This is a genomic window from Glutamicibacter sp. NPDC127525 (genome assembly GCF_042672105.1).
In the GTDB taxonomy this organism is placed as follows: Bacteria; Actinomycetota; Actinomycetes; order Actinomycetales; family Micrococcaceae; genus Glutamicibacter.
This window is the reverse complement of record NZ_JBHXVN010000003.1, coordinates 372,268-429,768: the sequence shown is the minus strand read 5'-3', so window position 1 is coordinate 429,768 and position 57,501 is coordinate 372,268. Positions and strand designations below refer to the sequence as shown.

The window sequence follows — 57,501 nt, the reverse complement described above, 5'->3', positions numbered from 1 at the left end:
TCCGAAGGGGAGATAGCCCAGCGCGCGCAGAATCTCGCCTGGCTCGCCCAGCGCAGCGCCCAAGGCATTATCGACTTCCTCAACGAGGAACTGCTCACCGCATCTTCGGCCGCTCCAGCTTTCGCGGCTTCCCTGGATGCCGATTCATCCCGTGATGGCCGCCAGATCGAGGGCGCGTACTACACCTTCAGCCGCGAGGAAATCGCACTGGTCACCGACCCTTTGATTCAGCGGCTGCCCAAGGGGTTGTTGCGTTTCGCGCCGGTGGCCGAGGACCCGCAGAACTTCTGCTTCTCGCTGTTGAGGGTTCCTGAAACGAACGAAATCGGTGTTCTCCATGAACTGCGGGATGCAATGCGCACGCTGCGCCGCTCGCGAATTATGCCGGTCCGCGATGAGAAGGTGATCGCCGGTTGGAACGGGCTGGCCATCGAAGCCTTGTCTGAAGCCGCGCTGCTCCTGGACCAGCCAGAAGCCTTGGCGCTCGCCGAGAAGGCAGCAACCTCGGTGTGGACTATGCAGTGGGATGAGAATGCCGGACGGCTGGCTCGCGTGAGCTTCGCCAATCGTGCTGAGCACGGCAATGAAGGCACCTTGCAGGACTATGCCGCCCTGGCCCTGGGATTCTTGGCGTTGGGCCAAGCCAGCGGGCACAAGCAGTGGGCTGAGCGTGCCAGTCGCTTACTGGGACGCGCTGCCGACTTCGTAGACCCGGAAACCGGGGTGCCGCGTGACGCGGTCCAAGCCGATGCGCGCATCGCAGCCCAGCGCAGCAACATTGCTGCCGTCACGGTGCTTGATGATGCGCTGCCGGCCTCGGGTGCGCTCTACGCCAAGGCGCTGGCGATGCATGCCCTGCAGTCCATGGCGGCGGGAGACTACACCGAGGCAGATGCGGCGGACTTGGAAAGCGCCCGCGTATTTTCTGCCCACGCCCTGGCTTTGGCCAGCGACGCGCCAACACAGGTAGCGACCGCCTTGGAAGTGCAGTGCATAGTTTCCAGCCCGGTCCAGTATCTTGCGCTGTCGCAGTGGGATTCGGCAGAAGCCAAGCGCGTGCGTTCGGTGGCGTTGAGCCTCGGATTGAATGTGCGCCACGATCCGTCGCTACCTGGTGCGGCCCAGACCGTCCAGATCCAGCCTTGCCGCGAAGAGCTTTGCCAGATGCCTGTAGCCGGGATGGACGGATTGTTCTCGCTGTTCGCTTCCGGAAAGGGTGCCTGAGCCCGGCAGAATGTGTCCATCGTGGACGCGGTGAAGCGGGCAGATACCCATGCTGGGCGATAAATAGCGGTAGATTTAGAACCTAGAGTTTTTGGAATCTATCGAAAGGCAGGGACAAGGTGCAGCTTCCGAACCTTGCGTACCGTTACTACGAACGGCGCTTGGCGAAGTCCCTCCCTGCCGACAAGCTTCCGCACCATATTGGCGTGATGGTCGATGGCAACCGCCGGTGGGCCAAGCTGGCCGGCACCCCGACCATGGCAGGCCACCAGGCCGGTGCGGACAAGATCCTGGAGTTCCTCGATTGGTGCGAGGACCTGAACATCCAGATGGTTACCTTGTACATGCTCTCCACCGACAACCTCAATCGAGAAGCCAGCGAGTTGCGCGACCTCTTGGAAGTTATCGGCACGACCCTGGACCGTCTGGGAGAGACCAACCGGGTCAAGGTCCAGCAGGTGGGAGCCAAGGACCTGCTGCCTGAAGACCTGGCGCAGAAGCTTGCCGCGCTGGAAACCGTTACCGCCAACCGCACCGGCGTTCATGTGAATGTGGCCATCGGCTACGGCGGACGCCGTGAAATCCTTGATGCTTTCAAGTCACTGCTTTGCAAGGCCGCCGAGGATGGACGCACGGTCGAGGAACTTGCCGCCGGACTGTCCACTGAAGACATCGAATCGGCACTGTACACCAAGGGCCAGCCAGACCCGGATTTGGTGATCCGCACCAGCGGGGAACAGCGTCTCTCCGGCTTCTTGACCTGGCAAAGCGCCTACTCGGAGTTCTACTTCTGCGAGGCATTGTGGCCGGATTTCCGCCGCGTGGATTTCCTGCGTGCGTTGCGCGACTTCGCTGATCGCCAGCGCCGCTTCGGCACCTGAGCCCCGAATCGTGCACCCGGCTCAGCTGTTCAGCTAATCGTTACCTGAACGTAGTCCCCCGGTAGCGCTTCAAGGTCTATGGTGATCATAAGGCCGGGGCAACAAGACCCAGCTGATCGAAGGGTTCCTCACTAGATGACCAAATGCAGCGCCAGCCGGAGCAATTGCCGGAATCGCCTTGGACATCCGGTGTCGGGATTCCCCACTTACGCGTGGGGAGAGTCCCCACGCCGGATTCGAGAATGGGTGCGCTGCCATGACACGAACAGCCGAACAGGGTGTACGAACCTACGTCATTGATACTTCGGTCTTGCTTTCTGACCCGAAAGCCATGTTCCACTTCGATGAGCACCATGTCGTGATCCCGCTGACTGTCGTCACCGAGCTGGAACATAAGCGCAAGGATCCTGATCTGGGCTTCTTCGCACGCCATGCCTTGCGTGTGCTTGACGAGCTGATTGCCAGCCATGGGGGATTAGCCCAAGCGGTGCCCGTGTCCAAAACTGGTGGAACACTGCGCATTGAACTGAACAACATCGCCCCGGAAGTCCTGCCGGTAGGCATGCGCTCAGGCGATAACGATTCACGCATCCTGGCTGTCGCCAAGCACCTGCTGGATGCTGGCCTCGACGTTGCGCTGGTCACCAAGGACCTGCCGATGCGCATCAAGGCCTCTGCCATGGGCATCCATGCCGAGGTGTACCGCAATGAGCTGATCGCCTCGACCGGGTGGACCGGCATACAGCAGCTGGAACTGGGCGAAGAGACCATGGCCAAGCTCTACGAACATGAACAGCTTCTGAACCACCCTGCGGTCGCCGATGAACCGATCAACACCGGATTCGTCATCACATCCCCGCGCGGAAGCGCCCTGGGCCGCAAGGTTGATGCGAACACCTTGAAGCTGGTGCGCGGCGACCAGCAGGCCTTCGGATTGCATGGACGCAGTGCAGAGCAGCGCATCGCCTTGGATCTGCTGATGGATCCATCCGTGGGCATCGTCTCCCTGGGCGGCAACGCCGGAACCGGTAAATCGGCGTTGGCCCTGTGCGCCGGAATGGAAGCAGTGCTTGAACGCAGGGAACACCGCAAGATCACCGTGTTCCGTCCGCTCTATGCCGTGGGCGGCCAGGAACTAGGCTACCTGCCGGGCTCCGAGGGCGAAAAGATGGGACCTTGGGCCCAAGCGGTCTTCGATACCCTCGGCTCGATCGTGTCGAAGAATGCCATTGATGAAGTCGTCGAACGCGGGATGCTTGAAGTCCTGCCGCTGACCCACATCCGCGGGCGTTCGCTGCATGATTCCTTCGTCATTGTTGATGAAGCCCAGTCGCTGGAACGCAATGTTCTGCTCACGGTGCTATCGCGCATCGGGCAGAATTCCAAGGTGGTGCTCACCCATGACGTGGCTCAGCGCGATAACTTGCATGTAGGCCGCTACGACGGCGTCGCCGCGGTCGTGGAACAGCTCAAGGGACATGCCCTCTTCGGGCATGTGACCCTGACCCGTTCCGAGCGCTCTGCTATCGCCGCGCTAGTCACCAACCTGCTCGATTCGCCCACCTTGTCCTAGGATTGGCGCTCGCTGCGCAGCTCCCACGGAATCGGCGCCCGCACGTCGGTAAGCGTGGGAGCTGGGGCGGTGAACAAGGAATCGATGTAGTACTCGTTCTGGGCCAGGACCTGAAGCGACAGCTCCGGGGCCACAGGCATCCCGGCCTGGGCGGAGAGCACCCGGCGGCTCAGGCAGACGCCTGTTGCCAGATCCAGTACCACGAGGGTTCGTGTCCCGGCGGGAACGAGAGGACAGTTGGCCAGTGCGGGCTGGTAGTTGTGTCCCGCAGTGAGAACGGCGGCTAGAGCAGGCCGGTTGCCATGGGTGATCTCTGCGAGCTCGTGAATGTAGGTGGGGTGGTCGAAAGCGAGATCATGGGCGGCAGGCTCGGTGCCGGCAAGTTCCACCGGATCGAGCATTGGTTCCCAATGCTCCAAGGGCAGCAACCCATTGAAGCCAGAAATTTGTGGACGGCGCAAGATCAGGTGGTCTGAGGTATAAACCGGGGAGGTCAGCGAGGCCGGCAGCTTCCATGAGGAATTGGTGGCTGCGACGTAGCCTCGGCTCCGGTCTGCGGTGAACTTCTCCTTTTGGTACACCAGTTGCCCCTCGGCCGAGCGCACGGCTATGGCTTCTCGCTGGCGGAGGATGGCGGTCAGCTGGCCTTCCAGGCCTTCGTCCGGTTTGGCGTAATGCTCCGGGACCTGGACCTGGAACTGCAAGGAGGTGCTCAGCCATGGGGCGGACCGGGCCAAGGCACGGAAACGACGACGGGCCGCCGACTCAGGGGCGGATTGCCCGGGGAAAAGAACTGGAACTGCTGGAACGTCCATACTCCAATTGTAGAAGCGGCTGAATTATTCACAAGAGGAAGACCCCTCTGCCGAAGATCCAATGAGGTGCCTATGCTCTATGCATGTCAGAAATTTGGAACGTGGCACAGGAAAGCCCGACCACCGCAGCACTGGTTCTCCTCCAGCTAGCCTGCTTTCTTGGTTTCGGGTTCCTCCTGTCCAAGGAAGACATGGCAACGCATCGTTTGCCCAACCGGCTACTGGCTTACTGGTTGGCGGCCAGCATCGTGGTGATCGCGCCGCTGGGGATCTTCCGTTCTGATGGGCATGGGCTGCTGATGAGCCTTTTGGGGTTGCTGCTGCTTGGCGGAGGCTATCTGCTCCTCGCGCTGATTTCCGCTGGGGCAATGGGCATGGGCGATGTGAAGCTGGCCGGCGTGCTGGGGATGAATCTCGGATACTATTCCTTGCCCAGTTTGTTCTTCGCGACCTTGCTTGCCTTCCTGCTGGCCACCGGCTGGGTTATCGGGGGCGTGGCGGTGCGGAAATTGACGCTGAAATCAGCGGTCCCTTTCGGTCCCTTCATGCTCATTGGGTCTTTAGCAGTGCTGCTTATGGCACGATGAAATCATGGCAACTCCAGAATTCGTAACCCATCTTCGAGAACGCATCGGTCATGAACTGCTATGGCTCTCCGGGGTGAAAATAGTTGTCCTCCACGACAGCCGGGTGCTGTTGGTGCGACGTGCTGACAATGGCAAATGGACCCTGCCGGCAGGAATTATTGATCCAGGCGAAGAGCCTTCGCATACAGCACACCGCGAAGTGCTGGAAGAAACCGGCGTCGAATGCGAAATCACGGACCTGTTGGGGGTCGGGGTGACAGCTCCCACGGTGTATCCCAATGGGGATCACGCGCAGTACCTGGATGTAGTTTTCAAGGCTCGGCACCTTTCCGGCACGGCGAAGGTCAACGATGACGAGAATTTGGAAGTGGGGTACTTCGAACTGGCTGACCGGCCAGAACTCCCGCCGCTGCACGAACGGGCGCTGCAATGGGCACTGGACCCTCGGCCCGGTGGCTATTTCGCCAGTTGACGTTTTCTGCCTTCAAATCCGCTGTGGCATGCGTGAATGCCACCGGCATGAGCTTAGACTTGCTCCATGACCGGGATTGGACTGATTGAACCTTCTGCCGCACTGCATGCTTCCTTCATGCGGAGCACAACCGAATGGGCGGGGGCGGAGCAGGACGGGGCCTCGGTCTTCTACGCTGCCAAATACGGTTGGGATCTGCGCAACGCAGAAGACTTCGCGCAGTGGGTCCAGCTGCTCAAGGATCTGGAAAAGCCGCACTTCACGCCACCGGAAGGCTTCGTTGCGCAAAGCACCCTGTGGCTAGCGCACGACGATGAGTACTTGGGCGCGGTCAGCTTGCGTCACGAGCTGGGCAATGATTTCCTTCGCGAAGTCGGCGGGCACATCGGCTACGGCATACGCCCGGGCGCCCGTGGCAATCGCCTGGCCAGAACCGCGCTCGCCGGATCCCTGGAACAAGCCCGCAGCCTTGGCCTGCCGCGGGTCCTGCTTACCTGCAACGACTCCAATACTGCTTCGGCGCGAACCATCGAAGCTTGCGGCGGAGTCCTCGAACGCGTCACTCCGGTTGCCGAAATCGGGCCCCGCTTCGGCTCCACTGAGGACCTGCGACGCTATTGGATTGAACTGAGCTAGTTCGCTGGAAGCACCTCGCGGAATACGCGCAACGTATTTCCGCCCATGATGGCCGCGATTTCCGTATCCGAATAGCCGCGATTCATCAGTTCCTGGGTGATGATAGCAATCTGGCTGGCATCCCATGCGACGGTAGTTGCACCGTCGAAGTCGCTGCCCAAACCGACGTGTTCGATTCCTGCGACCTTGATGACATGCTCCATCGCGTCCACCACCGAATCCACATCCAGGGTGCAGACCGCAGCGTCCCAGTAGCCAATTCCGATAACGCCGCCGGTCTCGGCTATGGCCTGGATCTGATCGTCAGTGAGGTTCCGGTTCACATCGCAGGTGGCTTGGACACCGCCGTGGCTGAAAACCACCGGTTCAGTAGCCAGGGAGAGGACTTCATTGAAAGCCGCGTCGCTGGAATGCGCCAGGTCGACGATGACCCCCAGCTCTTCCATGCGCTTGAGTGCAGCACGGCCAAGGTCGGTGAGCCCTGATTTCTCGACCCCGTGTTTGGAGCCGGCCACCGAGTTGTCGAAGAAGTGCGTGAACCCGGCCATGCGCATGCCATCGTTGAACAGGACATCCACGTTCCTGACGTCGCCCTCAAGATTATGCAGGCCCTCTACCGAGAAGAGGCCCCCGGTGACCTGCTGGCCGCTCTTGCGGTCCTTGAACAGCTGGTCGAGCTCGGCGGTGGTGGTGATGGTGCGCAGGGTGCCTTGCGAAGCGGCGGCGTCGTCGCGCAGTTTCTTGGCCTGGTAGCGCGAACGCTCCAGGAGCGAGAACCAGGTCTGAGGCGGTTGCAGCTGGACAATGCCCAGCAGCGTGATGTTATCCGATTCGGCGCTATTGGAGTCGTAATTCTGGCCGACGGGCGACTTGGAAACCGAGGAGAAGACCTGCAGGGCGACATTGCCTTCTTCCATGCGCGGCAGGTCGACATGGCCGCGGTCCGAGCGCTTGAGCAGCGAACGGTCCCACATCAAGGTGTCGGCATGCATGTCGGCAATCTGCAAGCGCGAATGCAGGTTCGCGGCGTCGTCGCCGACCGCTGGCAGACCCGCGGCCTCGATCTTATTGCGGGTGTTTTCCACGATGCCGGGAGCAAAAGCGAAGAATGCGGCCAAGAGGACTACCAGCGTGCCGGAAATCCAGAGGCCAAGACGTTTAAAAGAGCGAGATGTGGTGCGGGTCATAGGTGGAGGCTAGCAGATGTTACCGGTAAGTAGGAGTCTGTTTTTCCGGGTTAAAGTGCGCTACCGCGACCCGATGGCGAGCATCGAACCGCGGTAGCAGCAGGGGTGGAGCAGCAGGGAATTAGTGCTTGCCCACCATGGTGGAAACATCCAGAAGCTGATCGAGCTGTTCCTCGGTGACTTCACCGCGTTCAACGAAGCCCAAAGCGATGGTTGCTTCGCGTACGGTCAGCCCCTCGGCAACAGCCTTCTTGGCGATCTTGGCTGCGTTTTCATAGCCGATCAGCTTATTCAGCGGGGTGACAATCGATGGGGAAGCCTCGGCCAGGAAGCGCGCGCGTTCCACATTGGCCTTGATGCCGTCGATCATCTTTTCGGCCATCACCGTTGAGGTGCTGGACAGCAGGCGAATGGATTCGAGCAGGTTGGAGGCCATGACCGGGATGCCCACGTTCAGCTCGAAGGCGCCGTTGGTTCCGGCCCAAGCGATGGCGGTGTCGTTGCCGATGACCTGGGCTGCTACCTGGATGGTTGCCTCCGAAATGACCGGGTTGACCTTGCCGGGCATGATGGAGGATCCTGGCTGCAGATCAGGGATCGCAATTTCTCCCAAGCCGGTGTTGGGGCCGGAGCCCATCCACCGCAGGTCATTGGCGATCTTGATCAGCGAGATAGCGATGGTGCGCAAAGCTGCGGAGGCCTCGACCAGTCCGTCGCGGTTGGCCTGTGCTTCGAAATGGTTGCGCGCCTCGGTGATGGGCAGGCCGGTGTCTTCGCGCAGGAACTCGATGACCTGCTGCGGGAAGCCGTCTGGGGTGTTGATGCCGGTGCCTACCGCGGTGCCGCCCAGGGGAACTTCGGCAACGCGTGGCAGGGCCGCTTCGATGCGTTCAATGCCGTAGCGTACCTGTGCTGCGTAGCCGCCAAATTCCTGGCCAAGGGTGACTGGGGTGGCATCCATCAGGTGGGTGCGGCCGGATTTGACCACATCCTTGAACTCGGCGGACTTCGCCTCCAGCGAGGAAGCCAAGGTTCCGAGGGCCGGGACCAGGTCATTGAGCAGAGCTCCGGTGGCGGCAACATGCACGGACGTCGGGAAGACGTCGTTGGAAGATTGCGAGGCGTTCACGTGGTCGTTCGGGTGGACCTCGGTGCCGCTGTCCCGGGCCTTCAAGGCACGGGTGGCCAATTCGGCGAGAACTTCGTTGGTGTTCATATTCGAGCTGGTTCCGGAACCGGTCTGGAATACGTCGATGGGGAAGTGCTCGTCGTACTGCCCGGTAGCGACCTGATCGGCTGCGGCCACAATGGCCTCAGCGCGTTCTTCGTCGAGAACGCCGAGCGCCAGGTTGGCTCGTGCGCCGGCCTTCTTGACCTGGGCCAGGGCCTTGATATGCGAGGATTCCAAGGTCTTGCCCGAGATCGGGAAATTATCGACGGCACGCTGGGTTTGCGCGCGGTACAGGGCCTGAGCCGGAACTCGGACTTCGCCCATGGTGTCATGTTCGATACGGAAATCGTCACTGTTAGTCATGAGCCCAGAGTACGCCCGAACCGTCATCGAATGACAGGTCTCTGACGTAAACATCACAACCAACAGTGACGCTTCACCGATTTGGGAATAAAAGCCGTTTTACAAGGCTTTTCCTGAAGCTTGGAGCTTCTAGTCGAGGCCCAGGCTGGAGACCAGCTGGGCACGGCCATCGTGCAGGTGGTAGGCAACGCCGGCGACCGCGGTGCGGCCCTCTTCGATGGCCAGCGCGATGATGCTGGACAGGTCGACGAGACGGTCGGTGGTCTGCTTGACGTGCTCGACAACGGTGCCGTTCACGTCGGTGATGCCCTTGCGTTCGGCGGCATGGACTGAAGGGGTGATGTGCTCGACCAGGTCGCGAACGAAGCCCTTGGGCATGTTGCCAGTTTCCTTGGCTTGGATGGCGCTGGTAATCGCACCGCAGGAGTTATGCCCGAGGATGACGAGCAACGGCACGTTCAGGGCGTCAACGGCGAATTCCAATGAACCGAGGCTTGCTGGATCCAGGACATGGCCTGCGGTACGCACCACGAACATGTCGCCCAAACCCACATCGAAAATGATCTCTGCCGCAAGGCGGGAATCAGAGCAGCCGAAGATGACAGCGAAAGGTTCCTGGCCGGAGATCAACTTCTGCCGCCGAGCACTGTCCTGGTTGGGGTGCTGGGTATCTTCGTTGACGAAACGGAAATTGCCGGCGCTGAGCTTTTCCCAAGCCTCTTTAGGCGTCAGGGTCGGTTGTGTTGATTCAGAGAGCATGACTCAGATTCTACGGGATGCTGTTCGAATATCGAATATATGACTGGCTTTTCCCGTGAACGTGACTTAATCCAGCTCGCTAGCGACCTGTTCGGCAACACTGTTCAGCTGTTCGGCCGAGGTGTCACTGGAAAGTACGACGGTGGAGTCCTTGAACTCGGAGATCAGGTACGTGCTCTGGTCCTTGATGCGCACTTCCCACTGCGCTCCGCCGATGGTGCGAGTTTCGGTGGGCGTCGCCGCATCGGTGATCAGGGCAATCCATGTCGGGTTGGCGTCAGCAGCCTGGCGAACCCACACGAAGTTCTTGTCTTCGAAGACTAAGCCGCATTCCCAATAGGGGACTCCCTGTGCAGTGTTAGCCTGCCAGCGAGCGAAGTTCGCGTATTCCTTGTCGCCCAGTTCCGGGGCGAAGATCTCAAAGCCAGAAATCTGTTCCGTCTGTTCCGCGGTGGCCTGCAGGTTGACGTCGCTTTCAAACGCGTCGTCCTTGGGCGGCGGGTTGAGCATGAGCACCGGAATGAGTATGGCAACCGTGAAGCCGATGGACAGCACCATGCCCTTGAAGGTCTGGTTCGCGCGCTTGGCCTGCTTCTCGGTGAGCTGCGGCTTGTACGGCAGATCCTCGAAGGTGGCATTCGGATCGTCGAGGCTTCGAGGGGACGCAGCAGGCGTCTGGGTACCGTTGGCCGTGTTGCCGGTAGCCGGGACGCTGTTCTCGGTGTTCTTCTCAGGTTGCACGCCTTCCATTCTCCCCGAAGATTCTGTGGAATTCGAACCAGAGTGCCCAAACGCACGTCGAATTATGAGCAGGCACTCCCGACACGAACTGTAAAGCGAAAACTCTAGAGGATAGAATGTCCTTGTTTGCATAGGCGCAATGACTACGACTCAGTGATGGGATCTTTCGTGACCGAAAAGAACAATTATGCCCACCTTTCTCCGCGACTGTCGGTTTCCGACGCGGAGCCGGACCGCAACCTAGCACTGGAGCTGGTGCGTGCAACCGAAGCGGCAGCCATCGCTTCCTCGCCGTGGGTCGGATTCGGTGACAAGAATGCCGCAGACGGTGCCGCAGTCGACGCCATGCGCGGCCTGCTGTCCACCGTGAACTTCAACGGCGTTGTCGTGATTGGCGAAGGTGAAAAAGACGAAGCTCCAATGCTGTTCAACGGAGAACAGGTTGGCAGCGGCACCGGCGCCGAATGCGACGTCGCAGTCGACCCGATTGACGGAACCCGTCTGACCGCGCTGGGCCTGAACAACGCCCTGTCCGTGTTGGCCGTTGCCGACCGCGGTTCGATGTTCGACCCCTCCGCCGTGTTCTACATGGAGAAGCTGGTCACCGGGCCAGAAGCAGCAGAGCTCGTTGACCTCCGCCTGCCAGTGAAGCAGAACCTGCATCTGATAGCCAAGGCCAAGGGCAAGAAGGTCAGCCAGGTGACTGTGACCATCCTGGATCGCCCACGCCACGCTGGCCTGATCGAGGAGATCCGCGCGGCTGGTGCCCGCACCAAGCTGATTATGGACGGTGACGTTGCCGGCGCCATCGCCGCAACCCGCGAAGGCACTGGCGTTGACGCGCTGATGGGTGTCGGCGGCACCCCTGAAGGCATCGTGACCGCCTGCGCTATCAAGGCGCTGGGCGGCGTGATCCAGGGCCGCCTGTGGCCAACTGATGACGACGAGAAGCAGAAGGCCATCGACGCCGGCCACGAATTGGGCCGCGTGCTGACCACTAACGACTTGGTGACCTCGGATAACTGCTACTTCGCAGCGACCGGCATCACCGACGGCGACCTGCTGCGCGGTGTCCGCTACAAGGACAACCGCATCCACACCCAGTCGATCGTCATGCGTGCCAAGTCCGGCACCATCCGCTTCGTCGAGGGTGAGCACCACCAGGATAAGTGGGAAGCCTACACCCGCTAATCCGCATCTGATTGCAAAACTGCGAGCCATGGACTTGATTCAAGTCCATGGCTCGCAGTTTTGCGTTTGGCCCCTATAGTGCCATGAAGGGCCTCAGTGCAGTGCAGCTAGTCGATCTGGGCGCTGGCTGCGAAGAGCTGGCCCGGAACGGTGCCCTGCAAGATGGCGGTGGCTGGCAGTTCGGCCGCGGTGAGGAACAACGACTGCCCGCGGCTGATGCTGCGTTCGCCTTCGCGGGTGGTGACCAGGAACTCACCGGCGGTGCACAGCAGCACAGCGGCACCGTGCAGCTGCAGATCAGCGGCAAGGCCCGGCTCTATGGGATCGAGTACCTGCAGCTGGAACTCTTCGAAGTCGGGCTTGTACAAGCGGTCATGGGTATCAAGGGCCACCGGCTCCAGGATCGGGGCAGGGGAGGGGGCAGCAATGGTGACGTCCAGCAGTTCGGGAACATCGATATGCTTGCTGGTCAGGCCTCCACGCAGCACATTATCCGAATTGGCCATGACCTCGATTCCCAAACCGCGCAGGTAGGCGTGGACGTTGCCGGCGCCCAGGCTGATGGCCTGGCCAGGCTCCAGGAAGATCAAATTCAGCAGCAGTGCGACCAAGACCCCCGGATCGCCAGGATAGATCTTGTTGATCGAGGCTAGCTCGGCGAAATGGGCATTGCCGTGCAATTCGGGGCTGCCTTCCACTGCTTCGCTGATCTGCGCTACCAGCTGGGAAATTTCCTCCCCCGCGGTCAGCACATGCTTGAAAGTCCGGGCCAGCGGATCGGTGCCCTGCAGCAGGTCGAGCAGCTGGCCTATCGGTGCATGCGCCGAGTCCGGCAGCTGCGCGGCCAGGATCTGCAGGTCTTCAACAATCTGCGCTGGTTGGCGGAAGCCCGATAGCGCCACGAAGTCGGTCAGGGCAAAGAGCATCTCCGGCTTGTGGTTGTCATCGCGGTAGTTGCGGTCAGCAGCATCCAACGGCTTGCCGTCCGCGTTTTCCTGGGCGAAACGCTCTTGCGCCTGCTTCAGCGTGGGGTGCGTCTGGATCGACAGCGGCTGGGTCGCCGAGAGCACCTTGAACAGGTAGGGCAGACGTCCGTAGCGCTGGGCGACTGCTGAACCCAGTATGTGCTCTGGATCCTGGGCGATGAAATCATTGAGCGCTGTCCCGCTATCGGAGATCCGGCTCGGGCACCCGGGATGGGCACCGAGCCACATCTCGGCCTGCGGGGTGGTTTCCGCGGGCAGATCGAGCAGATCGGAAATCTGCGAAGCAGATCCCCAGTGGTAGTCCCTAATCGCGTTTTTCAACTCGAACACGTCTTTTGACCATAGCCTTTCAGGAGCGGTAGTTGGGTCGCATGGCGGTCGGGGGGTCTTAACCGTTTACGGAACCGAGCATTCGTCGTTATTGGCCGCGATCTCTGAAATCAACGTGCGGTAGCCGGCCATTTCCAATTGCACCAAGTACTCTTCGGTGATCGGGCTGCCATCTGGCTGGGTGAATTCCGGGCTGTCCTCTTTCGACAGCTTCGGAGCATTGTTCACGTCAGTGGTTTCCGGCGCTTCTTCGGAAGCCTGGGTTGTTTCTTCCGGAGCCGAGGACTTGGAGGAGTCCTCGCTCTTTTCAGGATTGTCCTTCTTCTTTTCCTTCTTCTTCTCCGGCTCGTTCTGCTTTGCGATCAACGTCTGGATACGCTCTTGCAGCTTGTCGAAGTCGGGGTAGGTGGAGAAGCTGCGTTCGAAGTCCGGCGCACCGAGGGTCAAGCGGGCCATTGGCTCCTTGGAGACCTTCTCGGCCAGGGATACGAAGGAACCGAGCTGACCTGCTGGAATGTCGGTTTCAACCAGCTGTTCACCGGCGGACATGATCGAAGTGAAATTGCTCAGGATCGTTTGCGGCTTGAACTGCTTGATGATTCCCTGCTGCAAGCACTGCTGGCGCTTGATGCGGTGGTAGTCATCGGTGAAGTCGCGTGAGCGAGCAAACCACAATGCCTGCTTGCCGGTGAATTCGTGGGTGCCCGGTGCGAACCAGTGCGTGCGCACGGTGCTGTTTTCGTGGTATTTCCCGTTGTAGGGAACCCATCCGCCGGAGTCGATGGTGACCCCGCCCAATGCGTCGACAAACTGCTCGAACCCGGCCATGTTGATCATGACGTAGCCCTGGACAGGGAGCCCCGTGGTGCCTTCCAGCGCGTCCATGGCAGCTTGCGCGCCGACGTTCTTCACGGTCTCGGGGAAAGCATCCGCGTGCTCGGTTTCGGCATTGCGGTAGATGGCGTTGAAGATGCATTCGTCGCCGCAGTTGTAGCCTTCGGGCCAGATCTTCTCCATGGGCGAGCCCGGGGCGAAGCGTGCGCTCTGGAAGTTGCGCGGCACCGAGATCAGCAGGCTCTTGCCGGTTTTGGCATCAACAGAAAGCAGAGCCGCAACGTCGGTGCGGACGCCTTCGCGGTTGGCACCGGAGTCGGCACCGAACACTGCGATGTTGTAGCGCCCGTCGACTGGCTCGAAGGCGGGTCCTTCATCGAATACGGCCACAATGGTTTCGCGTCCGGTATTCAGCAGCGAGGCGCCGTAGATGAAGACACCGCTGGTGGCCACCACGGCTGCCAGGGTGAAAATGGTAACGATGGCACGCATGCCAGGGGCCAGCAGCTTAGGCCGGATAATCACCAAGGTGTTGATGAACATGATCAGCCAGCCCAGGGCCAGCGTGCCGAGCACGATGATCAAGAACAGCTGGAAGTTCGGGTGGGCAACCCAGCCGAGAATGATCGAACGATCAATGAAGTACAGGGCAACCAGCGCAAGAATAGCCAGCCAGCAGGCCATGGTGATGGACACTGCGATCCGTCCAAGCTTGCGATTTCCCGCGACCAGCTGAGCGCCGCCGAGGAAGAAGATGGTCAGCAGGACCAGGATCAGAGCCCGCTTGCTGCGCTGCGGAGAGCTGATGGTCTCCGGCTGGCGCAACGGACTTGGTGCGCGGTGACTGGCAGAACCCATGTACTTTTGGACTTTCCCTAGGAAGCGAAATTCTCGTTGGCAACTTCAGCGCGCAAAGCCGAACCCTTGGCATGGGCTTGCTCGCGCAGTGAATCTGCAAACTGAAGCAACTTTACCTGTAACGATTCGGCTAGCTCATCGGTTCCCGCTGCGAGCATGCGCACAGCCAGCAGGCCGGCATTGCGTGCTCCGCCAATGGAAACAGTTGCTACGGGGACTCCTGCAGGCATCTGGACGATGGAGAGCAGGGAGTCCATTCCATCTAGTTTAGCCAGTGGAACTGGAACTCCGATCACCGGCAGCGGTGTAACAGCTGCAAGCATGCCCGGAAGATGCGCTGCACCGCCTGCGCCGGCGATGATTGTGCGCAGTCCGCGTTCGTGGGCATTCTTGCCGTAATCGATCATTTCTTCTGGCATGCGGTGCGCCGAAACGACGTCCGCTTCAAAAGGGATTCCGAATTCGGCCAGTGCTTGTGCGGCCAGGCGCATGACCGGCCAATCGGAATCAGAACCCATTACGAGGCCGACCAGTGGTGCTTCAGACATGAGATATTTCCTTGCGGTGTTCTAGTAAGAGCCGCTGCCCGGTACGCGGCAGCGGCTCTTGATCAAAATAAAGTCTAGACGGCGGCTTCGATGCCGTCGCGGATGAGCGCGGCAACCTTATTGGCCTGCGAACGAAGTTCATCTACGCTTTGCCCGGCGTTAGCCACAACGTTGACGTGGCCGATCTTGCGGCCCGGGCGCACGGACTTGCCGTAGGCATGGACTTTGACTTCTGGCGCTGCGGCCAAGGCGGCTTGGAAAGCCGAGTAGAGGTCCTGGTTGGCGCCGCCGAGGTAGTTCTTCATCACAGTCACGCCCAGCTCGCGGGTTTCGCCCAGCGGCAGATCCAGAACCGCACGCAGGTGCTGCTCGAATTGGCTGGTGACCGAACCGTTCATGGTCCAGTGGCCGGTGTTGTGCGGGCGCATGGCCAATTCGTTGATCACGAAACCGGCTCCTGAACCCGGGGTTTCAAAGAGCTCTGCGGCCATGACTCCGGTGACGCCGAATTCTTCGGCGATGCGCAAGGCCGCATCGGCTGCGGTGGCCGCGGTGGCTTCGTCAATATCCTGGGCAGGCGCGATCACTTCATCGCAGACTCCATCAACCTGGATGGTGTGGACCACGGGCCAAGCCTTGGCCTCGCCTGAAGGGGTGCGGGCTACCAACGCGGAAAGTTCGCGGGAGAACTCGACCTTGTCCTCGGCCAGCAGCGGGCCATGGGCGAACCAGTCGGCGGAATCCTTGGCGTCTTGGGCATTGTCCAGCATGCGCACGCCCTTGCCGTCGTAGCCGCCGCGCGGGGTCTTGAGCACAATGGGCCAGCCGGTCTGCTCACCGAAAGCGATCAGGGCATCGACATCGTCAACCTTGGCCCACGCAGGGTTCGGAAGTCCGAGGCGTTCGATGGCCTCGCGCATGACCAGCTTGTCCTGGGCATGGATCAGCGCAGCCGGACGGGGCTGGATGTTGACGCCCTCATTGATCAGGGTGGTCAAGAATTCGTTGGGCACGTGCTCGTGGTCAAAGGTGACAACGTCCTTGCCCTTGGCGAATTCACGCAGGGTTTCGAGGTCTTTGTAGTCGCCTACAGGAGCGTCGGGAACGCTTCGCGCAGCTGAAACATCAGGACCTTCGGCAAGAACATGCAGTTCGAAACCTAGGTTCAGGGCCTCGGGGGCCATCATTCGGGCTAGCTGCCCGCCACCAATCACACCAATTTTTGGAAAGCTCACGATTACAAGGGTATCGAAAGCGACGTTGAGAATCGCATGCGCGTTGTCTGATTACTCTCACAATTCGGTCAATTTCCAGAAAGTGCCGATAAAATAGCAAGATCGCGCGCTTCTCGTAGTGCTTAGCGCGCCTTGTTACTGCTAGCCAGACGGGAACAATATTCCCTGGAGGACAATTGCTCGAGCGCATCAAACTCAAAATAGCCGGACTCATCTCGTTGCTGTGGCGCGAGGTGGCGAAGTTCGGCGTCGTCGGTGGCGTTGCGTTCATCATCGACTCGGGGATCTACGTCTGGCTCCTGCACGGTTCCATGAGCGATTCCCAGGTTAAAGCGAAAATCATTGCTGGCGTCGTCGCGACGATGTTCTCTTGGGTGGCCAACCGCTACTGGACCTTCCGCCACCGCCGCCAGGCCAATGTGGTGCGCGAGCTCGTGATGTTCATCATCATGAATGCCATCGGCTTGGGCATTGCCGCGGCCTGCGTATGGGTCACCAAATACTGGCTGGGCTTGACCGATCCCACCTCGGTGTTCATTGCCGGTTCGGTAGTCGGCTTGGTGCTCGGCACCATCTTCCGTTTCTTCGCCTACCGTTTCTGGGTCTTCGGCAGCGCGATGGATGCGGAGGAAGAATTCGCCCACGACCACGAAGTTCTGGGCAATCACAAGGCCGATACCGGCGCTGACGCAGCGCACTCCGCTGGCCAGGCCGATACCGGCACGGTACCGACGGTGGCTCGCTAATCCGCTGGTTGGTAGTCGAAGTTAATGCGTTCGCCGTCGCGCAGGCGCTGGGTCACTTCCATCCCGTCTTCTACTAGCACAATTCCGTCACCCGCTGCCCACTGGCCAATGGCGAAGGGCAGCAAGGAGAGCACGGGTTGCTGAGCACGCACTAGAATTGTTCCTTGCGCCTTAGCTTCGGTATCGAATAACGCAGCAAGGCTGACCGGGGTGTCACCATTGGTTGCGATGGCTGAGGCATCACCAGTTACTGGCGAGGGATAGAACTGATCCCCGTAGGTACGCACGGAGGCATTGAAGTCTTCTGCGACAGGGCCGAGATCCGAGCCGAAGGACAGCGCGAGAGCTGCCGGGTTCACGGCAAGGATTTCAGAGCTGCTGGGGATGCGCTCATCATCCGGTTGGGCTGTCACCCACACCGATGCCTGCTGTGCATCATCATGCCCAGCATCGACCAGCGTGGCGCCATGGTGCAGCGCGGCCAGGGCCACGACCAGGGACTTCCAATGCGCCGGCAAATCGAGCACCACGATCGAGTCTTCATCGAGGTCGAAAACCTCGCCCAAGAGATTGGCGCTTTTCGCGACCCAATTGTCAAATACCCGTCCGGACAGCTCGATGCGTTCCCCGCTGACGGAGTACCAGGTGAGCCATGGGGAGGCTGAACTGCGCCGCGGCGCGAGAAGATTCTCGACAAATGTTCGTGATTGTAGGCTATTGCTCATTGGATGTCCTTAAATTTAATTACTGAGAATTCACCGAGAATTCAGCCAAGACGGGACTCGCCCACCTCATGTGCGTCTTTTGACGGCGTGTTGTGCCGGGAGTTTCCTGAGAACTCTTCTTAGAATGACCTCCCCGCTTGACTCTAGCGGAGTTACACGGCTGTAATTAGATGGTGAGTCCGGGCAGGTTCATCACTTTTCGCTAGTTCGATGGAATAAATGCTGCCGGATGGATCGGGAGCAATGACGGCCCGATCTCCTCAAACCAATCGAAAGGTCAACATCACCATGGCGAATCTGGAGCAGGGGTACTCCGAATTTTCGACCTCGGCTGTTGCGTCGGCTCAATACGGGCTGGAGGACGCACCATCCGACTGGTTTGTCGATCCTCAAGCCGGTGAGTCCGCACGGGTTGCAGTTGCAGCCGATCTGGAGACCGCGGCCGACAGCTTCCTGAAAGAGCACGACACGTTATCCGACACCGAAGAAATCTCCTCGGTTGGCTCGTGGGCTCCTGAGCTCGACGAGGATGACGAAGTGCGCGAAACCATCAAGGCAGTTTGGCTTGGTGTTGGCGGCGAAGTTGACGAGGGCGAGCTGGGCTGGCAGGCCCGTGCTCTGTGCGCACAGACTGACCCCGAAGCGTTCTTCCCTGAAAAGGGCGGATCGACTCGCGACGCGAAACGTGTCTGCGGCGCATGTGTTGTCCGTTCGGAATGTCTAGAATATGCCTTGAGCAATGACGAGCGCTTCGGAATCTGGGGAGGGCTCTCAGAGCGCGAACGTCGCCGTCTACGGAAACGAGCAATCTAATTCGTCCGCCAATTCACGTCACCGCCATCGTTGCTTCGCACGATGGCGCTGACTTTTTACCACGCACTTTGGCCGCACTGCGAAACCAGTCCCGGCCTATCGAACGCTTCGTCGGAGTTGACGCTTCGTCCTCTGACGCATCGCTAGAGGTCCTGCGGGCGAACTTGCCTTCCAACTCCGCCTTGCTGGTCGCCGATGAAGGATCCTTGGGGCTGTCGCTGGAAGTAGCGGTGTCGCAACTGCCCGAAGCGCGTTTGGACCGTGATGAATGGCTATGGATTATCCATGATGACTCCATGCCTGCTCCCGACGCGCTGGAACAGCTGACTCGGACCGTTGAGGCCTCCGAATCGGTATCCATTGCCGGTTGCAAGCTGCTGGACATCGATAACCCGCGCCATCTGGTCGAGGTGGGGTTGAGCGTGGACCGCAAGGCCCAGCGCCTGACCATGATCGATATCGACGAAGTCGACCAGGGCCAGTACGACGGACGAAGCGATTACTTTGCCGTGTCCTCGGCCGGCATGTTTATCCGGCGCGAGGTCTTTGAGCAGCTGGGCGGATTCGACCCGGCTATTCCGGGCCGTGGCGACGACGTGGACCTATGCTGGCGCAACCGCCTGGCCGGTCACCGCGTGGTCGTGGTGCCAAGTGCCAAGATGTACCACCAGGTCGAGGTCGTCGACTCGCTGGCAGGCCCGCGCGAAGCCAAGCGCTCGGAGGTCTTCCAGCGCTTGAAGTTCGCTTCGCCTTTGGAACTGCCGTTCTTGTGGATTGGATTGCTGCTCGGCGGCATCGGCCACTTCCTCGTAGCATTGCTGGCCAAGGACCCGGGCCATGGCTTCAGCCACCTGGCTTCGGTCCTGCGCGGACTGTTCTCCCCGGGCAAGCTGGCCGCTTCACGTCGCAACGTCGCCCAGATCCGCGAAATTCCACGCCGCCAGGTCCGCAAGCTGATGGTCTCCGGCGCACAGGTGCGCGAATACCGCCGCAATGTGAACACCGGGCGTGCCGATGGCGAGGTCTACGGGGATGGCAGTGGCGCCGACGCGATGGTTGAACCTAGCGGTGACAACTTCTCCGACTTCGTGCGAATCGCCCGTCCGCCGCGCACCACCGCAGTACTCTCGCTGATTCTGGCACTCTTGCTCTCCGGGGCCGCTTCGCTGGTTGCTTGGCGCAGCCTGCTTGGATCCACTGCTTTGTCCGGCGGCGCGCTGCGCCCGCTGTCCAACAGCAACCAGGAAATCGGCGCCAATGCCCTATCGTGGTGGCAGAACATCACCACCGGATTGAGCGCTCCGCCGGATAACTCCGATGTGCTGTTCTGGCTTTTCTCGCTGGTGACTTTCAACCATGCCAACGAAGCTTCGATCTATCTCTTCTTCGCCGCGATGCCGTTGGCCGCGCTGACCGCGTGGTGGGGCATTGGCGCGGTGAGCCGTTCGCGTGCTGTCCGGTTCTTCGCCGCATTGATCTGGGCCCTGTTGCCTTCGCTGGTCTCTTCGCTGGCCTCGGGACGAGTCGGCTCGGTATTGATCCACATCTTGCTGCCGCTGTTCTTCCTGGCAATTATCCGTGCCATGAATGCCCATGTGGCCATCGAAGGCGCGAAGCCCAAGAACCCGAAGCAGCAATCCGTATCCGCATGGACCGCTTCGGCTAGCGCCGCCGTGCTGCTCTGGGTGATCTCCGCCGGTTCCGTTTCATTCTTCCTGACCGCCAGCATCCTGATTTACGTTTTGGCCATCTTCTCGGTGCGCCGCGCACGCAGCCTGTGGTGGATCCCGCTGCCTGCAATCGTGTGGAATCTTCCGCTGCTGTTTGCCGGCCTGGGCGATCTGCGGCTGCTGTTCACCGAGCCCGGTGCGGCGCGCGCGTTCTCGCCAGCTGCCCCATGGCAGATGCTGCTGGGCTTCCCGGAATCCTTCAACGCCAACGCCTCGCTGGTGGGTTGGGACTTCCTGCCCGCCGGTCCGTGGGCTTTGGTCGCCGCACTGCTGGTCGGGGCTCCAATCATCGTGCTGGCTGTTTTCGGGACCTTGAGTTCTTCGCTCAGCCACAGTTCCAGCATGCGCCGGAACTCCCGCCGCCTGCTGTGGGGCGCAGTCCTGTCGCTGGCAGCGGGATGGGCCGTCGGTTTTGTCCCGTTCACCTTGGACTCGCACACCGCGGTGAGCGCCTACACCGGTCCGTTCGTCTCCTTTGCCATGTTTGCATTGCTTGCAGCTGCCGCCAACGCGCTAGCTGCCCTGCGCCATGAAGATCAGCCGCGCTCGATGCGGACGCAGGGTTCTCGTCCAGCGATGAGCCTGATGGCCGCATTCAGCGTGCTCGCGGTTCTCGCTTCCGGCGCCGTGCTGCTTGGCGCCCAGCTGAATCCGGCCGCGGAGTCCGAAACGCTGACGTCCCTGAATTCGGCTCAGCAGGTCCACAGCTCCCAGCCTCGCACCCTGCCTGCCACGGCAGCCGATGCGGGCCGCTCCGAATTCCAGAAGCGCACCTTGGTGCTCAGCCCGCGTTCCTCCGGTGAAATCGACAGCCAGTTGGTTTCGGGTTCCGGTGAAACCCTGGACAGCATCAGCCGCTACTCGCAGGTCAAGCAACTGACCGGACCGCTGCTGGATCCTGAACGCAATGAAGCTTCTGCCACCGCGCAGGTTCAGAGCAAAGCCGTAGCGATGCTGCTCTCCGAGTCTGCATTGGATTCGCGCGAATCGTTGCGCGACTTGGGCGTGGGCTTTGTCGTGCTCAACGAGACTGGTGAATCTGTCCCAGCGACCGTTCGCATCCTGGATGCGGCCACTGGGCTGGCATCGGTCGGCCAGACCGACAGCGGCTGGTTGTGGCGAGTGGATTATGAAGCCGATGAAGAGAATCAGGGCGCTGGATTTGCCCGCGTTGTCGCTGAAAACGGAGACGTGAGCGTATTGCCGACCCAGCGTGGCAAGATCGCCAATCTGGAAATTCCGGCTTCTGATGCCAAGCGGACCCTGGTCCTTGCAACAGCGTCGGATCCGAAGCTGCGGGCCAGCGTTGATGGCGAATCCCTGCGTTCGGTGTCCTATCCCGAGGATTCGGAAACTCGATGGGCCCAGGCTTACGAGCTTCCTGCCGAGGGCGGCAAGCTGACGTTGTCGCACAAGGACTCCACGGCCATACCGGTTCTGGTGCTCAGCGCGATAGTTCTGCTGATTACCGTCCTCTTGGCCATTCCGGTGCCAAGCTCGCGGCGATTCGCCAACTACCGCAACAACGAATACCGCTTCCGTGAACCACGCGACGAAAATGAAGAACTCGCCGACGGCTCGGCCGTTTTGGCGGCCGCCGAAGTCCAGAGCCCGGCTACCGGCACCATGCCACTGAGCCGACGCGAGGCACGCGAACGCGCCAGCGAGATGCGTGAGAACTTGACCCCGAAGCTCAGCGACCGGATTTCGGACGCCGATGCCGAGCAGGAGAAGAAGTAGTGAGCGACGAGAAGAACGTGAACTCAGCGGATTCTGCTGACAAGCCAACTGAACAGACCCCGGCCCCGAAACCGGCCTCCGCGCAACCAGAAGCCAAGGACACCACCCCAGTGTCGGCGACACTATCGCGTGCTGAGACAAAGGCTGCCAAGGCCCGGGCCAAGGTCGATGCCAAATTGGACAAGGCCCGCGCCAAGGAAGCCCAGGCCCGGTCCAAGGCCGAAGCGAAGAACGCCGAGAAAGCGGCGAAGGCTGAAGCCAAGGCCGCTCAGCGGGAAGAACCAAAGGCAAAGCCGCAGCCTGAGGCGAAGTCAGGGAACAAGGACGCCAAGGAAACGGTGCCCACCGCGCAGGCTGCCGGGGCAAAGTCTCAAGGCGAACCGGCGGAACAGAAGCCGGCTCCCAAGCCGGACTCCGTTCAAGCCGGATCGGAGCAGCCCGAGGCTGCGCACGCCAAACTGCCTGCAGCTGATGCAGCCGCCGCGGGCACCACTGATGCAGCTGCGCAGCCGGAACACTCCCAGGGCGCCGAGCCTGCCAAGAACGCCGGCCCAGCCGCGGCTGGAAGCAAGACGGGGCCTGGTGCCGCCCAGGACGCTGGACCGAAGAAGCCTGCAGCCCAGGACCCTGTAGTTGTTCCCGAACCAGTCAAGCCGCCGGCCGCAGAAGCGGCTAGGGCTTCCGGGAAGCAGAACGATGCCGGGGACTCCTCGGGGCAGCAAGGCGCAGCTGGCGCTGGTTCCACCGAGGCTGAGAAGAACCAGCCGGCCGGCCCGAAGCCTGGAGAAGAAGCCGCAAAGGCATCAGAACCGGAAGATCCGAAGGCTGCCAAGCGCCGCCATCGGCTGGAGAAGGTTCGCGCGCGGAACGCCGCGAAGGAAGAACTTGCCGCTGCCAGTGCGCTGGATGCGCCCGCAGCCGGGCCGCAGGCGGAATCGGTGGACGGCAACGTCTCGAAGCGTCGCCAGAAGCTGGACAAGGCCCGCGCCGCGGCCTCCAAGGATGCGGCTGCCGCGCCGACGCGCAAGAAGACCGGCGCGGTTCTGCTCAGCCTGGTAGCCGTCGCGGCTGCTGGCGCTGCAGTGGGTGCCGGATCAATTTTTGCCCCGGCACCGGCCGAAAAGTCTTTGCCAGCTGCCGTGACGAACCTGCCCGCAGGTGACTCCAGCAGCGTTTGCTCGGCAACCCCGCAGCTGCTCAAGGGCGTGGAAGGCACCGATGCGCAGTTCGCCCCAGGTGCCAAGGACATTTCCAGCAACTTGCGCAGCATTGCTGTTTCAGATCTGGCCAAGCGCATTCCGGGCTCCTCCTTCACCAAGCTCGATGGCAGCGGCGCGCATGAGCTGACTGGACGCATCGCTGAGGATGAAGCTGCCGAGGCCCGTGGCGCTGATGATGAGGGCCTGACCGGCCGCGCCAGCAAGATTTCAACCGCCAACGATATCGATGATGCCCAGGTCTACACCTTGCAGCCGCTGGGCGAACTCGCTTCGAAGGGCAGCGCCGTGCGCAGCTACCAAGCCAAGGATGGCGACCTGGCAGGGCTTGCTGCCGCAACGTGCCAGGCCCCGGCGTCCAACTGGCGATTCACCGGCCTGCAGACAAGTACCGGATCCACCAGCGTGATGCATTTGGCCAACCCAACGCATACCACTGCCCAGGTGTCCCTGCGGCTTCGAGGTCCAGACGGCTTGATCGACACCTCGACGCTGCAGAACATTGTCCTGGCAGCGGGGGAGAGCCGGGCCATCGTGCTCGGCGGCTACGCGCAGAACCTGAATTCTGTTTCGGCTGAAATCACCAGTGTTGGCGGAAAAATCACTGCATCGGTCCAACAGGCCGCCCTGCGCGGTTTGACCCCGTCGGGTGTTGAACTGGTCAGCGCCAACGCGACGGCTTCCAATAGCCAGGTGATTCCGGGAGTGTGGATCGAGAGCAAGGAGAATATTTCCAAGCTCAGCAAGGACAACAAGTCGTTGGTTCCACAGCTGCACGTTGCGGCAACAGGCTCCTCGGGCGCTGGATTCAAGGTGAAGGTCCTGGGCGAAGACGGCGAAGTCGCCGCCAGCTTCGACGATAACCTCGCCGTCGACTCCGACGCGACGAAGATTGTGGATCTGACCCAGCTGGCTGGTGGCTATTACACGGTAGTTGTCGAGTCCGATGCTCCGGTCACCGCAGCGGTGAAGATGGTTCGCGGTGCGGACCCGAAGGACTCCTCGGACACTGCCTGGGCGGTGAGCTCCAACGCGCTAGCCGGTACGCAGGCCATGCCGCTGTCGGCTAATGGCACTGGGAAATTCGCCATCGCCGCCGTAGCTGCAGACTCAGCGGTGGAAGCAGTGGTGGTTAATAAGGACGGCAAGCTGGAGGAACCGAAGAAACTCCAGATCAAGGCCGGGCAGAATGTTGTCTTTGATCCGAAATCTGTCTCCGAAGATGCCCAAGCAGTCATCTTCTCGACAGATGCCAACGCTTACCTGGCCCAGCTGGTGCTCGGTTCCGAACGTTCCATCGCTTGGGCTGCCATGCCACAGGCGAATGCCGGACGCGACGGCATTGTGGTGAACATCGGCGGCTAGGAATCCGCCATTAAGGAACTGGATAATTGAAGACCCCTTTCGCATGGCTGGCTGAGCGGATCACGCTGGAACGTAGTTCGCTCAAGGCAGCTTCGCTATCGGCAATGATCGCAGCGATTCTGATTATTGTCGGCGGCGGTGTCGTTCGAGTCACCGGGTCAGGACTAGGCTGCCCCGACTGGCCAACCTGCACCGGCGGCTTCATCGCGCCAACCGCTGAAATGGGGATTCACGCGACCATCGAGTTCGTCAATCGGCTGCTCACCTTTGTCCTGTGCGCAGCGGTTGGTTGGGTCATCATTGCCGCCCGACTGCAACGCGAACCAGTTCCGGGCATCACCCGATGGGCGTGGTTCCAGTTCTGGCTTGTTGTGCTCAATGCGGTCATTGGCGGGATCACCGTCTGGGTGAAACTGAACCCCTACGTAGTTGCCGCCCATTTCCTGGCTGCGACCTTGCTGCTCACTGCCGCTGCGGCCACCTGGGACAAGGTGCAGAATCTGGGAAACGCCGGCTCAAAAGCCAGTACGGATTCGCTGAAGTCGCTGGGAACCTGGTTAGTTGTTCTCAGCGCCCTGCTCGTCATCATTGGCACCGGGGTGACCGGCTCAGGTCCGCATGCCGGAGACTCGGCCGAGGTCCCGCGGATGGGCTTCGACTGGCTGCAGATCACTCTCGTGCATGCCGCAGCAGCCGTGGGCGCACTGGTTGTTGCTTTGGTGATGTGGCGTCAAGCAAGAAAAGAACAAGTACCGGACGTGGCGCACAAAGCCAAGCTCTACCTCTGGGTATTGGCCGGACAGGGGCTGCTCGGAGCGATCCAGGCCATGACCAGCCTGCCAGAGCTGCTTGTGGTCGCCCACCTGGTTGGTGCTGCGCTGGTATGGATCGGTGCCGTGCGCGTTGGCCTGGCCTCCCATGCGCCGGGACGTGAAAGCCGGATCCAGGCCAGCTAGAGAAGATGGCCCTAGTAGTCCGGATCCTCAGGGAAATATGCGGGGTCCACTTCCGAGATGGGTTTCATCCAAAGCTGCGCGACCTCGTGCACCACGCACTGATGGACCAGATCCAAGAGTTCGCCGGTGTTTTCCGCAATCTGCTCAATGGGCAAGCGATAAATGATGATGCGCGCTGGGCGGATAGCCGAAGCTGATTTTGATGATGCAAGCGGCACCCGCTCGCCCAGTGCAGCAGCCTGTTCCAGCAGCTTGTCACTGGGCACCGGATCAATCAGGAAATCGATCTTTTCAATTTCTCCGGGCCAGCGTTCCGAGAGCCTTTGCGCACTGGCCATCACGGCATCATCAAATCGTTCCGGCCGTGAACGGTAAGCAGGAAGATGCATGGGCATCAGCGGGCCACGCCGCCCGCGTCCGTGGCGGTGGCGACGGGAACCGCTTGGCGGATCAGGCAACTTGGAGTTCATTAACTCAGCCTAGCGCTTGCGACACTGTGCCGGTGCCCATCAGCCCGCAAATGGGCGAAGATCCCAAGGATGTGCTGACCAGCCGAGTAGAATGGCAAACGTGGAAGGTCTTCGTCTTTGTTCTCGCCCAGCCTGCCGTGAAACGGCCCGCGCTACTCTTACCTACGTATACGCAGATTCAACTGCTGTTCTTGGGCCTTTGGCGACGTACCCGGAACCGCACTGCTATGACCTGTGCGCCCGCCATGCGAACCGTCTGACAGTTCCCAGCGGGTGGAGCCTGATCCGTGGCGCCATCCCAGATGTGCTTGAACCAGAAGATGAGCTGAACGCGTTGGTGAATGCCGTCCGCGATCGCGAACCAAAGGTTCGCGAACCTCGCCATGCATCGGATTCGCCCATTGATTCGGTCCGTCCCCGCGATATCCGTGCACAGCGCTTTGACACTCGCGTCCGCTTGGCTGTGCTCCCAGCTGGCGACGAAGAAGCCTAGACCTTCTTCTCGAAGAATTCTTGAACCTGCATCGGCACTTCGGCGGCATCTGCAGCACCTCTTTGTGTCCTAGCTGAAATCCAATTGTGGTGTGGTAATCCGTCAGATGACTCGCCTCGCTGGATATGCTAAAGGCGCGTGCGCCGTACTCGGCCCGTAAAGCAACCCCAAAACAGCACACCATCGCGCGAATTGCAGGAGGACTCCTCATGGCTGAGGCGGCGAAAAACCCCACTGGAGGGCAAGGAACTACGGGCCAGCCGGCACCGGCTGCCACTGGCAACATGCCAGGCCCACAGACCAGCCTGAGCCAAAAAGCTGAAGAGCTTACTGCGCGCCTGGAAAAGCACAAGAACCAGGCCCAGGCAAACGCCGCTGCCCAAAAGGAAGAAGCCCGCAAAGAGGCCATCCGCCGCGCGATGTCCGGCAAAACCGACGCCGAGACCAAGAACCCAACTGCAGCTCCTGCAGCCAAGGCGCAGCCTGCCCCCGTGAAGCCAGCGGCAGACAAGCCTGCCGCGACCCCTGCGGCCAAGCCAGCTGAGGCCAAGCCTGCTGCGGCCAAAGCCCCGGCAACCAAGCAGCCGGTCAAGCCAGCGCCCGTCAAGCCCGCGGCGTCCAAGCAGGCAGCCGCCAAGCCAGTTGCGGCCAAACCTGCGGCCGCGAAGCCTGCCGCCAAGGCGCCCGCTGCGAAGCCGGCCGCTAAAGAGCCAGTAGAAGATGTCATTCGCGCCATCAAGCTGCCGCACGAAATCGAAGCGGAGAAGCAGGTGCAAAGCGAAGCCGCCGCCGGTGCCGGGAAGTCCGCTGAGCCGCAGGCCAGCGAGAAGGCAACCACCGCGCAAAGCGTGCCACCGGTGTCTGCTGCTCCGAAGACCGGATCCCTGCCAACAACAAAGGCTGCCGTTGCCCAGGCGCGCAACCGCGTCTTTGGCAGCTACGCGCCAGAACCGGAACCTTCCGAAGCGGCCGTGAAGCGCCGGGTTGCGCGCGAACGGGCGCTGAACTCGAAGCCGGCCCTGGGCCGTACTGCCCAGGTGATCGTGGCTCTGGTCTTCCCGCTGCTGACCTTGATCGCTGCCATCCGTTTGGTCGCCACGCCGGCTTTCCTGGCTCTGTCCTACGGCCGCCCTGGATTCCCGAGCGATTCCTTTGGTTTCACCGATTCTGAACGCCTGACCTACGGCAGCTACGGTGTGGATTACCTGAACAACTTTGCCGGCCCCGAATACTTGGCCGGCTTGAAGCTTTCCACCGGTTCAAGCATGTTCACCGAAGGGGAAGTCCAGCACATGGTGGACGTGAAGAACCTCATCGGGTTCGCCTATATCCTCGGAGCTTTTCTAGCGGTCATCTTGATCATCGGTGTTTGGTACCTCGCCAAGCGCTATGCAGGCGGCGTACGGCGTGCATTGTTCTCGGGAGCGATCTTGGCCTTGGCGGGCATTGCTGCGCTGGCCGTCTCCGCGATTGTGGGATGGGACAATTTCTTCACCCAGTTCCATGCCCTCTTCTTCTCCGACGGCACCTGGACCTTCAACGTCAGCGATACGCTGATCCGCCTGTACCCAGAGCAGTACTGGCTCGATAGCGCCATTGGCATCGCCGTGCTGGTGCTGGCCACGATCGTCGCTGTATTGATCAGTTGCTGGCCAACCGGCCGCCGCCGTGAGGCGGCCCGGCTGCGCCAGGAGGCCCGTGCGTTCGGCATTGGCAACTAGCTGGCACAAGGCTTAAAGCACTGGGGGAGCAGTTCATGGCGAACTGCTCCCCATTGCTTTACCCAGTGGGAATTACTGGCGGTAGAGGGCTTCCACGCGGCCTTCGAATTCTTCGAGAACGCTCTGGCGCTTGAGCTTCAACGAGTTGGTCAGGTGCCCGGAAGCTTCGGTGAATTCCTCTTCCAGGACCACGAACTTGCGAATGGACTCAGCCTTGGAAACGGTCAAGTTAGCGGTATCCACGTAGCTCTGGACCTCGGCGATCACTGCTGGGTTGATGGCCGCCTCAGCCAGGGTCATTGCTTCAAGCCCCTTGGCCTTGGCCCACAGCACCAGTTCTTCGGGATCGAGGGTCATCATGGCCGTAATGAATGGGCGCTGTTCGCCAGCCAGTACGCACTGGGAGACGATGCGTCCGGCGCGGACCATCTCTTCCAACGGGCCAGGGGAGACGTTCTTGCCGCCGGCGGTGACGATCAGTTCCTTCTTGCGGCCAGTGACCTGGAGGAATCCTCCATCATCCAGGACACCGGTATCACCAGTCTTGAAATAGCCGTCTTCATCGAAGACTTCAGCCGTGGCGGCAGGATTGTTGTGATAGCTCGCGAAAACCCCAATGCCCTTGACCAGGATTTCACCGTCATCGGCGATCCTGATGGAGGTGCCGGGAAGCGGACGTCCCACGGTGCCCACGCGGATTCGTGATGCTTGATTCACGGTGGCTGGGGCGGTGGTTTCGGTCAGGCCGTAGCCTTCGAGCAGTTCAATGCCAGCGCCGCGGAAGAAATGAGCCAAGTCCGGGTTCAATGCACTGGCTCCGGAAATCGCGTAACCGCAGTGGCCGCCAAAGACGGCCTGCAACTTCGGGTAGAGGACCTTGCTGAACAAGGCATGGCGGGCACGCAGGCCCAAGGGCATGCGAGTCTTGAGGCCACGCGTACGCGCATCACGGATCTTGGAAACCTCGATGGCTGCCTGTTCTGCCTTGAGGAACAGCTCGGCCTTGCCGCCACGTTCGGCTGTGGCCAAAGCGGTGGTGCGAATTTTCTCGAAGACGCGCGGCACGGCCAGCAGGAAGCCGGGCTTGACCGCGGACATGTCCTCGACCAGATTGGCCATGGAACTGGAATGCGCAATCACCGATCCGCCGTGGATGCAGGTCTGTTGGACGGCACGAGCCAATACGTGGGCCAGCGGCAGGAACATCAGCGTTCGGCGCTCTTCCCCGAGCACTTCGAGCATATGGCCGGCCAGATTATGCGCCACCATGGCAAAGTTCGAGTGGGTCATATTGCAGCCCTTGGGACGCCCGGTGGTACCCGAGGTGTAGACCATCGTGGCCACGTCCTGGAGGGTCATGGAAGCACGGCGGGATTCGACCAGCTGCTCATCGACTTGGTTGGCAGGAACCATCAGCTGATGCAGGCCAGCGGAGGGAATAAGCGTCTTGTCCGCCGTGTCGGAGCCTTCAAAGATGTGGGTGCGAACCGGTTCGCCCAGCTGAGCCGCCGCCTGGCGGACGTTGGCGCGCAGCTCGTGGTTTTCGGCGAAAACCACGCGCGCACCGGAGTCGCGCAGGATCCATTCGATCTGGAAGGCGCTGGAAGTTTCGTAGATGGGGACCGTCACGCCTCCGGCGAACCACACCGCTTCCTCTGCCAAAGCCCATTCATAGCGGGTACGGGAAATAATGGCGACCTTGTCACCGGGCTGCAGCCCATCATTGATCAGCGCCATTGCCAGGCGCTTGACATCAATGAGGAAATCACCGGCACTGAGATCATGCCAGGTGCCGTCGCGCTGCACGCTGAACAGTGGTCGTTGCGCCCCACGTGCTACGCGATCAAGGAGTAGGCTCGTCGTGTTTACTTCTGGTGCTAGATCAGTGAGTAGCTCGACGGTTACTTCTTGCATTGAAGAATTGTCCTTTGGGATTCGATGGTCGTCTTAGTGGCCTATTTCATGGAAGCAGGTGGCCAAGCCACGGGCAGCCTAGCCCCAGCTGGGGAGCCACACGTGCAAGCGCCAGTAGTCATCCGCGATCATTTCCCCACTCCATATCGGCCAGAAAAAGGCCGACGTGACTAGGAATAACGCCATGAATATGGTGAGTACGATGATGCGTGATCGGTGCGCGGCACTGGAATTAGGGTCGCGTGGAATGAACCTGCCAATCATATACGTCAACGCGAGCACCATGAACGGAACCAGTGGCAGGGTGTAGAAGAAGAACATTGTGCGTTCTGGGTACATCAGCCACGGCAGGAACCCGGCCGCCACCGATGAGAGGATCGCTCCGGCGCGCCAATCACGGGCGCCAATCCACCACAGAATCAGCAAGAACATGCTGATGGTGCAGGCCCACCACATCAACGGGTTAGGCAGGTCGGTAATAACCTCGGTGCAACGCTCCAGCCCGCAGCCGTTGGTGCCCTTGTCGTAGCCTTCGAAGTAGAACAGCACTGGACGTCCGGCGAAGGGCCACGTCCACGGCGAGGATTGCCAGCCATGCTCGGAGTCGAGCCCGGTATGGAATTCGTAGCCAGCCTGGTGATAATGCCACAAGGAACGCAACGGCGAGGGCAGCCAGCTAATGCCTTCGCCGGGATTCTCCTCGGCCCAATGGCGGTATCGGCCGCCCTGGGTGATCAGCCACCCGGTCCACGTGGACAAATAGGTCAGCAGCACCAGCGGCAGCATGGTGAAGAAGGAATAGATTCCGTCGCGGATGAATGCCGCCGACTGCCACTTGTGAACTCCTGCGGTGCGCCGCGCACCAAAGTCCCAAAGCACCGCCATGAGGCAGAATACAGCTATGAAGGACAGCGCCGACCATTTAATGCCAACTGCGCCACCGAGCATGATCGCTGCGATCAGCCGCCATGGGCGCCACCAGAGCATAGGGCCATGAACGAGCAGGAAGTCATCTGGCCGGTTACCCTCGGGCACTGAAAGCTTCCGGGCAAGCACGGTTCTGCCATGTATCCGGTCTTTGAGCAGGGCATAAAACGCGGCAATCACAAAGAACATCAAGAAGATGTCCAGCAACGCGGTGCGCGACATGACTATGGAATGGCCGTCGATGGCCATGAGCAAACCGGTGATGCCGGCAAGGACGTGGGAACCGAAGAGCAAGCGGGCGCACAGAGTGACTAGCAGGACCGAGAGGGTGCCGACGAGCGCTGTGGAAAAACGCCAGCCGAAGCCATTGAAATCACCGAAGAGGAGCATGCCCACGCCGATCAACCACTTGCCCAGCGGCGGGTGGACGACAAAAGAAGCTTCAGCTTCCAGCTGCGGGTCGCCCGCGATGAACTTCCCGTCGCTGTCGTCAGCCCATTCGCGCTCGTATCCGCTTTGCAGCATCGCGAAAGCGTCCTTGACGTAATAGGTTTCATCAAAGATCAGCAGGTGCGGGTGCGCCAGGTTGACGAAGCGCAAGAGGCCGGCAATGAGTGTCACGACCAGCGGAATGATCCACATCAGCGGGCCGCTGGGAGCCACCACAGGCAGGAGCCGCTGTTTCAGGCTCTCGAAAGTGAAGGCCTGTCGCGCCGAGCGTACGTGGCCGGAGTCCGGAGTGTCTAAAACCGAGGTGCCCATCACCAATTCATGCTACCGGTGGAAAGTCCAGAAAGTGGGCTTTTCCTGCGTCGCGTAGGCTTAAGAATGTGCAGAACTCAGATAATGAGGGCGTAATCGTCCTGGGAGCCACCCCGATTGGCAATTTGTCCGACGCCTCCCCGCGTCTGCGGGAGATTATGGCCAGTGCCGATATCATCGCCGCGGAGGACACCAGAAACTTCCACCACCTGGCCCATGCCCTGGGCATTAAAATCACTGCGAGGGTGATGAGTCTGCATGAGCACAACGAGGCTCACAAGCTCTCCGAGGTGATTGACCTGGCCGCCGAGGGCGCGACTGTGCTGGTGGTTTCCGATGCAGGAATGCCGGCGGTTTCGGACCCCGGCTACCCATTGGTGGCCGCTGCCTTGAGTGCTGGCATCCGTGTCACCGCGGTACCGGGCCCTTCTGCGGTGCTCACCGCGCTGGCCCTGTCCGGATTGCCAACTGGCCGTTTCACCTTTGAAGGCTTCCTGCCGCGCAAGGCGGGGGAACGCCGCAAGCGCCTGGATTCCTTGCTCGCCGAAGATCGCACCATGGTGTTCTTCGAGGCTCCTCACCGGCTGAGCGACTTCCTTGATGCCGCTATCGAAGCATTTGGCCAAGACCGCCAGGCCGCCGTAGCCCGCGAGCTGACCAAGAAGTTTGAAGAGGTCCGTCGAGATTCACTGGCAAATCTGCGCGCATGGGCAGAAGATGGCGTGCGCGGAGAAATTGTTGTGGTTGTCCACGGAGCCCCGGAAGCCGAGGCCGCATCCATCGAGGATTTGCTTCCCAAGGTTGCAGCCCTCGTGGAGGAAGGCATGCGCATGAAGCAGGCCGTGGCCGAAGTCGCCGAAAAATTCGGCGTGCAGAAACGCGAGCTTTATGAAGCTGTTCTGGCAGCACGTCACGAAGCGGGAAAATAGCCGAAGTCGCATAGGCTAAATGCACAATGAATTCTCGCGTTTATCGTGCAGACGGCAATTTACAGCCACCACCTGCCAGGAATAGCGTAGACATCAAAGACGATTAGTTTTCATTATTTTCTATCAGGAGATGCTCGTATGTCGATTACTGCCCAGCGCGAAGCGGAACTGCTTGCCAAGGTGCCAACCGGCCTATTGATTAATGGCGAATGGAGGGATGCCTCCGACGGTGGCACCTTCGACGTGCTCGACCCGGCTACCGGCGAGAAGTTGCTGACGCTGGCCAGTGCTACGAGCGAAGACGCAATGGCTGCACTGGATGCAGCTGACGCAGTCCAAGCCGAATGGGCACTGACCGCACCACGCGAACGCGCGGAGATCCTGCGCCGTGCTTTCGACCTTGTCACCGAGCGCAAGGATGACTTTGCGCTGCTGATGAGCCTGGAAATGGGCAAACCACTGGCCGAGGCCTATGGCGAAGTAACCTATGGCGCCGAATTCCTGCGCTGGTTCTCCGAAGAAGCCGTACGCCACTACGGCCGCTACCTCACCACCCCCGAGGGCAAGAACAAGGTACTGGTCCAGCACAAGCCGGTTGGCCCATGCCTGCTGATCACCCCATGGAACTTCCCGCTGGCGATGGCTACCCGCAAGGTCGGCCCGGCAGTAGCGGCAGGCTGCACCATGGTGCTCAAGCCAGCCAAGCTGACCCCGCTGACTTCCCAGCTTTTCGCAGCCACGATGATGGAAGCAGGCCTTCCAGCTGGCGTGCTGAACGTGGTCTCCGGCGCTTCGGCCTCGAAGATCTCCGGCCCGCTGATGCAAGATGACCGCCTGCGCAAGGTTTCCTTCACCGGCTCGACCCCGGTGGGCAAGCAGCTGATGAAGGACGCCGCAGACAAGGTCCTGCGCACCTCGATGGAGTTGGGTGGCAACGCACCATTCATCGTCTTCGAGGATGCCGATCTGGATGCTGCTGTCGAGGGCGCCATGGCAGCCAAGATGCGCAACATGGGCGAAGCCTGCACCGCTGCTAACCGCTTCCTGGTCCATGAGGACGTTGCCGAGGAATTCACCGCCAAGTTCGCTGCAGCGATGAAGGCCCTGAAGCCAGGACGCGGCACCGAAGCCGACACCACGGTAGGCCCGCTGGTCGAGGAAAAGGCCCGCGACGAAGTCCACTCGCTGGTTGAAGCCGCCGTCGCCGCCGGCGCGACTGCCATCACCGGCGGCGCGCCAGTTGACGGCCCGGGCTACTTCTACCAGCCAACCGTGCTGGCCAATGTCGCCAACGACGCCAAGATCCTGAGCCAGGAAATCTTCGGCCCAGTGGCACCAGTGACCACGTTCAAGGATGAGGCCCAGGCTATCAAGCTGGCCAACTCCACCGAATACGGTTTGGCTTCCTACATCTACTCGCAGGACTTCAACCGCATGTTCCGTGTTTCGGAGCAGATCGAATTCGGCCTGGTTGGATTCAACGCTGGCGTGATCTCCAACGCCGCGGCACCATTCGGTGGCGTGAAGCAGTCGGGCCTGGGCCGCGAAGGCGGCGCCGAAGGCCTGGAGGAATACACCACCGTGCAGTACATCGGCATTGCCGATCCTTACGCGGCCAAGAAGTAGATTCTCCAGCTCGCGCCGAGGCCCGACCGGATTCTTCCGGTCGGGCCTTGGCCGGTTAAACCGATGGCTACATGTCGATTCGCGTGGATTCTTCCGAGCGCGAATGACGCGGGTGCACCGAAGCAGGGAACAAGAATGCCCTGATTCGTTGGATAAAGGACAGCTCGCCGCGCAAATTGCCCTGGATCGCGTGCAAGGCGTCAAGCAGCGGAGCGGCATCATCAGCGCTGGGATGCCTGTTGGCGTAGAAGCTCTCTTGGATGACAGTTTTCAGGGACTGCAAATCCTTGGCGACTTGGGGATGGTCTTCGCCCAGCCGGGTAGTGTAGTCACCGGCCGACTCGTGGCTGCCAGCCGGCCCCCGGTAATCGGCCCCAATAGCCTGCAGCTCGGCCAGCAGAGCTGGAGCGGCATCAGCGCCGCCACGGCGCACGCGTCCTAGCCGCTCCTCACGCAGGCGATGGCGCCGCCACGGAGCAAGACCCAGTGCGAGGAAGGCCAGCAACAAGACCGCTGGCAACAGCCACACTGCCTTTGCGCCCTGGGTCCCAGAATCTGCGGACGGTGCCGGCGCAGAAGGCGCGGCGCTGGCCGGCAGGCTCGGGTTGCCGCGCTCGGTGGGCACTTGGGGTGCAGTGCTTTCTTGCGGGTTCGACGTAGGAGTTGGTTCCGGCGCGTAACTTGGCGAGTAGCCCCGACCCGGTGTGGGCTCGAACGGAATCCAACCCAGCCCGTTCAAATACAATTCTGGCCACGCGTGGGACTGTTTCCCGCTGACGGTATATCCGGTGAGCTCGGTACCTTCTTCCAGGCGCCGTTCCAGCATGCTCTGGGCGGTGTCCCCGGTGATTTCGAGAGTGTCTCCGCTGGCTTCACCGGGTGCATACCCCACGGCAATGCGCGAAGGGATTCCGGCTTCACGAGCCAGCAGGGCCATCGCCGAGGCGAAGTGCACGCAATACCCCTGGCGCCGGGCCAGGAAGGCTTCGACAACTCGACGATTGGCCCCGTCGTAGCCTTCGCGCAGCGGGGTGCGTTCGGAGTACACGAAATTCCCGGAACGGAAGAAATGCTGCAAAGCCACGGCGGTATCAATGTCGTTGGCAGGCTTCCCCTTCTTGCCGAAAACCTCATCGAGGGTTTGCTGCAGCAACGGTTCCAATCCGTTGTCAGGATCCTGCGGAAGACGCAGGTATTCCTCGGGCAGCTGGTCGCTGGCGTCGACTCCCATGTGCCCGACGTTGCGGACCATTTGCGTGCTGATGGCCAAATCCGCGTAGGCCACTGAAATGTCGTTGGTCGATGCCATGGCGTCGCCAGTGAGCCTAGCCACCGAGGTCTCGTAGGTCCAGTTCCAATCCCCGACGATGCCCTGCACGAAATAGGATTGGTTGGGCAAAGGGAGGACCGGACTGCTGATGCCATCAGGCCAAGTCATTCGCAAGACTTCGTCGGTGCTGTTGAACGTGCTGAAATTCGTTGACACCGCGGAGGTGCCATCAAGCGTGTGCTGCATGGAGCTTTCGCTTGGTTCCCAGCGGTCTGCGGACAAATCCTTGATCACCTGAGTGCGCAGGTAAGGCGCTTCTTCAGCAGTTGTGTAGTAGTCCAGGATGGGAACACCGCTGTTCGAGCGGAGGTCTCTTCCGAGGTTGATCAGCGGATCGACATTGCTGGCCAGCAGATCACCCGAAGGACGTTGCCCTTCGGAGAACATGCCGCTGCGGAAACCAGGCATCCAGATGCTGGCCGCCAAGAGGGCACCGACACAGGCCATCACGCTGACACCCAGAATTCCCAGCGTCCTGGGCGCGGGAAGCATCACTTGGGAATGCTTGGAAGATGCAGGGGCAAAGAGATACGGAATCAGCGCAATATAGCCGAGCACTGCCGACAACAGCAGCGCGAGATAGCCAATTCCGGCGCCTTCCTGCTTGAACAGCGACGCGATGATCGGCGCCAGGGACAAGGGAATGATGATCAGCATGGCCATGCGCCGCGAGCTGGCCAGCATTTCCACGATCAGGCTGATTGCCAAAGTGAAGCACAATACGCTGAAAGCCACAGAGCGGGAATTGGCTACCGGCGGCACTTGGGTAGCTAGCTGGATTCCCGCTTCACCAAGCACATTCCAGACCCATTGGGCGAGAGGCAAACCGTAGATGTTGCTTTCCCGGGCATCGCTGAGCGCAATGGATGCCACGGCGACGATTGCAGCAGCAGGAACAGCGCTCCAGCGCAAGCGGCGGACTGCGCGCAGCAGACCGGCGCACAGGTGCAAGGCGAAGACCGGGAGGACCAAGGCCGGGAACCAGCTGGAGCCTTCAATGACCCCGGACAGCGAGGCGGCACCCGCTAATACAGCGACTGCAAGGCAGCAGGCAGCAGCAACCCGCACGAGCAGAAGCCGCATCGCGGGAGCCGAGCCAACGCTCGGATCCGGATTTTCAGGAGTCGGGGCTAGAGTGTTTGCCCCAGCACGGCCAGCGCTCATTATCCCCACATCTCGTCTATCGCCATATCGCCGGGAAGAATATGCACTTTCCAGCTGGTGCGAGCCAATTCATTTTGTATCTGTCCATAGCGTTCAGGGTGGCTGACCAGCAGGAAAACCTCGACATTGCGCACGGTGCGCGAGAGCGTAGCCAGCCAAGCTGCCTGCGGCGCAGTAAGCTCTCCGAGGATCATGATGACCGGTTCTTCGCGGAACACCAAGAGCTCCTTGCGCAGGGTATTGCCCAGAACCTCGGAACCGTTGGCTTCAACTGTTCCGTTGGCCAAGGCCAGGTCCGAAGTTGCGGCATGGAAGTCTTCAAAACTGTTCAGCGCGCCGAGCTCGGAGACGCTTTGCGGGTCTCGTTGCGCCAACGAGGCCCCGGTGAGGTCCCGGAAGGCGAGCTGGTAGCCGCTAGTGGCATATCTCAGGCCGATGCTGCTGGCCAACGACAACGCATTTTCAAAGCGGCGGCTGCTGGTGAGTGCCTCCGCGTGAGCCTGCGGCAACGAGATCCTCAGATCCGATCCGCTGTGATTCCAATGCTCGAAGGAAGTGTCCAGGGCCAGGAGCGCCTGCGCGGTTGCCACGTGGTTTTCCTGGCGGACCATGAGCTTTCCGTGCCGGGCGCTGGCTTTCCAGTGCACCTGGCGGACGGAGTCGCCTTGCTGGTAGTCGCGCGTCGCGACATCGTAGTAGTCGGTGGTGGTGCTCCTGGAGAATTTCGCATCGCCAGTGAGCGTTCGTTCGCCGAGCGGGGCGAAACGATCCAACCGGTGCAATTGGGAACGCACGGGAATCTGCAGGCTCGCTCCGGTGCGCACCATTCCCTGTATCAGCCCCAGAGGGTCCACGACTATTTGCTGGGCTGGTCCCACAAGGTGGATCCCGCGTGTGCGGAACACCAATTCGTATTCGATGGAACCCGGGGCCTGGAATCGTGGGCCGGGCCCGAAATCCTCCGGCAATTGTTCCTGGATGATGGAACGCTCAGCACACGACAAGCGGAACTTGCTGACCTCGCCAACGCTGGGAACCGCCGAGAGCAGCTCCCGGTGGATAATCGTGCGTCCGCGCAGGCGCAAGGCCAAACCCCAGTTCGCCATAGCCAACGCCACCAGGGCCAGGCCCAAAGCCATCATTTCGTGCCGGCCCAGGAGATATGCCACGAACACCAGCAGGCCGCCAGCTCCGGCAGCGCACCAACCGCGCACGGTGAACAGGTCAAGGTGCCAACGCCGCAGGGCTGTCGCCGAATTTTCGGTGCGCGTCCAGGAGAGGGCATCGCGCGAATCGTAGCGGGGAATCTTCTCCATGGCTGCCCGTTAGCTCACGGGGGTGCTGGCAACAAGCTCTTGGATCACGGCGCTGGCATCCAAGCCGTCCGCAACCGCTCGCCGGGTCAGGATCAACCGGTGGTTCAGCACCATCTGGGCCACGCTGCGAACGTCTTCTGGCAAGACGTGGTCGCGTCCATGAATCGCGGCATGGGCTTTGGCCGCGCGAACCCACTGAATCAGTGCGCGAGGCGAGGCCCCCAGCGCCACCTGCGGGTGCTCGCGTGTGGCTCGGCCCAGATCCACTACGTAGGCGCCTAGCCGTTCTGTGACCGTCACCGCTTTAACCTGCTCAATCATGTATCCCAGATCAGTCAGCTGCACCACGGCTTGCAGTGCTTCCAATGGGTCGTACTGGTGCCGGCCGGTGAGCATGGTGATTTCGGCATCGCGTTGTGGGTAACCCAGCGAAAGCCGTGCCATGAATCGGTCACGCTGTGCCTCGGGCAGGGCGAATGTGCCCTCGGATTCCACCGGGTTCTGCGTGGCCACAACCATGAAAGGCTGCTCCAGCCGATGGGTGATCGAATCGACGGTGACTTGCTTTTCTTCCATGCATTCCAGCAATGCCGACTGGGTCTTGGCATTCGCACGATTGATTTCATCGGCGATGACGATATTGGCGAAGACCGGTCCGGGATGGAAAGTGAATTCGTGAGTCTGCGGGGAGTAAACCGAGACACCGGTGACGTCACTGGGCAAAAGGTCCGGGGTGAACTGGATGCGGTGCACCGAACCATTGACGCTGCGCGCCAATGACTTGGCCAGCATGGTTTTACCGACCCCGGGAACGTCTTCCACCAGCAGGTGGCCCTGTGCCAGCAGGACCGTCAATGCGCTAGTCACCGCCTCCGGCTTTCCGGTGATGACGCTCTGGACAGCATCGAAAATGCGCTGGCAATTGGACTGGAATGCCGAATCAAGCGACGGCACTGTTCGGTTTGCACTCATGCGCGGTTCCTCCTGAAGAACGAATCGTTGGCAAGATCGATCGCCGCAGCATTCATTCAATTGGGTCTTGCATCACATCATATGGGGATCTTTTGTCCAGCAACAGAGCCTAACTACCGGGAGCTGAGCACCTGATTGTCGTTGCTACCCCTAGTGGTGCCACAATTAACCACAGATTCGATCCCAGTACTCACGCGCAAAGGATAACCGTGTCCAAGAAGAAGCACACTGATCCCACCCTGGTTCCCGAGGCCTACCGCCCGACGGAGAAAGCCGCTGCAGCAGAGCAGGGGGAGCGGTCGCGTGCTTCTAGCAATGAAAAAGGCGGAAGCCAGCGCAATTTGCAGTACCCGGAAGCGCCAGAAGCGCTTCCAGTGCCAGTGGTCGATAACCATACGCATCTGGATTTCCTTGACGGAACTGTGAAGGTCACGGCTGCCGATGCCCTGGCGGCGGCGGCAGCTGTTGGCGTGAAAGGGCTGATCCAGGTCGGCTGCGACGTGGAGTCATCGGAATACGCGGTCCAGGTAGCTAACGAGTACTCGAATATCCTGGCCGCGGTAGCCATTCACCCCAACGATGCCGCGCGTCTGGCTGAACGCGGGGAGCTGGAAGGAGCGATCGCGCGGATTGAAGAACTTTCCGCGGATCCGCGGGTGCGTGCAATTGGCGAAACCGGGTTGGACTACTTCCGTACCGGTGAAGACGGACGGGGCGCCCAGGAGCATTCTTTCCGGGAGCATCTGCGCATTGCGGTGGAGCAGGGCAAGGCCCTGCAGATCCATGACCGGGATGCCCATGAGGACGTGGTTCGTGTGCTCAAGGACGCGCCATTGCCGGGGAAAGTGGTCTTCCACTGCTTCTCTGGGGACGCGGCATTAGCCCGGATCTGCAACGACAACGGCTGGTACATGTCGTTCTCTGGAACTGTGACATTCAAGAATTCGCATGATCTTCGCGAGGCCTTGGCGCTGGCGGATCCAGAACTGCTTCTGGTAGAAACCGACGCACCGTTCTTGACGCCGCACCCCTTCCGGGGCCGCCCGAACGCCAGCTACATGATTCCGTACACGACTAGGTTCTTGGCGGAAACCAAGGGGATCGATCTGGCCGAATTCTGCACCCGGATCGATGCGAATACGCGAGAAGTGTACGGAGAATTCTAGATCCGGAGGTTGTGTGTCTCGTTACAGGACACTTGCCACAAATATAACAATTCGGTTACGGTGGATGAGATGTCCGGTACCGCCCCCGCCTATTTTCGGCACGGTGTGTTCAGGACAGCCTGATCCTCACGCCTTGCTGCAAGTGGAAACACGGCGCAACTTTGACTGAAGGACAGGCAGCGAACACTGCCGGGCCCAACCGGAGATCCTGACAGGATTCCCGCAGTTGGGTCTACAAACGATGGGGACCTCATTACCGTGACTCACTTGCTCAAGAAGACCTGGGTGAAATACCTGGCTCAGGCGCTCGCCGTAGCTGTGGTTATTGCCGGTGCTGTTTTCTATATTTCTGGCCAGAAATCGGTCGTCATGTCGGTGGACGGCCAGCGCCAGGAAATCACCACCCGTGCTGCCACCGTTGGCGCACTGCTGGAACAGCAGGACGTTGCCTTGGCTGAGCGCGACGAGATCTCCGCAGCACTGGATTCCGAGCTTGCCGACCAGCAGCTTGTTGATATCAAGCGCAACAAGTCGATCGAAGTAACCGTGGATGGCACCGAGCGCGTTGTGCACACTACCGGCATGACCGTTGCCGACGTGGTTGAACAGCTCGACCTGGATAAGGATTCCGAGGTTTCCCTCGATGAGGACATGCAGCTCGCAGCCTTGAGCGATGAATTGGAAGTCATCACGCCCAAGGAAATGACCCTGGTCGTCAAGGACAAGAAGAAGAAAATCGCAACGACTGCTTTGACCGTCAAGCAATTGCTTGCCGACGAGAAGATCAAGGTCGACGGCAACGACGAAATCAACGTCAAGATCAAGGACGAAACCGACAAGGACGTCAAGGACAGCGTCAAGCTGGCCGCGGGCACCACTGTCGAGGTGATCGACGTAACGGTCAAGACGTGGGACGAAACGCGCGACATCGACTTCGAGACCAAGAAGGTCAAGGACAGCTCGTTGGATAAGGGCGACACCGAGGTCAAGACCGAAGGCAAGAAGGGCGAGCGTGAGCTGACCCTGCGCCAGGAAACCCGCAACGGCAAGAAGGGCGAGGAAGAAGTCCTCAAGTCCAAGGTCACCAAGAAGCCCGTTGCCGAGGAAATCCGTGTCGGCACCAAGGAAGAGAAGAAGGAAACTTCAACTTCCAAGAACACTCCAACCCCGAGCAGCATCTCCTCGACCTGGGCTGCCCTGGCCAAGTGCGAATCCGGTGGCAACTGGTCGATCAACACCGGCAACGGCTACTACGGCGGACTGCAGTTCTCTGCATCGTCGTGGCGCAATGTGGGTGGCACCAAGTACGCACCGCTGCCGCACCAGGCAACTCCGCAGGAGCAGATCGCTGCAGCTGAAGTGCTGCGTCGATCAGGCGGCTGGGGCCACTGGCCATCGTGCTCGTCCAAGCTGGGCCTGCGCTAAAAGCAAAAGCCGAATAACAACGCGACGCGTCCACCATCACGGTGGATGCGTCGCGTTGTTATGTTTGGATCAATTTAGCTGAACTAGAATTGGATTTGTGATGTCTAAGGAATCTTTGCCGCTGCTTGGGGCCACCGAAATCCGTCGTCTGGCCGAAGAGCTGGGAATCCGCCCTACCAAGACGCTGGGGCAGAACTTTGTGATCGATGGGAACACCATCCGCCGCATTGTCGCCGCCGCCAAAGTCGACCCATCCGAAACAGTGCTGGAAGTAGGCCCGGGCCTAGGTTCCCTGACCCTGGGCATCATGGATGCCGCCGCCAAGGTCGTGGCTGTGGAGATCGATCCACCCCTGGCAAAACGACTGCCGCAGACAATGGCCGAGTTCCGCCCTGGCCGAGAAGACGATCTGACCGTGATCCTTTCCGACGCCATGAAGGTCACCGAACTTCCCGGCGAGCCAACCTCGCTGGTCGCCAACCTCCCGTATAACGTTGCCGTCCCGGTAGTGCTGCACCTGCTGGAGCACTTCCCTTCCATCCGCAATGGCTTGGTCATGGTGCAGGACGAAGTTGCCGACCGGATGGCCGCCACCCCGGGCAATAAGATCTATGGCGTCCCATCGGTGAAGGGCGCCTGGTACGGAACCATGCGCAAGGCTGGCGTGATCGGCATGAACGTCTTCTGGCCAGCGCCGAAGATTCACTCCGGCCTGGTGGGGTTCACCCGCGACAAGGACCGCAGCGACGCCCCGGATCGCAAGGAAGTCTTCGCCATCATCGATGCAGCCTTCGCCCAGCGCCGCAAGACGCTGCGTGCTGCCCTCTCCGGCTGGGCAGGCTCCGGTGCTCGTGCCGAACAGATCCTGGTAGCAGCGGGCATTGATCCGAAGGAACGCGGCGAGAAGCTGGATATTGACCAGTACATCGACATTGCCCGTGCCGCACAGGATATTCCCGCTGAAGCTCCAGCTAGCGAGGCATAAGCATGTCTAAGCAGCGTGTCATCGCGACCGCACCGGGCAAAATCAACTGCTACTTCAAGGTCGGTCCTCCTCGCGAAGACGGATACCACGAAGTGGCGAGCCTCTACGTCGCGGTCTCCCTGGCCGAGCAGATTGAAGCGACGCTGCGCACCGACGGGGAATTGCAGCTGAGCCTGGAACCGAATTCCCCTGTGGTCTCCGAACCGGAAAGCTTTCCGCTGGGTGCAGGCAATCTGGTGCACCAGGCAGCCCAGCTGCTTCGCGAGCACACGGGCTGCAGCCTCGGAGCGAACCTGCACATCACCAAGCGCGTCCCGATCGCCGGCGGAATGGGTGGAGGCTCTGCAGACGCGGCGGCCACCCTGGTAGCCTGCAACGAATTGTGGGGAACCGGGCTGGACCGGGAAGAACTCGGCCGCTTGGGCGCACGCCTCGGTGCTGACGTGCCTTTCGCCTTGATGGGCGGGGCCGCCATCGGCCTGGGCATCGGCGACAAGCTTGTCCCGTTGCTGACTCGTGCCAAGACCCATTGGGTGCTGATCCCGGCCAGCTTTGGCCTGTCGACCCCACGAGTCTATGGCATGCTCGATCGCTTGCGTTCCGGCACGGAGATCGAAGTCCCGCAGGAAATCGATCCAGCGGTCATCGAAGCGCTGATGGCTTCGGACGCGCCAGCGTTGGCCCAGGTGCTGGCTAATGACCTGACCCAGGCTTCCTTGGCCCTTGCCCCGGAACTAGGCACCATGCGCGATATGGCAGAAGGCGCCGGTGCCCTGCGAGCCATGGTTTCCGGTTCGGGGCCGACCTTGGCTCTGCTGGTCGAAGATGCCGAGCATGCTGAAGAGGTCATGGCCCAGCTGGGCGATGAGGTGGGTGTCGCTACCATCCCGGTGACCGCTCCAGCGCCCGGAGCGCACATTACCGTTTCCGAATAATTTTTCCGGAAGTCCCTGTCTGGCCTTGGGCCGGGCAGGGATTTCCTGCATCATTTTCCGCCACCCCTCTTGTTGCGCCCTGGGCCCGGCCCTAGGCTGAGTCCCAAAGCAATTATTGAGAGCCATTCATTTTGAATCTGGGGCGGAATACAACATGCTCAATGGACGCGTCTCGCACTGGTGGGAAGACATCGGCCTGCCAGAGCCACGCCAGCAATTACGCGGTCAGGGCACCGCAGATGTCGCCATCATCGGTGCCGGGTTCACCGGACTGTGGACCGCCTATTACCTGGCCAAGGCCAACCCGGCTCTTCGCATCACGATCCTCGAAGCCCGGCACGTGGGCTACGGCGCATCGGGGCGCAATGGGGGATGGCTGACCAACACCATCACCGCTGGCCGCGAACGCTACCTGAAATCCCATGGCAGGCAAGAAGTCAATGACTTCCAGCTGGCCATGAACCGGACCGTCGCCGAGGTCATCGAGGTGTGCGCTGCCGAGGGGATCGATGCAGATATCCTGCAGGGCGGCGAACTCGAAGTTGCCTACACCCCTGCCCAGGAAAAGCGCTTGCGCGCCGATGCCATGGCCGACGCGCAATGGGAACACACGCACACCGAACTGCTTGAAGCCGAGGCAGCCCAAGGCAAGGTCAACGTCGCCAATGCCCGGGCCGGGCTGTGGCATCCGCACGCGGCCAGAATCCATCCTGCAAAATTGGTACGCGGACTCGCCGAAGCCGTGGAGCGGCTCGGCGTACGGATCTATGAAAACACCCGCGCCACCACACTGCGCGCACGCCGCATCGAATTCGACGGTGGGTCATTGGACGCCGAGTACATCATCCGTGCCACCGAAGGGTTTACTGCCGGGCTAGCAGGACATAAGCGCTTGTGGCTCCCGATGAATTCGTCCTTGATTGCCACCGAACCGCTAGCTCCATCCATCTGGGACGAACTGGCATGGAACAACGGCGAGGTGCTGGGGGACTACGCCCACGTCTACATGTATGCCCAGCGCACCGCGGATAACCGCATTGCCATTGGAGGTCGGGGAGTGCCGTATAAATATGGTTCGCGCACGGATGCCGATGGCCAGACGCCGCAAAGCACCGTGGAGGGACTGCAGGAAATCCTGCACCGCATGTTCCCGCAGACCCGGAATTCGAGAATCGATCATGCCTGGTCCGGGGTACTGGGAGTGCCGCGGGACTGGGCCGCTACCGTCGGGCTGGACCCGGCGACCGGACTGGGCTGGGCCGGCGGCTATGTCGGCACCGGGGTCGGCGCAGCGAACCTGGCCGGACGAACCTTGCGCGACTTGATCCTCGGGGAAAGCACTGAATTGGCCAATCTGCCGTGGGTCAATCACCAGGTGCGCAAATGGGAGCCGGAACCACTGCGCTGGCTGGCAACCAAGGGGCTCTATGCAGCCTATGGTGCCGCAGATCGAAGCGAACTGAAGGGGCGGGGGAGCTCCTCGCCGCTGGCCGTGCTGGCCGATAGAATCACCGGAAAGCCTTGAGCGCTGGCACACTGGGGCATAGGCTGTGGCCATGGGACTTGATAAACGTGGAATCTATGTGTGCGCGCTAGCACTTGTGCTCATTATTTCTGGCGTCTTGATGATCACGCTGATGCAGGTCGGAATTCTTGGCTGGGCACTGCAAGCGGCCGGAATCATCGTCATGGCCTTCTCGGTGGGTGCGGCGCGTGCGCCCAGGGCCCGTGCCTGAGGTGCGCGAGGAGCCCATGGGCGCTTGCAGCTTGTCGGCACGCGGCCAGAACTACCTGCTGCGCGAAGCACGGGCAACGGATCTTGAACAGATCATTGCCTTGATGGCAGATGATGAGATCCGTCGTGCAGAGCATGCGGACGCTGGGGACGACGGGGAACAGTATCTGGAGGCTTTCAACGAGATTCACGCAGACCCCGCGCATACGCTGATCGTGGTGGAGAGCAATGACGGAGACATTGCCGGTACGATGCAGCTGACCATGTTGCCTGGTCTTGCGCGCAGGGGAACGAAGCGGATGCAGATCGAGGCAGTGCGCGTGGCCAGCGCGTTGCGCGGCGGGGGCCTGGGAACGGAAATGATCCGCTGGGCCATTTCCGAAGCCGAAAGCAAGAGAATTCCGCTGGTCCAGCTGACAAGCGACGCGCAACGCCAGGACGCGCACCGCTTTTACGAGGGGCTAGGATTTACCGCGTCGCATGTGGGCTTCAAAATGCACCTGGCTATAAGCCCTTGATCTTGTAGATTCGTTGCAATCCGGAGGTAGCCTGGCCCCATTCGCTCTTCGCGGCCCGCTGCTGGTGGGCCTCGAAAGCGGCACTGTCTTCGAATTCCTCGTGCACCAGCCAGACCCAGGGATCGCCGGTTTGCGTGACAGAGAAAGAAATGCAGCCGTTTTCCGCCTTGGTGAGGCGTATATGCTCTGGCAGCAATTTCTCCACCAATTCAGCCTCAGCCGCGTCCGCGCACAGCAACCGGCCCTCCATGATCACAATTCCCATGTTCGCCAGTCTGCCACGATCTTTGGCGGATGGGGCAAAAACTAGTGGATCAGCGAAGGGCTCGGAAACCGAAAGTTTCCGAGCCCTTCGCCTGCGTCAAGGCAGAAGCGCTATCCGAGCAGCTCGGACAGTTCCAGCCAGCGCTCTTCCAACTCGTCGATCTGCGATTGGTACTCGTTGATCTCAGCGGTGAATTTGCCCAGCCCTTCATAGTCGCTCTGGTCATGATCGGCCATCTTGGCGTGGACCTTGGCGATCTTTTCCTCTAGCTGGCCGACCTTGCGTTCATTGGCATTCAGTTCCTTCTGCGCGGCACGCAGCTCTGCGCCCGAAGGGCCAGCAGGCTTGGCGGCAGTTTCGGAAGAAGCCTGCGAAGGATTGGACCCGCCAGTGGAACCTTCGGCAGCTCGCAGCAACAGGTACTCGTCCACGCCGCCGGGCACGTGGCGGAAGTTGCCGTTCAGGATCGCGTACTGCTGGTCGGTGACGCGTTCGAGCAGGTAGCGGTCGTGGGAGACCACGATCAAGGTGCCGGGCCAGGAATCCAGCAGGTCTTCCAGGGCCGCCAGCATGTCGGTATCGACATCATTGGTGGGCTCATCGAGGATCATCACGTTGGGCTCATCCATCAGGATCATCAGCAACTGCAAGCGGCGGCGCTGGCCGCCGGAGAGTTCAGCAACCTTGGTCGACAGGTGTGCCGAGGAGAAGCCCAAGCGCTCCAGCAGCTGGGCCGGGGTCAGGTCCTTGCCATCCACGTTGAACGTGGTGCGGTAGCGGGCGAGGATTTCGCGGACCTTGTCCTGGCCGATCTGCTCCAGTTCGCGGAACTGCTGGTCCAGCACGGCCAGCTTCACGGTCTGGCCGCGCTTGATCTTGCCGCCAGTTGGCTCCACGGTCCCGGCGATCAGGCCCAGCAAGGTGGATTTGCCGGCACCGTTGGCACCGAGCAGGCCGGTGCGTTCGCCCGGGCCGATGCGCCAGGTGAAGGGCTTGAGTACTTGCTTGGCGCCGAAGGAGACCTCCGTGTCCAGCAGGTCGATGACGTCCTTGCCCAGCCGGCTGGTGGCCATCTTCTGCAACTCCAGCGGGTTGCGTGCCGGCGGGACATCGGCGATCAGCTGGTTGGCTGCCTCAATGCGGAACTTCGGCTTGGAGGTACGGGCCGGGGCGCCGCGGCGCAGCCAGGCCAGTTCCTTCTTCATCATGTTCTGGCGCTTGTTTTCGGTGACCGCGGCGATGCGGTCGCGTTCCACGCGCTGCAGCACGTAGGCGGCGTAACCGCCCTCGAAGGGCTCGACCAGGCGGTCGTGCACTTCCCAGGTGGTGGTGCAGACCGCGTCGAGGAACCAGCGGTCGTGGGTGACGACCATCAGGCCGCCGGCGTTCTTGGACCAGCGGTTATTGATGTGCTCGGCGAGCCAGGAGATGCCTTCGACATCCAGGTGGTTGGTCGGTTCGTCCAGGATGACGACGTCCCAGTCCTGCACCAGCAGCGCGGCCAGAGCCACGCGGCGGCGCTGGCCGCCGGAGAGGGTGCTGACCTTCGCTTCCCAGTCCAGGTCTGCAACCAGCCCGGAGATGATGTCGCGAATGCGCGCTTCGCCGGCCCACTCGTGGTCGTCCATCTCGCCCACCACGCAGAAGTGCACGGTCGCTTCGGGATCCAGGGTGTCCGACTGGTCCAGCACGCCCACGCGCAGGCCGTTGCGCTTGGTAACACGCCCGGAGTTGGGCTCGATCCTGTCGGAGAGCATGCCGAGAAGCGAGGACTTGCCTTCGCCGTTGCGACCCACCAGGCCGATGCGGTCGCCATCGGAAATGCCGATGGTTACCGAGTCGAAAACGACATGGGTGGGATATTCCAGATGTAGGGCTTCGCCCCCGAGTAAATGAGCCACAATTTCCATTTTACGTTCCGGGAGCAAATCGAGGCCCTGGCAGGACCATCTGAGCGTGTGCCGTGCCAGAGGACTTGGGCAGTTTAAAGCAGAGAATAAAAGTGAGTTTTGCTACGGTGTTTTGCGATTTCGCACATTGGGCTGATCATGGCAGAATAATTAGCGTGCTTGTCGGGCATGACCTGCGCAAGCCATTTTCCGCCCTGGTGTAATGGCAACACGCCAGCCTTTGGAGCTGTGCATTCTAGGTTCGAATCCTAGGGGCGGAACCAATGAGGAAGCGTCACGCAAGTGGCGCTTTTATTTTTTAACCAGTTTCAGCGCACCCCGAAGCTCGCGATAGACTTGCTTTGAGGTTTTACTTCTCTGCCCAAAACCTTGAATCCAATTTGCAGGAGAATGCACTTGAGTGATCAGGTCAACGCACCAGTAGCTGTCATCGTCCTAGCCGCCGGCGCTGGCACTCGCATGAAATCGGCGAAGCCGAAGATCATGCATGAAATCGCAGGTCGGTCCATGATTGGCCACGCACTCTACGCGGCTTCCGCGTTGGAGCCGCAGAACCTGGTAGCGGTGGTCCGCCACCAGCGCGATCTGGTCGCAGAGCACATTCTGGGACAGTTCCCTTCCATCACCATTGCCGACCAGGATGAAATCCCGGGTACCGGCCGCGCCGTGCAGTTGGGCTTGGAAGCTGTGGACCCATCGCTTGAAGGCACCGTTGTGGTGACCTATGGCGATGTGCCGTTGCTCACCAGCGAGGTGCTCCAGGAACTGGTTGCTACGCACGAGTCGAACCGCAACTCCGTGACCGTGCTGACCACCGAATTGGATGACCCTAACGGCTACGGCCGCATCCTGCGCGATGAACAGGGCGAGGTTGCAGGAATCCGCGAGCAGAAGGACGCTTCGGCAGAAGAACTGCTGATCAAGGAAATCAACTCCGGCATCTACGCTTTCGATGCCCAGATCCTGCGTTCGGCGCTGACCGAGGTCACCACCGAAAATGCGCAGGGCGAAATGTACCTGACCGATGTGCTCGCCATCGCCCGCGCACGCGGTGGCCGCGTCGCCTCCTCGCAGATCGCTGACCGCTGGCAGATCGAGGGCGCCAACGACCGCGTCCAGGTTTCCAATCTGGCCCGCATCTACAACGAGCGCAAGACCGAATTCTGGATGCGCCAGGGCGTGACCATCGTTGATCCGGCGACCACGTGGATCGACGCTGACGTCATGATCGGCCAGGACGCCACCCTCAAGCCAGGCACCCAGCTGCACGGCGAGACCATCATCGGCGCCAATGCCACTGTTGGCCCGGACAGCACCCTGACCAACGTGGTTGTTGGCCAGCGCGCTACCGTGAAGCGCACCGACGCCACCGACTCGCGCATCGCTGATGGCGCCTCGGTTGGCCCGTTCGCCTACCTGCGTCCCGGCACCGACCTCGGTGCGGATGGCAAGATCGGCGCCTTCTACGAAACCAAGAACGTCACGATTGGCCGTGGCTCCAAGCTCTCGCACCTCGGCTACGCCGGAGATGCTGAAATCGGTGAATTCACCAATATCGGCTGCGGCAACATCACCGCAAACTACGATGGCGAAAAGAAGCACCGCACCAAGATCGGTTCGCATGTGCGCACCAGCTCCAACACCGTATTCGTTGCCCCGGTTGAAATCGGGGACGGCGCCTACACCGGAGCCGGAGCCATCGTCCGCAAGAACGTCCCGGCCGGTGCCTTGGCACTGTCTGTGGCACCGCAGCGCAACTCCGAGGGGTGGACGCTGGAAAAGCGCCCAGGCACCTCCTCGGCTGACGCAGCGTTCAAGTCCTCGCTGAACTCTTCGGCTTCCGAGTAATTCAGCTACAGACTTCATTTCCTCGACAACAACCTCATACGTGATAGCGAAGCGAGCGAGAAAGCAAACCCCATGAGTGAAATCAGCCATAACGTCGACAAGAAGCTGGTGCTGGCCACCGGTCGTGCGCACCCTGAGCTGGCTGCAGAAGTAGCCAAGGAACTCGACACCGAACTGCTGCCTTTGAACGCCTACGACTTCGCCAACGGCGAGATCTACGTGCGTTCGGATGAGTCGGTTCGCGGCAAGGACGTTTTCCTGCTGCAGTCCTACCCAGCACCAACGAACAACTGGCTGATGGAACAGCTGATCATGATTGACTCGATGAAGCGTGCTTCGGCCCGCCGCATCACTGTCGTGGCACCGTTCTACCCTTACGCACGCCAGGACAAGAAGGGCCGCGGCCGCGAGCCGATCTCGGCCCGCCTGGTTGCCGACCTGTTCAAGACCGCCGGTGCTGACCGCGTGATTTCCTGCGATCTGCACACCGCGCAGATCCAGGGCTTCTTCGACGGTCCGGTGGACCACCTGTTCGGCTTCCCGCTGCTGGCTGACTACATCAAGTCCAAGGTCGATGTAAATGAAGTCACCGTGGTTTCCCCTGACACCGGCCGCGTGCGCGTTGCCGAGCAGTGGGCAGATCGATTGGGCGGCACCCCGCTGGCCTTCGTCCACAAGTCCCGCGATCTGACCGTGCCTAACCAGGCCGAGTCCAAGACCGTGGTTGGCCAGGTGGAGGGCCGCATCGCGGTCCTGATCGACGACATGATCGACACCGGCGGAACCATCGCAGGCGCTGTGCGCGTGCTGAAGGAAGCTGGCGCCAAGGACGTCATCATCGCGGCTACCCACGCGGTCTTCTCGGATCCGGCTGCCCAGCGTTTGGCTGATTGCGGTGCCCGCGAGGTTGTTGTCACCAACACCCTGCCAATCCCTGAAGAGAAGCGTTTCGAGAACCTGACCGTGCTCTCGATTGCCCCGACGATCGCCCGCGCGATCTCGGAAGTATTCCACGACGGTTCGGTCACGAACCTGTTTGACGGCCGCGCCTAGCAGCCCTCGTTTCGCAAAGCCTCTGGCCGGCACCTTAGGGTGCCGGCCAGAGGCGGTTAAGCGATCATTGACAGTGCCCGTAAGAGGAACCTCAGCTGGGACGCTGTCTCCGACTCTGATAGTCGAAGGTAACTAGGGCGACAGTATTTCCCAGTAACGTACTGGTGCATGCTTGTATATTGGTCCCATGCGCGCCATAGAAACAGTTCACGCGGAACCACGCGACTCGGATGATTCGCCCTGTTACCGAGTCAATTTTTGGGAAAAACCTCGTCCTGGGTATAGCTGGAACTTAGATGCTTTTGTACTGATTGGAGTGCAGGACGTATCTGAGGCACTCCGTTGGGTGGAGGAGCACGCGAATGGGAGGCCCTTCGAACTGTTCGCAGAAATGGGCTCCGAGCCCGAGAAACCGCTCGGTACTCCGCGAAAAGCATCTCTTATCCGTTTACTCGGAAACAATCCCAATGCTGGTTAAGCCTGCGAGGGTTATTAACAATTGACGTTCGGATCGCAGCGCTAAATAACATCAAGTGCGCTCCCGGCAGAGGAACCTTCTGCGGGACGCCGCGCTCCACACATTTCTTTTTGCAGACCCATCAACCTTGGATCCTCATCGGCGCTACAAACATCGCTGGATTGCCAGTTGTTAGCATGAGACCATGCGAACCGCCACAGCTATATCCACCATTGCACTTTTAAGCTTGCTTCTTTGCTCGTGTTCGCCAGGTGGAGTGAGCATACCGTTGGGTCATGAAGACCTTCCGCAATGCCCTCCAGCTTTGATTGAAGCAAATGGCCTGCGCGATCTCGGAGAACCTGGCTGTAACTTGCAAGGGTCTTCTCTCGTTCTTCCAGATGGAACAACCTTAGAAGTTGGCGAAGTTGGAGCAGTCCAAAGCCAACAGTTCATTTCGAGCGAGGGGTCTCAAAACTCAGAGTATTTGGTGGTGAATTGGGGTGTTCCTGGCGTAGGAGTCAGCAAAATTACGTCTGGGGAAACCGTCAGTTGGGCAACTAGCGATGCTGCACGATACCTTCAAGAGCAACAGCTACGACTTTAGGCTTTCAAGGCGCCCGGGCACTAACGGATTGCGGGACAATATCCGTTCTGATACTTCCGAGATCCGGCATATACGACTTTGAATCGTTGTACGACTAATTCTTCGGAATTTTAGTAAGGCTGAACGGAGTATGGTTCAACAAACCATTGCGAGCTATCAGCGTAGTTTCGTGGTCTTTCCCCACGGTGAAAGTCGTTGGCGATTGTCCCATGAGACTTTCAGAACCTCGATAGCGGATGCCCGCGCTAACGACGTGATCGCCAGCTTCTACAAAGCTTTTCCAAGGAACGCCCCATTGCGCGGGGTGTTCAACACCGTCGACGGACACGAACGGTTTAGCAAAGACACGAAGGAACGTTGAAGAGATCCAGTGCGGATGCACAGTGATTACTAGAGAAGATGGCATTTTCCTAGCCTATCCAAATACCCCATTGTTCCTGCTTTTCTAGCTGGGGAGCCAAGCCCTATAGCCGGCCCCGCTGGAGGAGAGCCTGCAAGGGGAACCTCCTGCGGGCAGTCGAAGGGCTATGCCTCGAGAATAACGCTGGTTTGGGTTCCTACGTATTCGAATCCTGCGCGGAGTGCCGTGCGAATCGAAGCGGTATTGTCCGTGCGGGCGCGCCACTGCGGAATGAGACCGCAGTTCATTGCTTGTTCCATTGCGATTGCAACAGCATTAGAACCGAACCCACTTTGCCGTTTCTCGGGTGCTGTGAGGACTCCGAGGTGAGCCAGTTTTCCTTCCCAAATATCGTAACCGGCACCCGCCAGTGGTTGTGGCCCATTGTTGCAATCGCTGAGTAGGACAAAGGTACTCTCCATCTCGCTCAAGCCTACTTCCGCCGAATCGTCGGGCAGGCAGATGTTCTCCAGTGCAATAGCGTGCTCTTGCTGGCGGCTCGCTGTCGGTCGGAGACTTGGGGTCGGTGGTGCTGTGTCGCAGTAATACAGTTCCGCTTCGCCGAGAGCTTGGCCGCCATATGGAGCGCTGATTTCCATCAGTTTCGCATGACTGGCAAGTTCGGCGTCGGTCAAGTTTTGGGCAGCTTCTTTCGCCCAGGAAGGGCCTACCAGAATCCCAGTTCCGAACAAGGAAACAAACATGAGCAGGGCACTATCGTCCTTTTCGCGATACACCCGATTGCCTTCGATTTCCAGAGCTTCCGGGGGGACGCCAAGGATCTGCGCCCAAGCCAATTGAATACTTGTGATGGTGCTGGATTTTAGCTTCATCCAGAAAGACTAGCCGATTCGAGAAGTAAGGATTGCTTAACTAATTTCAAGGAAAGAATATGAATAATGAATCCGGCCAAATATCAATGAACCCCAATTTAGTTTCCTAGCAGTCGACCTGAATTTGGGTGACATGCTCCTATAATCCTCATGGCCAGCCAAGGATTTTTACATTCCCGCAAGCCGGTCGTCATACGGGATATACGTGCTCTTGACTCGGCTAATTTTTGAAACACCGAGTTTTCAAACACTTCGGATTCCCATATACCCCGCCCGAGAAAATGCCCGGTGAAGGTGCCTTATACAGACACGGAAAACTATTATTTATGGTGGATCAAGGACCAAGAGGGGCAGCATGGAACTTGGCATACGCCAGGTCGCTGTGGGAGGGCTGGAACGCGCTGAGCTACTGCAACGCATGGTCCAAACAGGGGTTCAGCTTAACGACTACGCCAAAATGCTGTTAGCCCACCGGATTTTCGATGAGGTTGTGTCGGCCCCAAAAGGTGACCGTGGTAAGTCGTAATCTGCGACAGCTTGGTCTGGAGGTCGGAGCAACGTTGACTCAGGTCCTTGAACGCGCAGTCAGCGTCGGATTGAAGTTGTGCCCCGCCATGACCGGCCCGTATATGCGACTGGATTTCCTAGACCAAGCGTCTTCCAACAATTCAGTGCTCAGTGATGGGAAGAAGCCGGCTGATTCGTTGACCGTCGCTTCCGCGGCACCCGGCGATCAGGAATTCCCGCGCGGATTCTATCTGCGGATGGTGGATGGAGTGCCGTGGCTGCGCGGTTATCGCTGCGATGACGCCCACGGCTTTACGCTGGACGATACTTTTATTTTCCAAAGCCGTTGAGCGGAATCCAGGAATAGTGGCGTTCGCTACAGGTTTTCCCGTTGGCGATGGCAGCTGGTAGAATTGTTGACTGTGCCCAGGCGAGGGAAACACCAGCAATGGTGGGACCGTTATCGACAAGGCCGGAAAAGCTCTTTCATCTCCTAGATGTTGGATGCTTCCCGAGTCCACGCAAGGGCCTTAACGAAGCATTCATTTCCTAAGGAGAATTATCATGGCATCTGTCAACCTTGACGCCGTTGTACGTAGCGATTTCGGCAAGGGCGCTGCCCGCCAGGCTCGCCGCGATGGCCAGATCCCAGCAGTTGTCTACGGTGCAGGCTCCGAGCCACAGCACGTACTGCTTCCAGGCCGCGAAACCACCCTGGCCGTTCGCGACCGCGGTGTTGAGCTGGTTCTGAACATCGAAGGCAAGACCGTGAAGACCACCATCAAGGACATCCAGATCCACGCGCTGAACCGCACCGTTGATCACATGGACCTGATCATCGCTGCCTAATTACAGCGAACTAGGTTTTAGCTGAGCATCATGAGTGATGGAACTTGGCTCGTAGCCGGACTCGGGAACCCCGGGTCCGGCTACGCTGGCAATAGACACAATATCGGGCAGATGGTGCTCGATGAACTGGCTCATCGAGTCGGCTCGAAATTCAAGACCCACTCCTCGCGTTCCCAGGTTGTCGAAGGACGCATGGGGGTTGGCGGTCCACGCATCGTGCTGGCCAAGCCCATGGTTTTCATGAATCTTTCGGGCGGGCCGGTAGCTAACGCGGCGAAGTTCTTCGGCATCGATGCCGCCCGGCTGATTGTCGTGCACGACGAGATTGACATTCCCTTCGATACCATCAAGCTCAAGCGCGGTGGCGGTGAAGGCGGGCATAACGGCCTGCGGGATATCTCAAAGGCCATGGGCTCCAAGGACTACCTGCGCGTGCGCGCAGGCGTTGGGCGCCCTCCGGGCCGCATGGATACTGCCAAATGGGTTTTGCAGGACTTCTCCAAGACCGAAAAGGCCGATCTTCCGTTTCTGATCGACAATTGCGCTGACGCAGTGGAATTGCTGATGAACTCGGGATTGGAAGCTGCCCAGGCAAAATTCCATATCAGCTGACCGCTGATCCCTATGGGGCGCGGTGAAGCCAAGCGGGGACCGCTGGGGACTTGAACGGTCCGCAGCGGTCCTCGACTTCATTAAATTAGGAAAGCTATGGACCGAGGCGTTCCTTACTAAGGCCTAACTTAGATGTGCTTCGAGGCCCGGAGTGGAATAATTACCCAATGTACCCCTTGCCTAATAGGCCTGTGACGATTCTTTGCCACGGCCTGTCCGGCATCCATGACAATTATTCGGAGGACCACGTGCACACGATGACCGGTCAGCCAGAAGCCCTTGAGGCGTTGACAGCTGGAGAAGTTGAGCGCATCAAGGCCGACTTTGAAATTCTGGAGCACCAAGTCAACGGCGTTGACGTTGTGTACCTGGACTCCGGCGCCACCAGCCAGAAGCCGCGTTGCGTCTATGAAGCCGAGCAGCACTACTACGAGAACGCCAACGCAGCAGTACACCGCGGTGCGCATTCCTTGGCAGTTGAAGCTACCGAGATCTATGAGGAAGCACGCGAGAAGGTCGCCAAGTTCATCGGTGCACGCACCAACGAACTGGTGTGGACTGCCAATGCCACCGAAGCGCTGAACCTGATCAGCTACTCGATGTCCAATGCCTCCTTGGGGCGCGGGGGAGAGGCCGCGGCCCGATTCCGCTTGGGCCCGGGCGATGAAATCCTCACCACCGAACTTGAACACCACGCGAACCTGATCCCGTGGCAGGAACTGGCTTTCCGCACCGGTGCTACGCTGCGCTATGTGCCCGTCACCGAAGATGGTGCACTGCGCTACGAATTGCTTGATGAGCTGGTTACCGAGAAAACCAAGCTCGTTGCCTTCACCCACGTTTCGAATGTGCTGGGTACCATCACCGATACCCAGAAGTTCGTTGACGCTGCCCGCAAGGTCGGGGCCCTGACCGTGCTGGACGGATGCCAGTCCGTGCCGCACCTGCCGGTCGACGTGAAAGCCCTGGACGTTGACTTCATGGCCTTCTCCGGCCACAAGATGCTCGGCCCAACCGGAATCGGCGCACTCTACGGCCGTGAAGAACTGCTCAACGCAATGCCACCGTTCCTCACGGGTGGATCGATGATCACCGTGGTGGACATGGAGCACGCAGAATACATGCCATCGCCGCAGCGTTTCGAGGCCGGAACCCAGCGCATCGCCCAGACCCACGGCTTGGCTACCGCAGTCAGCTACCTGGATGAAATCGGCATGGGCCGTATCGCGGCCTGGGAAGAGCACCTCGGAGCAATCCTCTATGAGGGCATCTCGAAAATCGAAGGCGTGCGCGTCTTCGGTCCGGCCGACGCGCAGCGTATCGGTACTGTCCCGTTTGAAGTGATCGGGGTGCACCCGCATGATGTCGGCCAATACCTCGACTCGCGCGGCATTGCGGTACGCGTGGGCCACCACTGTGCGCAGCCGCTGCACCGCGCCCTGGGCGTGAATTCCACGACCCGCGCCAGCACCTATCTGTACAACACGGAAGAAGACATCAAGGCCCTGCTTGAGGCCTTGAGCTCCGTGCGCGAATACTTTGGAGTTTAAATGAACGAATTGGATCAGCTATACCAACAGGTCATCTTGGACCACTCGAAGCGCCGCATCGGTTCGCCGCTGGTTGAGACCACCGAAGGATTGCTGCACGGCGAGTCCCACCAGCACAACCCGATCTGCGGCGACCAGATCCGTGTCCGCGTAGAGCTTGATGACCAGGAGCATTTCACGTCGATGAGCTGGGAAGGCGATGGGTGCTCCATCTCCATGGCCTCTGCCTCGGTGCTGGCCGAGATGCTGCCTGAGCTGACCAAGGAAGAATTTCTTGGGAAGAGGGACTATTTCCGCGAGATGATGCGCTCCAAGGGAAACTTCCAGCCGGATGAAGAGGTGCTGGAAGACGCCGCTGCCTTCGTCGGCGTCTCGAAGTTCCCCGCACGCGTCAAGTGCGCAATGCTCGCTTGGGTAGCCGCTGAGGTCGCCATGCACGAGGCCCGCAAATAGTAGCAAAACCAAATAGCTCGGGCGCCGGCGAGGCGCGTTGGAGGCCGGCGCCCCAGCGCTGTGTTGGGCGGGGCGGGTGGGGCCGG

The 57,501-nt window shown here is 60.4% G+C and carries 49 protein-coding genes, 1 tRNA gene and 1 pseudogene (1 of these 51 only partly in view); 31 read left to right on the top strand and 20 right to left on the bottom strand.

Annotated features, from left to right (window positions below; translation table 11 throughout):
* From ACFVHU_RS10020 to ACFVHU_RS10010, 3 genes are all read left to right on the top strand, one after another.
* Positions 1-1,224 carry the 3' portion of a thioredoxin domain-containing protein gene (locus ACFVHU_RS10020; protein ID WP_388024171.1) on the top strand. Its footprint begins 891 nt before the window's first position, so the window shows 1,224 of its 2,115 coding nt (coding positions 892-2,115); the start codon falls outside the window, past its left edge; the stop codon is at positions 1,222-1,224.
* Between the two features lie 119 nt (positions 1,225-1,343).
* Complete coding sequence (locus ACFVHU_RS10015; protein ID WP_105661709.1) at positions 1,344-2,105, top strand: isoprenyl transferase; 762 nt, start codon at positions 1,344-1,346, stop codon at positions 2,103-2,105.
* A 256-nt stretch (positions 2,106-2,361) separates the two neighbouring features.
* Positions 2,362-3,678, top strand: a complete 1,317-nt coding sequence (locus tag ACFVHU_RS10010; protein WP_105657452.1) for a PhoH family protein — start codon at positions 2,362-2,364, stop codon at positions 3,676-3,678.
* On the opposite strand, the gene ACFVHU_RS10005 is transcribed toward ACFVHU_RS10010, so the two are convergent.
* On the bottom strand, positions 3,675-4,493 hold the full coding sequence (locus ACFVHU_RS10005) for a hypothetical protein (RefSeq protein ID WP_133833083.1): 819 nt from the start codon (positions 4,491-4,493) through the stop codon (positions 3,675-3,677). The two genes, ACFVHU_RS10010 and ACFVHU_RS10005, sit on opposite strands and share 4 nt — an antisense overlap.
* An 83-nt stretch (positions 4,494-4,576) precedes the next feature.
* Between ACFVHU_RS10005 and ACFVHU_RS10000 the strand changes: the two genes are divergently transcribed.
* From ACFVHU_RS10000 to ACFVHU_RS09990, 3 genes are all read left to right on the top strand, one after another.
* Positions 4,577-5,080, top strand: a complete 504-nt coding sequence (locus tag ACFVHU_RS10000) for an A24 family peptidase (protein ID WP_133833082.1) — start codon at positions 4,577-4,579, stop codon at positions 5,078-5,080.
* Positions 5,081-5,084: 4 nt separating this feature from the next.
* Positions 5,085-5,552: an NUDIX domain-containing protein gene (locus tag ACFVHU_RS09995; protein WP_105657455.1), complete on the top strand. Its 468-nt coding sequence runs from the start codon at positions 5,085-5,087 to the stop codon at positions 5,550-5,552.
* Between the two features lie 66 nt (positions 5,553-5,618).
* The gene (locus ACFVHU_RS09990) at positions 5,619-6,188 is read left to right on the top strand and encodes a GNAT family N-acetyltransferase (RefSeq protein ID WP_332594728.1); all 570 of its coding nucleotides are present in this window, start codon (positions 5,619-5,621) and stop codon (positions 6,186-6,188) included.
* On the opposite strand, the gene ACFVHU_RS09985 is transcribed toward ACFVHU_RS09990, so the two are convergent.
* From ACFVHU_RS09985 to ACFVHU_RS09970, 4 genes are all read right to left on the bottom strand, one after another.
* Positions 6,185-7,375, bottom strand: a complete 1,191-nt coding sequence (locus ACFVHU_RS09985; protein WP_388024168.1) for a dipeptidase — start codon at positions 7,373-7,375, stop codon at positions 6,185-6,187. The two genes, ACFVHU_RS09990 and ACFVHU_RS09985, sit on opposite strands and share 4 nt — an antisense overlap.
* A gap of 121 nt (positions 7,376-7,496) precedes the next feature.
* On the bottom strand, positions 7,497-8,909 hold the full coding sequence (locus ACFVHU_RS09980; protein ID WP_388024167.1) for a class II fumarate hydratase: 1,413 nt from the start codon (positions 8,907-8,909) through the stop codon (positions 7,497-7,499).
* A gap of 129 nt (positions 8,910-9,038) precedes the next feature.
* Positions 9,039-9,668: a carbonic anhydrase gene (locus tag ACFVHU_RS09975; protein WP_388024165.1), complete on the bottom strand. Its 630-nt coding sequence runs from the start codon at positions 9,666-9,668 to the stop codon at positions 9,039-9,041.
* 66 nt (positions 9,669-9,734) lie between these two features.
* Positions 9,735-10,409 (bottom strand): DUF4245 domain-containing protein, encoded by a 675-nt coding sequence (locus ACFVHU_RS09970; RefSeq protein ID WP_388024163.1) that lies wholly within the window; start codon positions 10,407-10,409, stop codon positions 9,735-9,737.
* Positions 10,410-10,565: 156 nt separating this feature from the next.
* Between ACFVHU_RS09970 and glpX the strand changes: the two genes are divergently transcribed.
* The gene (glpX, locus tag ACFVHU_RS09965; protein WP_105657461.1) at positions 10,566-11,600 is read left to right on the top strand and encodes a class II fructose-bisphosphatase; all 1,035 of its coding nucleotides are present in this window, start codon (positions 10,566-10,568) and stop codon (positions 11,598-11,600) included.
* Between the two features lie 107 nt (positions 11,601-11,707).
* Here glpX and manA read toward each other — a convergent pair whose 3' ends face one another.
* The 4 genes from manA to ACFVHU_RS09945 form a co-directional block, all read right to left on the bottom strand.
* Positions 11,708-12,916, bottom strand: coding sequence for a mannose-6-phosphate isomerase, class I (gene manA, locus ACFVHU_RS09960; RefSeq protein ID WP_388024161.1), 1,209 nt, complete (start codon positions 12,914-12,916; stop codon positions 11,708-11,710).
* Positions 12,917-12,982: 66 nt separating this feature from the next.
* Positions 12,983-14,608, bottom strand: coding sequence for an LCP family protein (locus tag ACFVHU_RS09955; protein ID WP_388024159.1), 1,626 nt, complete (start codon positions 14,606-14,608; stop codon positions 12,983-12,985).
* Between the two features lie 17 nt (positions 14,609-14,625).
* Positions 14,626-15,156, bottom strand: a complete 531-nt coding sequence (gene purE / locus ACFVHU_RS09950) for a 5-(carboxyamino)imidazole ribonucleotide mutase (protein WP_388024158.1) — start codon at positions 15,154-15,156, stop codon at positions 14,626-14,628.
* A 74-nt stretch (positions 15,157-15,230) separates the two neighbouring features.
* A complete protein-coding gene (locus ACFVHU_RS09945; protein WP_105661717.1) occupies positions 15,231-16,391 on the bottom strand; it encodes a 5-(carboxyamino)imidazole ribonucleotide synthase in 1,161 nt (386 codons plus the stop codon).
* 176 nt (positions 16,392-16,567) lie between these two features.
* Between ACFVHU_RS09945 and ACFVHU_RS09940 the strand changes: the two genes are divergently transcribed.
* Positions 16,568-17,137, top strand: a complete 570-nt coding sequence (locus ACFVHU_RS09940) for a GtrA family protein (RefSeq protein WP_105657466.1) — start codon at positions 16,568-16,570, stop codon at positions 17,135-17,137.
* Here ACFVHU_RS09940 and ACFVHU_RS09935 read toward each other — a convergent pair.
* On the bottom strand, positions 17,134-17,862 hold the full coding sequence (locus ACFVHU_RS09935; protein ID WP_146112920.1) for a TIGR03089 family protein: 729 nt from the start codon (positions 17,860-17,862) through the stop codon (positions 17,134-17,136). The genes ACFVHU_RS09940 and ACFVHU_RS09935 overlap by 4 nt on opposite strands.
* A 288-nt stretch (positions 17,863-18,150) precedes the next feature.
* Here ACFVHU_RS09935 and ACFVHU_RS09930 point away from each other — a divergent pair, with 288 nt between their 5' ends.
* Genes ACFVHU_RS09930 through ACFVHU_RS09915 form a run of 4 tightly spaced genes read left to right on the top strand, consistent with a single transcriptional unit; the run spans position 18,151 to position 25,683 of the window.
* On the top strand, positions 18,151-18,675 hold the full coding sequence (locus tag ACFVHU_RS09930) for a WhiB family transcriptional regulator (protein WP_105657494.1): 525 nt from the start codon (positions 18,151-18,153) through the stop codon (positions 18,673-18,675).
* Positions 18,621-22,145 (top strand): glycosyltransferase family 2 protein, encoded by a 3,525-nt coding sequence (locus tag ACFVHU_RS09925; RefSeq protein ID WP_388024195.1) that lies wholly within the window; start codon positions 18,621-18,623, stop codon positions 22,143-22,145. The genes ACFVHU_RS09930 and ACFVHU_RS09925 overlap by 55 nt, the downstream gene beginning before the upstream one ends.
* The gene (locus ACFVHU_RS09920; RefSeq protein ID WP_388024157.1) at positions 22,145-24,727 is read left to right on the top strand and encodes a DUF5719 family protein; all 2,583 of its coding nucleotides are present in this window, start codon (positions 22,145-22,147) and stop codon (positions 24,725-24,727) included. The genes ACFVHU_RS09925 and ACFVHU_RS09920 overlap by 1 nt, the downstream gene beginning before the upstream one ends.
* A gap of 26 nt (positions 24,728-24,753) precedes the next feature.
* The gene (locus ACFVHU_RS09915; RefSeq protein ID WP_388024155.1) at positions 24,754-25,683 is read left to right on the top strand and encodes a heme A synthase; all 930 of its coding nucleotides are present in this window, start codon (positions 24,754-24,756) and stop codon (positions 25,681-25,683) included.
* Positions 25,684-25,694: 11 nt separating this feature from the next.
* Here ACFVHU_RS09915 and ACFVHU_RS09910 read toward each other — a convergent pair whose 3' ends face one another.
* Entirely contained in the window at positions 25,695-26,153 is a 459-nt protein-coding gene (locus ACFVHU_RS09910) for a metallopeptidase family protein (RefSeq protein WP_105661721.1), read from the bottom strand.
* Positions 26,154-26,244: 91 nt separating this feature from the next.
* Here ACFVHU_RS09910 and ACFVHU_RS09905 point away from each other — a divergent pair, with 91 nt between their 5' ends.
* On the top strand, positions 26,245-26,646 hold the full coding sequence (locus ACFVHU_RS09905) for a DUF3499 domain-containing protein (RefSeq protein ID WP_208294212.1): 402 nt from the start codon (positions 26,245-26,247) through the stop codon (positions 26,644-26,646).
* Positions 26,647-26,930: 284 nt separating this feature from the next.
* Positions 26,931-28,367: a TIGR01906 family membrane protein gene (locus tag ACFVHU_RS09900; RefSeq protein WP_105661722.1), complete on the top strand. Its 1,437-nt coding sequence runs from the start codon at positions 26,931-26,933 to the stop codon at positions 28,365-28,367.
* Positions 28,368-28,439: 72 nt separating this feature from the next.
* On the opposite strand, the gene ACFVHU_RS09895 is transcribed toward ACFVHU_RS09900, so the two are convergent.
* Together ACFVHU_RS09895 and ACFVHU_RS09890 are read right to left on the bottom strand one after the other, a co-directional pair.
* Positions 28,440-30,281 carry an AMP-dependent synthetase/ligase gene (locus ACFVHU_RS09895; protein ID WP_388024153.1) on the bottom strand — a complete coding sequence of 614 codons (1,842 nt, stop codon included), beginning with the start codon at positions 30,279-30,281 and terminating at the stop codon, positions 28,440-28,442.
* A 78-nt stretch (positions 30,282-30,359) separates the two neighbouring features.
* Positions 30,360-31,970, bottom strand: coding sequence for a dolichyl-phosphate-mannose--protein mannosyltransferase (locus tag ACFVHU_RS09890; RefSeq protein WP_388024152.1), 1,611 nt, complete (start codon positions 31,968-31,970; stop codon positions 30,360-30,362).
* Between the two features lie 68 nt (positions 31,971-32,038).
* Between ACFVHU_RS09890 and rsmI the strand changes: the two genes are divergently transcribed.
* Together rsmI and ACFVHU_RS09880 are read left to right on the top strand one after the other, a co-directional pair.
* Entirely contained in the window at positions 32,039-32,899 is an 861-nt protein-coding gene (gene rsmI, locus ACFVHU_RS09885; RefSeq protein ID WP_105657475.1) for a 16S rRNA (cytidine(1402)-2'-O)-methyltransferase, read from the top strand.
* A gap of 138 nt (positions 32,900-33,037) precedes the next feature.
* The gene (locus ACFVHU_RS09880) at positions 33,038-34,525 is read left to right on the top strand and encodes an NAD-dependent succinate-semialdehyde dehydrogenase (RefSeq protein WP_105657476.1); all 1,488 of its coding nucleotides are present in this window, start codon (positions 33,038-33,040) and stop codon (positions 34,523-34,525) included.
* A 67-nt stretch (positions 34,526-34,592) separates the two neighbouring features.
* Here ACFVHU_RS09880 and ACFVHU_RS09875 read toward each other — a convergent pair whose 3' ends face one another.
* From ACFVHU_RS09875 to ACFVHU_RS09865, 3 genes are all read right to left on the bottom strand, one after another.
* A complete protein-coding gene (locus ACFVHU_RS09875; RefSeq protein WP_388024149.1) occupies positions 34,593-36,938 on the bottom strand; it encodes a transglutaminaseTgpA domain-containing protein in 2,346 nt (781 codons plus the stop codon).
* 80 nt (positions 36,939-37,018) lie between these two features.
* Positions 37,019-38,335: a DUF58 domain-containing protein gene (locus ACFVHU_RS09870; RefSeq protein WP_388024147.1), complete on the bottom strand. Its 1,317-nt coding sequence runs from the start codon at positions 38,333-38,335 to the stop codon at positions 37,019-37,021.
* A 9-nt stretch (positions 38,336-38,344) separates the two neighbouring features.
* Entirely contained in the window at positions 38,345-39,307 is a 963-nt protein-coding gene (locus ACFVHU_RS09865) for an AAA family ATPase (RefSeq protein ID WP_388024145.1), read from the bottom strand.
* A 209-nt stretch (positions 39,308-39,516) separates the two neighbouring features.
* Between ACFVHU_RS09865 and ACFVHU_RS09860 the strand changes: the two genes are divergently transcribed.
* The 7 genes from ACFVHU_RS09860 (at position 39,517) to ACFVHU_RS09830 (ending at position 46,071) form a co-directional block, all read left to right on the top strand.
* The gene (locus ACFVHU_RS09860) at positions 39,517-40,473 is read left to right on the top strand and encodes a TatD family hydrolase (protein WP_388024143.1); all 957 of its coding nucleotides are present in this window, start codon (positions 39,517-39,519) and stop codon (positions 40,471-40,473) included.
* A 258-nt stretch (positions 40,474-40,731) separates the two neighbouring features.
* On the top strand, positions 40,732-41,898 hold the full coding sequence (locus tag ACFVHU_RS09855) for a resuscitation-promoting factor (protein WP_105657481.1): 1,167 nt from the start codon (positions 40,732-40,734) through the stop codon (positions 41,896-41,898).
* Positions 41,899-41,998: 100 nt separating this feature from the next.
* Complete coding sequence (gene rsmA / locus ACFVHU_RS09850) at positions 41,999-42,883, top strand: 16S rRNA (adenine(1518)-N(6)/adenine(1519)-N(6))-dimethyltransferase RsmA (protein ID WP_105657482.1); 885 nt, start codon at positions 41,999-42,001, stop codon at positions 42,881-42,883.
* Between the two features lie 2 nt (positions 42,884-42,885).
* Positions 42,886-43,818 carry a 4-(cytidine 5'-diphospho)-2-C-methyl-D-erythritol kinase gene (locus ACFVHU_RS09845; protein WP_388024141.1) on the top strand — a complete coding sequence of 311 codons (933 nt, stop codon included), beginning with the start codon at positions 42,886-42,888 and terminating at the stop codon, positions 43,816-43,818.
* 154 nt (positions 43,819-43,972) lie between these two features.
* On the top strand, positions 43,973-45,343 hold the full coding sequence (locus ACFVHU_RS09840) for an NAD(P)/FAD-dependent oxidoreductase (RefSeq protein ID WP_388024139.1): 1,371 nt from the start codon (positions 43,973-43,975) through the stop codon (positions 45,341-45,343).
* A 31-nt stretch (positions 45,344-45,374) separates the two neighbouring features.
* On the top strand, positions 45,375-45,554 hold the full coding sequence (locus tag ACFVHU_RS09835) for a hypothetical protein (protein WP_388024137.1): 180 nt from the start codon (positions 45,375-45,377) through the stop codon (positions 45,552-45,554).
* A gap of 16 nt (positions 45,555-45,570) precedes the next feature.
* A complete protein-coding gene (locus ACFVHU_RS09830; RefSeq protein ID WP_388024135.1) occupies positions 45,571-46,071 on the top strand; it encodes a GNAT family N-acetyltransferase in 501 nt (166 codons plus the stop codon).
* On the opposite strand, the gene ACFVHU_RS09825 is transcribed toward ACFVHU_RS09830, so the two are convergent.
* Both ACFVHU_RS09825 and ACFVHU_RS09820 read right to left on the bottom strand, forming a co-directional pair.
* The gene (locus tag ACFVHU_RS09825) at positions 46,058-46,336 is read right to left on the bottom strand and encodes a putative quinol monooxygenase (RefSeq protein ID WP_105661730.1); all 279 of its coding nucleotides are present in this window, start codon (positions 46,334-46,336) and stop codon (positions 46,058-46,060) included. The two genes, ACFVHU_RS09830 and ACFVHU_RS09825, sit on opposite strands and share 14 nt — an antisense overlap.
* 110 nt (positions 46,337-46,446) lie before the next feature.
* On the bottom strand, positions 46,447-48,237 hold the full coding sequence (locus ACFVHU_RS09820) for an ABC-F family ATP-binding cassette domain-containing protein (RefSeq protein WP_105661906.1): 1,791 nt from the start codon (positions 48,235-48,237) through the stop codon (positions 46,447-46,449).
* Positions 48,238-48,434: 197 nt separating this feature from the next.
* Between ACFVHU_RS09820 and ACFVHU_RS09815 the strand changes: the two genes are divergently transcribed.
* The 3 genes from ACFVHU_RS09815 (at position 48,435) to ACFVHU_RS09805 (ending at position 51,147) form a co-directional block, all read left to right on the top strand.
* Positions 48,435-48,509, top strand: a tRNA-Gln gene (locus ACFVHU_RS09815).
* Between the two features lie 133 nt (positions 48,510-48,642).
* Positions 48,643-50,094, top strand: a complete 1,452-nt coding sequence (glmU, locus tag ACFVHU_RS09810) for a bifunctional UDP-N-acetylglucosamine diphosphorylase/glucosamine-1-phosphate N-acetyltransferase GlmU (protein WP_388024133.1) — start codon at positions 48,643-48,645, stop codon at positions 50,092-50,094.
* A gap of 72 nt (positions 50,095-50,166) precedes the next feature.
* Positions 50,167-51,147, top strand: a complete 981-nt coding sequence (locus tag ACFVHU_RS09805; RefSeq protein WP_332499429.1) for a ribose-phosphate diphosphokinase — start codon at positions 50,167-50,169, stop codon at positions 51,145-51,147.
* A 1,158-nt stretch (positions 51,148-52,305) separates the two neighbouring features.
* Here the strand turns inward: ACFVHU_RS09805 and ACFVHU_RS09800 are convergent.
* On the bottom strand, positions 52,306-52,617 hold the full coding sequence (locus ACFVHU_RS09800; RefSeq protein ID WP_146112921.1) for a hypothetical protein: 312 nt from the start codon (positions 52,615-52,617) through the stop codon (positions 52,306-52,308).
* Between the two features lie 119 nt (positions 52,618-52,736).
* Complete coding sequence (locus ACFVHU_RS09795; protein WP_388024131.1) at positions 52,737-53,444, bottom strand: GNAT family N-acetyltransferase; 708 nt, start codon at positions 53,442-53,444, stop codon at positions 52,737-52,739.
* A 560-nt stretch (positions 53,445-54,004) separates the two neighbouring features.
* On the opposite strand from ACFVHU_RS09795, the gene ACFVHU_RS09790 reads away from it, so the two are divergent.
* The 5 genes and pseudogenes from ACFVHU_RS09790 (at position 54,005) to sufU (ending at position 57,415) form a co-directional block, all read left to right on the top strand.
* A complete protein-coding gene (locus ACFVHU_RS09790; RefSeq protein ID WP_146112922.1) occupies positions 54,005-54,301 on the top strand; it encodes a hypothetical protein in 297 nt (98 codons plus the stop codon).
* 214 nt (positions 54,302-54,515) lie between these two features.
* Positions 54,516-54,788: pseudogene (locus tag ACFVHU_RS09785) on the top strand (50S ribosomal protein L25); the annotation flags it as partial.
* Between the two features lie 42 nt (positions 54,789-54,830).
* Positions 54,831-55,412 (top strand): aminoacyl-tRNA hydrolase, encoded by a 582-nt coding sequence (pth, locus tag ACFVHU_RS09780; protein ID WP_105657104.1) that lies wholly within the window; start codon positions 54,831-54,833, stop codon positions 55,410-55,412.
* Between the two features lie 257 nt (positions 55,413-55,669).
* On the top strand, positions 55,670-56,962 hold the full coding sequence (locus tag ACFVHU_RS09775) for a SufS family cysteine desulfurase (protein ID WP_332498419.1): 1,293 nt from the start codon (positions 55,670-55,672) through the stop codon (positions 56,960-56,962).
* Positions 56,963-57,415: a Fe-S cluster assembly sulfur transfer protein SufU gene (sufU, locus tag ACFVHU_RS09770; protein WP_105657105.1), complete on the top strand. Its 453-nt coding sequence runs from the start codon at positions 56,963-56,965 to the stop codon at positions 57,413-57,415.
* Positions 57,416-57,501 lie beyond the last annotated feature (86 nt).

What these genes read in the sequence shown, in the direction of transcription:
- ACFVHU_RS09840 (WP_388024139.1), top strand. Translation starts at nt 43,973, where the DNA reads ATGCTCAATGGACGCGTCTCGCACTGGTGGGAAGACATCGGCCTGCCA.
- ACFVHU_RS09830 (WP_388024135.1), top strand. Translation starts at nt 45,571, where the DNA reads ATGGGCGCTTGCAGCTTGTCGGCACGCGGCCAGAACTACCTGCTGCGC.
- ACFVHU_RS09795 (WP_388024131.1), bottom strand. Translation starts at nt 53,444, where the DNA reads ATGAAGCTAAAATCCAGCACCATCACAAGTATTCAATTGGCTTGGGCG.
- ACFVHU_RS09955 (WP_388024159.1), bottom strand. Translation starts at nt 14,608, where the DNA reads ATGGGTTCTGCCAGTCACCGCGCACCAAGTCCGTTGCGCCAGCCGGAG.
- ACFVHU_RS10000 (WP_133833082.1), top strand. Translation starts at nt 4,577, where the DNA reads ATGTCAGAAATTTGGAACGTGGCACAGGAAAGCCCGACCACCGCAGCA.
- ACFVHU_RS09805 (WP_332499429.1), top strand. Translation starts at nt 50,167, where the DNA reads ATGAGTGAAATCAGCCATAACGTCGACAAGAAGCTGGTGCTGGCCACC.
- ACFVHU_RS09800 (WP_146112921.1), bottom strand. Translation starts at nt 52,617, where the DNA reads ATGCCATCTTCTCTAGTAATCACTGTGCATCCGCACTGGATCTCTTCA.
- ACFVHU_RS09900 (WP_105661722.1), top strand. Translation starts at nt 26,931, where the DNA reads ATGCCAGGCCCACAGACCAGCCTGAGCCAAAAAGCTGAAGAGCTTACT.
- pth (WP_105657104.1), top strand. Translation starts at nt 54,831, where the DNA reads ATGAGTGATGGAACTTGGCTCGTAGCCGGACTCGGGAACCCCGGGTCC.
- ACFVHU_RS09980 (WP_388024167.1), bottom strand. Translation starts at nt 8,909, where the DNA reads ATGACTAACAGTGACGATTTCCGTATCGAACATGACACCATGGGCGAA.
- ACFVHU_RS10010 (WP_105657452.1), top strand. Translation starts at nt 2,362, where the DNA reads ATGACACGAACAGCCGAACAGGGTGTACGAACCTACGTCATTGATACT.
- ACFVHU_RS09890 (WP_388024152.1), bottom strand. Translation starts at nt 31,970, where the DNA reads ATGGGCACCTCGGTTTTAGACACTCCGGACTCCGGCCACGTACGCTCG.
- ACFVHU_RS09895 (WP_388024153.1), bottom strand. Translation starts at nt 30,281, where the DNA reads ATGCAAGAAGTAACCGTCGAGCTACTCACTGATCTAGCACCAGAAGTA.
- sufU (WP_105657105.1), top strand. Translation starts at nt 56,963, where the DNA reads ATGAACGAATTGGATCAGCTATACCAACAGGTCATCTTGGACCACTCG.
- ACFVHU_RS09995 (WP_105657455.1), top strand. Translation starts at nt 5,085, where the DNA reads ATGGCAACTCCAGAATTCGTAACCCATCTTCGAGAACGCATCGGTCAT.
- ACFVHU_RS09835 (WP_388024137.1), top strand. Translation starts at nt 45,375, where the DNA reads ATGGGACTTGATAAACGTGGAATCTATGTGTGCGCGCTAGCACTTGTG.
- ACFVHU_RS09935 (WP_146112920.1), bottom strand. Translation starts at nt 17,862, where the DNA reads ATGAGCAATAGCCTACAATCACGAACATTTGTCGAGAATCTTCTCGCG.
- ACFVHU_RS09905 (WP_208294212.1), top strand. Translation starts at nt 26,245, where the DNA reads ATGGCAAACGTGGAAGGTCTTCGTCTTTGTTCTCGCCCAGCCTGCCGT.
- ACFVHU_RS09775 (WP_332498419.1), top strand. Translation starts at nt 55,670, where the DNA reads ATGACCGGTCAGCCAGAAGCCCTTGAGGCGTTGACAGCTGGAGAAGTT.
- ACFVHU_RS09910 (WP_105661721.1), bottom strand. Translation starts at nt 26,153, where the DNA reads ATGAACTCCAAGTTGCCTGATCCGCCAAGCGGTTCCCGTCGCCACCGC.
- ACFVHU_RS09880 (WP_105657476.1), top strand. Translation starts at nt 33,038, where the DNA reads ATGTCGATTACTGCCCAGCGCGAAGCGGAACTGCTTGCCAAGGTGCCA.
- ACFVHU_RS10005 (WP_133833083.1), bottom strand. Translation starts at nt 4,493, where the DNA reads ATGGACGTTCCAGCAGTTCCAGTTCTTTTCCCCGGGCAATCCGCCCCT.
- ACFVHU_RS09985 (WP_388024168.1), bottom strand. Translation starts at nt 7,375, where the DNA reads ATGACCCGCACCACATCTCGCTCTTTTAAACGTCTTGGCCTCTGGATT.
- ACFVHU_RS09870 (WP_388024147.1), bottom strand. Translation starts at nt 38,335, where the DNA reads ATGGAGAAGATTCCCCGCTACGATTCGCGCGATGCCCTCTCCTGGACG.
- ACFVHU_RS09845 (WP_388024141.1), top strand. Translation starts at nt 42,886, where the DNA reads ATGTCTAAGCAGCGTGTCATCGCGACCGCACCGGGCAAAATCAACTGC.
- ACFVHU_RS09825 (WP_105661730.1), bottom strand. Translation starts at nt 46,336, where the DNA reads ATGGGAATTGTGATCATGGAGGGCCGGTTGCTGTGCGCGGACGCGGCT.
- ACFVHU_RS09865 (WP_388024145.1), bottom strand. Translation starts at nt 39,307, where the DNA reads ATGAGTGCAAACCGAACAGTGCCGTCGCTTGATTCGGCATTCCAGTCC.
- glpX (WP_105657461.1), top strand. Translation starts at nt 10,566, where the DNA reads ATGGGATCTTTCGTGACCGAAAAGAACAATTATGCCCACCTTTCTCCG.
- ACFVHU_RS09930 (WP_105657494.1), top strand. Translation starts at nt 18,151, where the DNA reads ATGGCGAATCTGGAGCAGGGGTACTCCGAATTTTCGACCTCGGCTGTT.
- rsmA (WP_105657482.1), top strand. Translation starts at nt 41,999, where the DNA reads ATGTCTAAGGAATCTTTGCCGCTGCTTGGGGCCACCGAAATCCGTCGT.
- ACFVHU_RS09975 (WP_388024165.1), bottom strand. Translation starts at nt 9,668, where the DNA reads ATGCTCTCTGAATCAACACAACCGACCCTGACGCCTAAAGAGGCTTGG.
- ACFVHU_RS09875 (WP_388024149.1), bottom strand. Translation starts at nt 36,938, where the DNA reads ATGCGGCTTCTGCTCGTGCGGGTTGCTGCTGCCTGCTGCCTTGCAGTC.
- ACFVHU_RS09990 (WP_332594728.1), top strand. Translation starts at nt 5,619, where the DNA reads ATGACCGGGATTGGACTGATTGAACCTTCTGCCGCACTGCATGCTTCC.
- purE (WP_388024158.1), bottom strand. Translation starts at nt 15,156, where the DNA reads ATGTCTGAAGCACCACTGGTCGGCCTCGTAATGGGTTCTGATTCCGAT.